Source organism: Mycobacterium colombiense (assembly GCF_003284975.1).
Classification (GTDB): Bacteria; Actinomycetota; Actinomycetes; order Mycobacteriales; family Mycobacteriaceae; genus Mycobacterium; species Mycobacterium europaeum_A.
The window spans coordinates 1-41,496 of sequence record NZ_QMEU01000032.1; the positions used below are offsets into that span (position 1 = coordinate 1).

Below are 41,496 nucleotides of genomic sequence, written 5' to 3' on the forward strand. Positions count from 1 at the left end.
GTGCCGCGCTGGCCAACGCGGGTTTGTCGGCGGCCGACGTCGACGTCGTCGAGGGGCACGGCACGGGGACCACGTTGGGTGACCCGATCGAGGCTCAGGCGCTGTTGGCGACCTATGGGCAAGAGAGGGCCGAGCCCGGGAAACAGCCTCTGTGGCTGGGGTCGATCAAGTCGAACATGGGCCATACGCAGGCCGCCGCCGGGGTGGCCGGCGTCATCAAGATGGTCCTAGCGATGCGCCACGAGATGTTGCCCGCCACACTGCATGTCGATGAGCCGAGCCCGCACGTGGACTGGTCGGCGGGTGCGGTGTCGTTGCTGACCGAGGCACAACCCTGGCCGGCCGAGCGTCCGCGCCGGGCGGGCGTGTCGTCGTTCGGCATCAGCGGCACCAACGCGCACGTCATCGTCGAGGCCGTGCCGATCGAGCCGCCGCGCGCCGCGGACGGGCCCACGGCGCCGGTGGTGGCCTGGCCGGTGTCGGCGAAATCGCTGTCCGCGTTGCACTCTCAGGCCGCTCGGTTGGTGACCCACCTGCGCGCCCACCCGGAGGTGGACATCGCCGATGTGGGGTGGTCGCTGGCGGGTCGGTCGGCTTTCGAGCACCGGGCCGTCGTCGTCGGTGGCGACCGCGACCGGCTGCTGGCGGGGCTCGACGAGCTTGCCGGCGACGACCTGGCCGGTTCGGTCATCCGTGGCACCGTGACTGCAGGCAAGACGGTCTTCGTGTTCCCGGGCCAGGGCTCCCAAACGCTGGGCATGGGAATGGGACTGCACGCCGGCTATCCGGTATTCGCCGAGGCGTTCAACACCGTCGTGGCCGAACTGGACCAGCACCTGCTTCGCCCGCTGCGCGAGGTGATGTGGGGGCACGACGAAAATCTGCTCAACAGCACCGAATTCGCGCAACCCGCGCTGTTCGCGGTCGAAGTCGCGCTGTTCCGGCTGCTCGAATCCTGGGGTGTGCGACCAGACTTCGTGATGGGCCACTCGATCGGGGAGCTGGCGGCCGCCCACGTCGCAGGCGTGCTCTCGTTGGAGAACGCCGCGGTGCTGGTCGCGGCACGTGGCCGATTCATGCAGTCGCTGCCCGAAGGCGGCGCGATGGTCGCGGTGCAGGCCACCGAAGACGAGGTGCGGCCGCTGCTGGCGTCCTCCGACCAAGCCGGCGTCGGCATCGCCGCGGTCAACGGGCCGACCTCGGTGGTGATTTCGGGCGCCGAAGAAGCGGTGATCGCGATCGCGGACCGGCTCCGCGCAGACGGCCACCGAGTGCATCGGCTCTCGGTTTCGCACGCGTTCCACTCCCCGCTGATGGATCCCATGATCGACGAATTCGGCACCGTCGCGGCCGGATTGGCCGTCGGCAAGCCGACCATCCCGATCGTGTCCAACGTGACCGGTCAGCCGGCCGGTGACGACTTCGCATCGCCCGCGTACTGGAAGCGGCACGTGCGCGAGGCGGTGCGGTTCGCCGACAGCGTGCGGTTCGTGCGCTCGGCGGGCGCGAACCGTTTCCTCGAGGTCGGGCCGAGCAGCGGCCTGACGGCGTCGATCGAAGAATCGCTGGCCATAGACCCTGCGGCGGGCCAGGTGACGACGATGTCCGCGTTGCGCAAGGATCGACCGGAGCCGGTCGCCCTGGTCAACGCCGTCGCGCAGGGATTCGTCGCCGGGATGGACGTGGACTGGCGCGGTGCGCTGGGCGACGCGAATCTGGTCGACCTGCCCACGTATGCCTTTGACCGGCGCCGCTTTTGGCTCGCCGCCGACGACACCCCGGCCGACGCCGCGGGCCTGGGCCTGGCGGCCGGCGAACACGCCCTGCTGGGCGCGGTGGTGGAACTGCCGGCCACCGGCGGAGTGGTGCTGACCGGCCGGCTGTCGCCCGGCACGCAGGGCTGGTTGACCGATCACGCCGTCGGCGGTGTCGTGTTGTTCCCCGGCGCGGGATTCGTCGAGCTGGCGATCCGCGCCGGCGACGAGGTGGGCTGCGCGGTGATCGACGAGCTGAATCTGGCCGCGCCGCTGGTGTTGCCGACCGGCGGATCGGTCGCGGTCCAGGTCGTCGTCGGCGGCCCGGACGACTCGGGCGCCCGTGCCGTCTCGGTCTTTTCGCGCGCCGAAGCGGGCTCGGGTTGGTCGTTGCACGCCGAGGGTGTGCTGCGGGCGGGCTCGGTGCAGCCGGGCGCGGACCTGTCGGCGTGGCCGCCGGTGGGTGCGGTCCCGGTGGATGTCGGCGACGGATATGAGCAACTGGCCGAGCGGGGTTACGCCTACGGGCCCGCGTTCCGCGGCCTGACATCGATGTGGCGCCGCGGTGACGAGGTCTTCGCCGAGGTGGCGCTGCCCGCCGACGCCGGGGTATCGCCGGCCGGGTTCGGCGTCCACCCGGCGATGCTCGACGCGGCGCTGCACGCGGTCATGTTGGCGTCCGACAACAACGAACTGCCCGAAGGCTCGATGTTGGTTCCGTTCTCCTGGCAGCAGGTGTCGCTGCACGCCGCGGGGGCGGGAGCAGTGCGCGCGCGGATCGTGCCGGTGAGCCCGTCCGCGGTGTCGATCGAACTGGCCGACGGGCTGGGGCTACCGGTGCTCTCGGTGGCGTCGATGGTGGCCCGCCCGGTCACCGACAAGCAGTTGCTGGCCGCCGTAACGAATTCGGGACCGGACCGGCTCTTCGAGGTCATCTGGTCCGCTCAACCGCCGTCGGCGACGCAGCAGGTATCGGTGTCCACTTGGGGCGCAGTGGAATTGGATGACCTTTCGACCGAGCGCTCGGCGGTGCTGTTCGAATCGGTGCCGGTGTCCGGCGACGTGGTCACCGAGGTGTACGCGGCGACGCGCGCGGTGCTGCCCGTGCTGCAGTCGTGGTTGTCCCGCGACGGCGCAGGCACCCTGGTGGTGGCGACCCGGGGCGCGATGACGCTGCCGGGGGAGGACGTCACCGATCTGGCCGGCGCGGCGGTCTGGGGGCTGGTGCGGTCGGCGCAGACCGAGCACCCGGGACGAATCGTGCTCGTCGACACGGACGCCCCGCTGGACTCCGACGCGATAGCAGCGGTGCTGGCGCTCGGCGAGCCGCAGGCGATACTGCGCAACGGCGCGGTCTACACCGCCCGAGTGCTCGGCAGCCGCGCCGTCGGCGGCCTGCTACTGCCCCCGGACGAGGGACCGTGGCGACTCGGCATGAGCAGCTACGGCACCATCGAAAATCTGCGGATAGAGCGCATTCCCGACGCCGATGCGCCGTTGGGCCCCGGTCAGGTGCGCGTCGCGCTGTCGGCCATCGCGGCCAACTTCCGCGACGTCATGATCGCGCTGGGCCTCTATCCCGACCCCGAGGCCACCATGGGCATCGAGGCGTCCGGTGTGGTGATCGAAACCGCCGCGCCCGACGGGCGTTTCGCCGTCGGCGACCGCGTCATGGGGCTGTTCCCGGACGGAACCGGGACCATCGCCAAGACCGACCAGCGCCTGCTCGTCAAGGTGCCGCCCGGCTGGTCACCCACCGCCGCCGCGACGGCGTCGGTGGTGTTCGCCACGGCGAACTACGCGCTGGTGGACCTGGCTGGCGCCAAGCCCGGTCAGCGGGTGCTGGTGCACGCCGCCGCCGGTGGGGTGGGTATGGCCGCGGTGCAACTGGCCCGGCACATCGGCCTGGAGGTGTTCGCGACCGCCAGCCGCGGCAAGTGGGACACGTTGCGCGACATGGGCTTTGACGATGACCACATCGCCGACTCGCGCAGCCTGGAATTCGAGGAGAAGTTCCGGGCGGTCACCGGTATGGCCGGCATGGATATCGTCCTGGACTCGCTGTCCGGTGATTTCGTCGACGCGTCCCTGCGCTTGATGAAACCCGGCGGGGTCTTCTTGGAGATGGGCAAGACCGACATCCGCGATCCCGAGGTCGTCGTCCGAGACCACCCGGGGGTGCGCTACCGCGCCTTCGACCTGTTCGAGGCGGGGCCGGATCGCATCGCCCAGATGCTCGACGAGCTGGCGGCCATGTTCGGCGAGGATGTGCTACGGCCGTTGCCGGTGACCAGGTTTGACGTGCGACGCGCGCCCGCGGCGCTGCGCTACCTGAGTCAGGCCCGCCACGTCGGCAAGGTCGTGATGACCATGCCGGACGCGTGGACGGCCGGCACGGTGCTGATCACCGGCGCCACCGGCATGGCCGGTTCGGCGGTCGCGCGACACGTGGTGACCCGCCACGGCGCGCGGAATCTGGTGCTGGTCAGCCGCCGCGGCCTGGATGCACCGGGTGCCGCGGAGCTGGTCGCCGAGTTGAGCGCGGCCGGTGCGCACGTGGAGACGGTGGCCTGCGATGCCGCCGATCGCGAGGCCCTGGCCAAGGTGATCGCCGAAATCCCGATGCAGCATCCGCTGACCGGGGTGATCCATGCCGCCGGCGTCTTACACGACGCGGTCGTGACGTCGCTGACCCCCGACCGGATCGAGTCGGTGTTGCGGTCCAAGGTCGACGCGGCGTGGAACCTGCACGAGTTGACCCGCGACCTGGACGTCGGTGCCTTCGTGATGTTTTCGTCGATCGCGGGGCTCGCGGGCGCGTCGGGGCAGGCCAACTACGCGGCCGGCAACTCGTTCCTCGACGGATTGGCCGCCCACCGGCGGGCGCACGGGCTGCCGGCGATCTCGCTGGGCTGGGGTCTGTGGGATCAGGCCAGCGCCATGACCGGTGGCCTGGGTGCCGCCGACCGCGCGCGGTTCGGGCGTGACGGGATCGTCGCCATGTCGTCGGACCAGGCGCTGGAGCTGATGGACACCGCGCTCATCGTCGACCAGCCGTTCATGTTGCCTGCCCACATCGACCTCGCGGCGTTGCGGGTCAAGTTCGATGGCGGCACCTTGCCACCGATGTTCGTCGATCTGATCAACGCCCCGACGCGGCGTCAGGTCGATGACTCGTTGGCCGCCGCCAAGTCGAAATCCGCTCTGCTGCAACGCCTCGAGGGTCTGCCGGAGGACGAGCAGCAGGCGGTGCTGCTGGATCTGGTGCGGGCCAATATCGCCACCGTGCTGGGCAGCTCCAGCCCGGAGGCGATCCACCCGGACCGGGCGTTCCAGGAACTCGGTTTCGACTCGTTGACCGCCGTCGAGATGCGCAACCGGCTCAAAGCCGCGACCGGGCTGGCGCTTTCACCGACGCTGATCTTCGACTACCCGAACTCCGCCGCGCTGGCCGGCTATATGTACCGCGAACTGGTCGGATCGTCCGATCAAGCCGCGGCGGCGGCCGCGCCGGGTGAAGCCGAGATTCAACGCGTCGTGGGGTCCATTCCGGTCAAGCGCCTTCGGCAGGCCGGCGTGCTGGAGCTGCTGCTGGCGTTGGCGAGCGAGGCCGAGGGCGCCGCGCAGGCCGCCGCGGTGACCACCGAAAAGGACATCGCGGACATGGACCTCGACGCTCTGGTCAACGCGGCATTGCGCGACGACGACGACGAGTAGGCATGACGTGAGAATCGCGGTCACGGGGGCCAGCGGCGTGCTCGGCCGCGGCCTCGCCACTCGGCTGCTCAGCCAAGGCCACGACGTGGCAGGGATCGCCCGTCACCGACCTGAAAGTTGGCCGAGCGCAGCGGATTTCGTCGCGGCGGACATCCGCGACGCCGATGCCGTCCGACGCGCCCTGGCCGGCGCGGACGTCGTAGCCCACTTCGCGTGGGCGAGAGGTTCCGGACACGACGACCAGGTCAACATCGGTGGCACCCGCAACGTGCTCGACGCGATGGCCGAGACCGGTTCCAGGAGAATCGTTTTCGCGTCGTCGGCCCATGTGTACGGCGGGGGACAAGGACTGAAGGCCGAAGACGACGCCACGGCCCCGGTCGGCGCCGAGGGCCGGCTCAAGGCCGAAGTGGAACAACTGCTCGCGGAATCGGGCGCGGAATGGGTCGCGATCCGTTCCGCGCTGATCCTAGGGCGAAGCGTCGACAACTGGGTGCGCCGCCTGCTGGCATTACCGGCGTTCCCCCACCGGTCGGCCGATCGCGGTATGCAGGTCGTCCACCTCGACGACGCGCTCCGGCTGTTCAACCGGGCGATCGTCGATGCCGAAATCCCCGCCGGGCCGGTGAATCTGGCCGCTTCGGGCGGCCTGACCTTCCGGCAACTCGCCGCCGCGCTGCGCCGCCCGGTCGTGCGCCTGGGCCTCGAGCCCGCTGAGTTGCGACTGGTGCGGGGGAACCCGCTCATGGACACCTCGCGGCTGACAGGCGAATGGTCATTCCGGCCGGCGTGGGAATCGGGCGAATGCGTCCAGGATTTCGCGCTGGCGGTGCGCGGCCGGGTGGCCGTGGGCGCTCGGGTGATATCGCTGCCGTGGCGGCTGGCCAACATCCAGGACCTCCCGTCGGTGGACGCGCCGAGCGGCGACGGCGTAAAGCCCATTTGGGCGGGCGCGGAGGGGGATAACGGCGAATTCGACACGCCGATCGACCCGCGTTTTCCCACCTTCCTGGCCACGAATCTGTCTGAGGCGCTGCCCGGCCCGTTTTCGCCGGCGTCGGCGTCGGCGACGGTTCGCGGACTGCGGGCCAGCGCCGTGTGCGTCGCCGAGCGGTTGCGGCCCGGCGGGACGATCCAGCGCGAAATCGCAATGCGCATGGTCGCGGTGTTCGCCCACCGGCTCTACGGCGCCATCACGACCGCGCACTTCATGGCCGAGACGGTGCCTTTCGTCAAGCCCACGACGGTGGTGAGCAACAGCGGGTTCTTCGGCCCGAGCATGGCCGCCCTGCCGATCTTCAGTGAGGAGCATCCGCACTCCGGCACCGGCCGAATTCGCAGGCAGTTCCGGACCATCCGCAACATCGGGGTGTTCGGTGTCAACCTGATCGGCCTGTCCGCCGGCGCGCCGCTGGACACCCGCGAGTTCGTCGCCGACGTCGATCGCCTGGAACGTCTGGCCGACGGTGACCTCGCCGGGCTCGACGATCGTCGGCTGCTGAGCCTGATCTCACTGGCGCGTGACCAGGTGGTGCACGGCTGGGTGCTGGCGGCAGGCTCGTTCCTGCTGTGCGCGGCGTTCAACGTGCTGTTGCGTGGTTTGTGCGGGCGCGAGATCGCCGCGCCCGGCGGACCGGAATTGGTCAGCGCGCGTTCCGTCGAGGCGATGCAGCGGTTGGTAGTCGCCGCTCAGCGCGATCCGAAAGTCACGGCGCTGCTGGCCGAGCCGGGCGACCGGCTGGACAAGCTTGCCGTCGAGGCGCCGGAATTCCATGCCGCCCTGCGCGACGAGCTGGCGCTCATCGGCCACCGTGGTCCGGCCGAGCTCGAGATGCGGTCCACCAGCTACGCCGACGATCCCGAGTTGCTGGTGCGGATGGTGACCAGGGCGATGAGCGCGCCGTCCGCGCCGCAGCCGCAGCGGCCCCGGATCCCGTTGCACGCCAAGCCCGTTGCGGCTCTGGCCACCCAGCAGCTGCGCGACCGTGAGGTCCGCCGCGACAAGGTGGTACGGGCCAACTGGGTGCTACGCACGCTGCTTCGCGAATATGGACGCCGGTCGGTCGAGGCCGGGCTCTTTACCGCCGCCGACGACGTCTTCTATCTGCTCGTCGACGAACTCGACGCGCTCCCCGCGGATGTCGGCGCGCTGGTGGCCCGGCGCCGGGCCGAACAACGTCGGCTGGTCGCGGTGGCGCCGCCGACGGTATTCAGCGGTAGCTGGCAGCCGACCGCGACCTCATCGGACGCGCTGGCCAGCGGGGACACGTTGCGTGGCGTCGGCGTTTGCGGGGGTCGGGTGCGCGGCCGGGTGCGGATCGTGCGGCCCGAGACCATCGACGACCTACAACCCGGTGAGATCCTTGTCGCAGAGGTCACCGACGTCGGGTACACCGCTGCGTTCTGCTACGCCGCCGCCGTCGTGACCGAACTCGGCGGTCCGATGTCGCACGCCGCGGTGGTGGCCCGCGAATTCGGGTTCCCGTGTGTCGTCGACGTCCAGGGTGCCACCAAGGCACTGCCGCAGGGTGCCATGGTGGAGGTCGACGGCACCACTGGCGAGATCCACGTGCTCGGGCTGGCCGCGGACGACGCGCTGAGTTAGTCGAACTCCATCTCCAGCTCCACCGGGCCGCTCAATCCCAGCATCGGTTTCCAGCGTGCCCTTGCCACGCGGCGCGGATTGGTCATGCGCCGGGCGATGACTTTGAGGGCCCCGGCGAGTTCGGTTCGGGCGAGATTGGCGCCCAGGCAATAATGGGCGCCGCCGCCGAACGTCAAAATCGGCGGCGGCTCCTCGCGGGTGATGTCGAACCGGTCCGGGTACGGATAGACCTCCGGATCGCAGTTGGCCGCAAAGGTATTCACTGAAATGAAGGTGCCGGCCGGAAACGTGTACTCCGCGAACGTGACGTCGTCGAGGACGGTGCGCAGGGTGGTGCAGACCGCCGGCGAATGGCGCATGCATTCCTCGACGGCTTGCATCGCGAGGCCGGAATCGTCGCGCAGCATCGCCAGTTGATCGGGATGGTCACACAGCGCGTGCATGCACGCGGCCAGTTGGTTGCGGGTGGTGTCGGTGCCGGCGGACAGAATGCTGAACGCCAGCATGCGCATCTCCGCGTTGCTCAGCCGGTCGCCGTCGTCATGGGCGCGGATCAGTTCGGAGATCAAGTCGTCGGTCAACCGGCCCCGCCGCTCGGTGATCATGTCGTCGATATAGGCGTCGAACTCGTCCCAGGCCCGCATCACGATGTGCTGCTCGTTCGCCAGGTCGGAGTCGAACCTGACGATTTTGAAAATGTCCTCGGCCCACAGGGAGAACTGCTCCCAGTCCTCGGGGGGCGCGCCCAACAGCGCGCAGATGATCGGGATCGGGTACGGCCGGGCGATTTCGGTGACGAAATCGCATCGGCCCGCACCGGCGACCTGGTCGATCAACTCGTTGATCACCGTGTCGATGGTGTCTTCCATGCGCGCCGACGCCCGCGGCGTGAAGGCCTTGGACACCAGGCCGCGCAGCCGTCGGTGTTCCGCGCCTTCCATGCCCAGGATGGTGCCAAGGACCCGTTCATAGAGCGGGCCGGACGTTATCCCGCGAGCGGTCATGTGCATGCCGGGCGGGAAAACGAACCGGGGATCGCGAAGTATCCCGCGGGCGAGTTCGTAGCCGAGCACCTCGGGTCCCAGCGGCCCGATGGCCATCGGCGACCGCCTGCGCACCTCGTGGATGCGCGGGGCGACCTCGTGCACGGTGTCCGTGATGTCGTAGTGCAGCGTCGGGAGGTCGGCGTCGAAGACGCTCGGTGCTGCCGTATCGACGGTCATCGTGCCTCCTTAGGCGAAATCAGCTCGGCCGGTAGCGCTTTGGCAGTACTTGGATCAGCACCGAAACCAGCCATGACGTCTCCAATCACGGGATGTTGGTTGCTAGGAAAGTCAGTGGCAGTCCCAGGATCGACACGTCGTTTTCGTCGAGATAAGTGCCCTCGCCCTCCATGTGTTGCCGGAATCGCGTTGTCGCGCCGTAACGCTCGGCGACCGCGTCGGCCGTGGCGGCTTCCGGAACTCCGATCACCACGGTGAACACGCCGTCGCCGTGACGCTCGAGGAAGTCGCTGACCGAGACGGCGACCTCGCCGGTCGACCCGGGGATCGGGCTGATCAGTTCAATGCCCCGATTCCAGTCGAGGTGAATATCGAGGCCGAGCTCGGTCAGCTGCAGGGTCTCGAACACGAATCCGAGATCGCCGAACATTTGCGCCGCCACGGCATGTCGCTCCGGCGACACGGCGAACACAACGTGATGAAGTGCGGGTTCTTCAGGCATCTGGGTCTTCCTATCGAGAATCGGCGCGCAGCACCCCACGCGGCAGCAGCAGCGGCAGGTCGTTATAGGTGACGATCCCGGGAGGGGCGGCGACGACGGTGGGAATCGCGGTGATCGCCGGCATCGCGGTGATGGTGAGCCCCAGCATGATGTAGTCGTCCAACGTTTCGCCGACGAAGTCCGGTGGCGGCAGGAAGCTCAGCGTGGTCTTGATCGTCGGTCGGCCCTGTACCTCGACGGTGTAGCCCATATCAAGCGGCCAATCCGGTTCCAGCGCTTGCCCCTTGCGCCATTGCCCGCCGATTTCGATGACCTCGCGACCCGCCAGAATTCCCTTCCAGCGAACATGGATGCCTGCGACGCAACCCTTCGCGATGGTCCAGTCCCCGGGTAGGTGCAGATCCTCGGTGGTCTGGGCGTACTCGGCCTCACAACGGACTTCGTCGAGCTCGACGCCGAGCGCATCGGCGAGCAGCAACACACCGTCGCGAAAGATGCCAGATCCCTTCTTGGTGATAGCCGGTAAGTCCGGCCGGTCGATGGCATAGCCGAAGCCCATAGGGATTTCGGTCGTTGGCGAGTTGTAGATCGTGGTGTCGAAGGATTCCAGTACCGACACCTTGTCCACCCGATCGGACAACCCGGCCGACACGATGGTGAACAGTTGGATGAAGCCGGGGTTGATGCCGGTGCCGAAGATGCTCGCTCCGCCCGCTGTGCACGCCTCGGCGATGCGCTCCCGCCCCGCGCCCAGGAAGTGGCCGGTGATGAACTCGGCGGTGCCCACCACATTGATGCCCGCGCGAAGGATGCGGACCAGCTCGTCGACGTCGGCGAACATCGGGTTGTAGACCACACAGTCCGGCTCAAGCGCGAGCAGCGAATCGATATCGTTGGTAGCCATGACATTCAGCGGTTCGATCCCGCACAGCTCGCCGACATCACGTCCGGACTTCTCCGGCGACCAGGCGTAGCAACCGACGAGCTCGAGCGTCGGGTTGGCAACTATGGCCTTGACCGAACTCTTGCCGACGTTGCCCGTCGTCCACTGAACGACCCGATGGATCAACGGTTCAGTCCGTTCATGGGTGCGGCGCCGCCTGGGCTTGCCGGGCCAGCCTGTCGTTGTGGATCTTGACGAGTTCGCGAAACCCCAGCCGGTGATACTTCGGTATCGGCTGGATGCCCCACACGTCCTGCGCGGTGGCTTTGCCCTCGGCGCCCTCGGGCGGCCCGAACGGCGGGTAGGGGTACTTGCACTCCAAAGTGTCGTTGGAGTAACGGATCTTCAGTAGCTCGCTGCAGATCTGGGTGAGGCTCAGGGTCGGGTATCCGTAGTAGACCGCCATGAACGGCAACGTGAAGGCGCCTTCGATCACCAGCGCTACCAGGCACACCAGCACGGCGCGCTTGATCCATTTGTGCATGCGGGCGTAGTACGGCGTGGTGCCGGGCTCGAGGCCGGCGGCCGGGTCTTTGTCGTCGGTGGTAGACGGTGCGGTCATGGCACGGCTCCTTTAGTCGGAGAAGATTTCTCGATTGACGGTGTGCAGGTACGGAATCGCGAGGAAGGGGGTGATGTAAAAGATGTCGTAGAGCCACCAGCCGATGACCGGGAACACGACGCCGGCGTAGCGCACGTCGGCGAACATCGTCATGTTGAATACATAGGCCGACCAGATCACCACGCCCATCCAGCAGGTGACAACCATCCACTGGTGGCCCCAGCGCTTCATCTGCAAGAAGCCGATCGCGGCGGCCACCCGCATGGAGAACACCGTCAGGATCAGGCCTGCCACGTAGGCCTTCTCGCCCGGCCCGGCGGCGCCCCCGATCCACAGCTCGTTGTAATGCCAGAAATAGCCGGCGTCGAACATGTTGCCCCAGCCCACCATCAGCACCCGGTTGATCAGGGTGTGGTTGGCGACCAGGTCCAGGGCCCAGCCCAGGCTGTTGAGCATGCCGTCGATCAGGGTGAGATAGCCGATCAGGGTCACGATCATCGGCCGGACCGACAGGCCGTCGCGCAGGGCTTGGCGTTGCAGCCACACCCCACGCATGAAGATGGGAAACCCGATCAGGCCCGGCGCCCACATGCCCATCAGGGCGGCGCCCACGATCATCCACTTGTCGGCGCGGCGCTGAGCCCGGCGGGATTCGTCGTGATGATCTGCGAGTCCTACCGAATTCGTCTGCGCGGCATCAAGACTCACAGGTCCCACCACCCCCGCGCGAACGACATGTACAGCTGGACGCCGAACATGGCCAGCAGGTAGCCGTAGATGAAGATCTGGAAGACGATGAGCGCCCTCTTGCGTTTCTGCTCTTGTCGGTCCATGCCGATTGCTCCTTCCTAAGAACTGCTCGATGCGTCTGCGGCGCCCAGGCTGGCAGCCGCGACTTCTCGAAGGCCGTCGGTGACGGCGCCGTCGGTGCTCAGTGGCGCGAGTATGCACGCGTCGGCCGCATCCAATTCCGTTGCGCCAGCGGCGATCAGGTGGGCAGCGGTGACCAGCACCCTGGTCGAGGGCGGCTCGAAGTGGAAGGCTTGGTCTGCGGTGCGGATCGCGACCGCGCATCCGACCAGCCGCCGCGCCGTGGCCAACGGAATTCCGGATTCGGCGACGATCACCTCGGCTTCCCGGTCGGGCGGCAGATATTGCATTGCCAGCGTCGCGAACCGCTGGCGAAACGACGGTTTGAGCTCCTTGAGCGAGCTGCGATAGGCCGGGTTATACGAACACACCAGCATGAACTCTCCGGGCGCTTTCACCACCTCACCCGCGCGATCGAGATACAGCGACCGCCGGTGATCGGTGAGTGAATGCAGGATCGCCAAGGAGTCATGGCGCGCCTCGACCACCTCGTCCAGGTAGCAGATCGCGCCGGCTTTGACCGCCCGGGTCAGCGGGCCATCGGTCCAGACGACGTCGCCGCCGGTCACCATGAAGCGGCCGACGAGATCGGAGCTGGTGAGGTCGTCGTGGCAGCTGATGGTCACCACGGGCCGCTGCAGCAGTGAGCCCATGTGCTCGACGAACCGGGTCTTGCCGCAGCCGGTTGGGCCGGTGAGCATCACCGGGATGTGCCGGTGAAACGCCTGCTCGAACAGCTGAACTTCGTTGCCGTTGGCGAAATATGTTTCGGTGGTCATCTCTTCCTCAGCGGGTCGCGTTCATGCCGTGACCAGTTCGCGATGGACATGGGCCAGTACCCGGGGCAGCTCCTCGATGCGCCGGATCCGTTGCGACCGGCGGGGTCCGAACACCTCGGGGAGGGGATCGACGCGGGTCGGTCCCACGCCCACGTAGTACATCGACACCCCGGCCTCGTTGGCCTCCTCGACGGCGTGCGCGGCGTCAGCCCAGGCATACCGGCCCTCGTAGCCCTCATCGGAGATCAGGCCGTCACCGATGACGATCAGCAGGCGGCGTTCGGAGGCCTGCGCCAGCAGGCGGCTCGTCAGATGGCGAAGTGGCGCACCGAGTCTGGTGTATCCGCGGGTGGACAAACCCAGCCCGCTTGGCGGTACGAATCGGCGGTCGTCGAAGTCCTTCAGGCAGCGGACTTCGACTCGATGACGGGTGTTGCCGGTGAATACGAAGACACCGTGGCGCTCGCGTGCCAGCGTCATGGCGCGGGAAAGCGCATCGGCACAGGACAACTCCAGCTGGAACACGCGGCCGCCGTGCACCCCCAGCGACGAACTGCCGTCGAGCAGCAAGGCGGTGGTGACGTCGCGGCTGCTGGGCAGCAGATCGCGGAACACCTTCGGCTCCTTCGCCTCGCCGGTCGCCAGATCGATGTAGTGATTGACGTATTGGTCGACATCGAGGTCGGAGCCGTCTTCGAGGCGGTTGGTCATCGCGCGGTGGGTGTGTTCCTCGAACCACTTACGCACGTCGACGGCCACCGGCACCGGCCGGCGGGCGTGCCGGCCGTCGGAATGCTCGATGACGGCGACATGGTCACGCATGAATCGCTTTGTCCACATGTTCCATTCTGGATAGGGAATGCCGGGCCGGTGTTCCGGCGTGACGTCGAGATCGTTGTCTTGCGGCCGGCTCGGCGGCGGCAGGTTGGGGTTGCGGACTCCTCCGTCGCCGCCGACCGGAACCGAGTACGGCCGCGGCAACCGCTTCTGCGTTGTGGTCCAGGGCATCCTGCCGAAGCTGCGCCGCAATTTGTCGGCCAATCCGTGCGGCGCCGTGTACGCCAGCGGCAACGACCCCAGCAGTGGGTGAATCGTCAATTCCTGGCTCGTGGCCGCCAATGCCATTGCGCGATTGAGCATTTCCACGGCGGCCATGTCGCCGGCCTCGGTGCGGACCTCAGGAAGTAGTCGACGGACCTCGGGGAGCAGTCCCGGCCACCGTGACGCGATCCAGCCGAGGGCGACGCCGGCCTCAACGAGGGTGAGCGCACGCAGTTCCCGGGCCGAGAGCTCGTTGAGGCGATATTCGGTGACGCGTTCTTTCGATGGCGAACATTGCAGGGCCACGCCGCATGTCAGGGTTCGGCGCGTCCAGTCGGGCCCTGAAAGTTGGGGGGCGGGGTAGGGGACGTGAACGAACTTCAACGCCGCGTTCAGGCCGAAGCACCGACGTTCCCCGGTGACCAGCCGCACGCCTTCGCGCCGTTGGTCGCTGAGCGCGACCGCCGTGACGGAGCAACCCCGCTCCAGCGCCATCGCGTGACCGTCGGACTGGTCAATCATGGGCTGAATCCCGCGTGTTCCGGCTGCCCGGTCCGCGGTTCAGAACGTGCCGATGTTGGAGAACAGCCAGTACCAGAACCAGATGATCAGTCCGGTGCCGCCCCAGGCGGCGACATAGCGAAGGATTTCCCATAGATAGCCCATGATGTGACTTCCTCGGTGGCGTAGTGGATTTCGGCTCGCTCATGTCAATCGGAGAAGAGTTCGCGGTTGACGGTGTGCAGGTAGGGGATGGCCAGGAACGGGGTGATGTAGAAGATGTCGTAGAGCCACCAACCGACGACGGGCAGCACCACGCCGGCGAAGCGCACGTCGGCGAACATGGTCATGTTGAAGACGTAGGTGATCCAGATGACCACACCCATCCAGCAGGTGACGACCATCCACTGATGGCCCCAGCGTTTCATCTGCAGAAAACCGATGGCCGCCGCGATGCGCATGGTGAAGACGGTCAGGATGAGCCCGACTTCCAGGGCCTTTTCGCCCGGTCCGGCCGCGCCGCCCACCCACAGCTCGTTGTAGTGCCAGAAGTAGCCGGCGTCGAACATGTTGCCCCACCCGTTGAGCAACACCCGGGCCAGGATGGTGTGGTTAGCCACCAGGTCAAGGGCCCATCCGACGGTGTTGATGGCGGCGTCGATGATGACGAGATAGCCGAGCAACGTGACCAGCATCGGCCGAACGGAGAGGCCGTCGCGCTGGGCCCGGCGCAGCAATCGCACACCCCAGAGAAACAGCGGTAAGCCGAAGATGCCCAGGGCGGCGGTGCCGATCAGCAGACTGCCGGAGATGAGCCATTTGTCGGCCTGACGTTGCGCGAGCTGTGACCGTTGAGAATGTTCGTCGATGGTCAGACCCGTTGGGGCAGCGCTGGTTGAGCCGGCGGTGGTGCCTTCACTGCCGGCATTGCGCGGATGCAGCCTCGGCAGATTCACGAACCCTCCCCGTCTGCTATTCCAATCGGCCTGTGCAATATAACAGGCTGACTGTAGTCAGCATAAGATGTGGGTCGCGTTTCGGTGAAGTCGGCCGGTCCTGCACGGCGCCGACGGCCTCGGGGGCTGTAATTGTTCGGCGTAACGGGTCGATCTGTCTACGGTGGGATACCTTCCGTTAATAACGCACACCGGGATATCACTGACAAAAGTCAGCTGCTGGTCGTTGACACAGCTTTCACCGGGCGCCTACGCTCAGCGAGCGCTCAGCCGTTGCGGCCTCGTGTGCCGACGGCGGAAACGGTTCGCCCGTATTGGCGCTGTCGGTGTATGCAAAGGAGTAGCAATGACGCCCAAGCCGCCGGCCGAGAAGAAGTATCGCGTAATCCAGTGGGGCGTAGGGAATGTCGGTACGATTGCGCTCCGTCATTTCGTGCACAACCCTGCCTATGAATTGGTCGGGGTGCTGTGCAATCGTCCGGAGAAGGTGGGCAAGGACGCCGGTGAGCTCTGCGGCAAAGCGCCGACCGGGGTCAGGGCGACCACCGATAAGGCCGCCATCGAGGCACTCGACGCCGATTGCGTGTTCTATGCGCCGCTATGGTCTGACCCCGATGAGGTGTGCCGCCTACTGCGCGGGGGCAAGAACGTCGTCGCGTCCGGCGGCGCCTGGTGGTACCGAACCGAACACAGCAAGGCGGACATCGACAAGATCGATGCCGCCTGCCATGAGGGTGGGACGTCGTTTCATGCGGGTGGTGTCAATCCCGGCTTCGCCGGAGATCTACTCGTGCTGACGCTGGCCCGGATCGTCAGTCAGATCGACACCATTCACATCTACGAGGTGGTGAATTTCGGTCGGGACACGCTGAAGTACCTGTATGAGATGGGGATGGGTAGCGATCCGGCCGGGTTCGAGGACGGCCCGAATCTGTTGGGACAGGCGTGGCCATTGTTCGCACAGTCGATGGCGATGGTGGTGGAGGGGATGGGCAAGACGGTCGAGAGATACACGACTGAGGTGGAGCTGGGGCACGCCACGCGCGACATTCCCTTCGAAGGGGGAGAGACCAGCGACATGCCAGGCTTCAAGGGCGTGATCAAGAAGGGCACGGTCGCTCGCCAGCATCACAAGTGGACGGCGTGGGTGGAGGGCAAGCCCCTCGTGATCTTTCATGAGATATACACGATGGACACCTTCGATGCCGTTGAGCCGCAGGAGGATTGGCCTCAGCATTACCACTACCGCATAGTGATCGAGGGCGACTCGTCCACCGAGCTGATCCTGCAGGGGGCGCAGGACCCGGATGGCGGCTACGCGCTGCCCGGCTATACCTGGACCGCGATGGGGCCGGCGAACGCCATTCCCGCGGTCTGCGACGCTCCGCCGGGGTTCATGTCCCACACGGAACTCGGACTGATGCCGCTGCGTGGCGTAATACGGCCCTGACCCGGCGGGTCAGGGTTTCAAGCTTCGCAACGTCCTTTCGACGTAGTCTTCCAGCAGCGTGTGACCGGTCGGCCAGTGGTTGGTGGTGATCAACAGCGCGTACAGGCCCAGCAAGAAGAACACCGCACTGTTCATCGGAGTGACCTCGGCATCGATCTCGCCGCGTTCCTGGGCCTGCGCGATCTCCCGGGCGACCAAGACGATCAGTGGGTGATCCCTGCCGTCTTCGGTCTGCGGGCGGGTTTGGGAGAAGTGCAGCGCGAGAAAGTCATTGAAGAGCCGATCGCCCAGGCGGCGTTCCAATCCGACGACCAACCGGACCGCCTCGTTCAATGCCGCAGCGAGGTCGTGTTTGGACTTCAGGAATTGCGCGAACTGCTTGGCGATTCGGTCCTCTTCGCGGCGCTCCAGCTCCAGCAGCACATGCTCTTTGGTGGGGAAGTGGAAGAAGAAAGTCCCGTGGGCCACGCCTGCGGCGGCCACTATGGCCCCCACGTCGGCCTCGGCCATCCCGGCGCGGGCGAACTCGCCGATCGCGGCGCCCATCAGTCGCTCCCGCGTCTGCAGGCGCTTAGCTTCTCGTGCCGACAGCCGGTCCGTCACAGCCATTGCTTTCCTCACCGTTGACCTGACTCCTGCCAGGTTTTCGAGGCTAACCCAACCAGTATGCCGTGTGTCGTCCAAAAACGCTTGCACAACTTGTCATTGTCAGGTGCCACCCACCTTGACGGATATCTTCTCTCGCGATTCGTTGACTTTAGTCAGCAATATTCATAGATTGAACGCGCACCACACCGCACATCGGAGGAGCCGGCATGGCGTTGGAGCAGTTCAGGCTGGACGGACAGGTCGCGATCGTCACCGGAGCCGGCAAGGGTGTGGGGGCGGGCATCGCCCGGGTGCTGGCGGAGGCGGGCGCCACCGTGGTCGGGACCGCGCGGACCGAGGCGGATATCGTTGGCACGATTGAGGGTATCGAGGCCGCCGGTGGCACGGGGTTGGCGCTCGTCGCGGACGCGATGAGTCGTCCGGATTCAGAGCGGGTGGTCAGCACGGCCGTGGAGCGCCTCGGCCGCATCGACATTCTGGTCAACAACGTCGGCGGGTCGACCTACGCGCGATTCCTCGACATCACCGACGAAGACTTCCGGCACACCTTCGACTGGTGTGTGACGTCGGCGTTCATCATGAGTCAGCTTGTGGCGCCCCACATGCTCAGCGCCGGACACGGTTCCATCATCAATATCTCTTCGGGCTCGGCGCGTTTCGGCATACGGGCGCTGACCGCCTATTGCGTGGCCAAGGGCGGCCTGGAAGCGCTCACCCGCGCCATGGCACAGGAACTCGCCCCGAAGATTCGCGTCAACGCCATCGCCCTGGGGTCCTTCGCCACCGACGGCCTGAAGGGCAGCCTGGATCTGATGCCCGGCTCACTGGAGAAGATGCAGGAGGCCACGCCGCTGCATCGGCTGGGCGATGTCGAGGATCTCGGGCGGCTCGCGGTGTACCTGTCCACCCGAGACTGCTATGCGACCAATGCGACGTTCCACGTCGATGGCGGCATCGACTCGAACAATTCACCACTGCCGATACCCGATTACTGACCTGCGCCGCGATTGAACGCGTCATGATGGGTCATCACCCACCGCCGGAAGGACGAGGGTAGCCATGCGCAGGGTCATTCAATTCTCCACCGGTAACGTGGGCCGGCATTCGTTGCGGGCCATCATCGGCAGACCCGATCTCGAGCTGGTCGGCGTGCACGCCGCCAGCAGCCAGAAGGTCGGCCAGGATGCGGCGCAGCTGTGCGGACTGGACGAACCGACCGGCGTCATCGCCACGAACGACATCGACGCCCTGGTCGCCCTCGGCGCCGACTGCGTCGTTTACACGTCCCAAGGGGAGACTCGGCCGATGGAGGCCATCGACCAGATGGCCAAGTTCCTGACGGCCGGCACCAACGTCGTCGGTACGTCGATGGTCTGGCTGGTCACCCCGCGCCACGCCGACGACTGGTTGCGCGAGCCCCTGGAGCGTGCCTGCGCGGCCGGCGACGCCTCGCTTTATGTCAATGGCATCGATCCGGGCTTCTCCGGCGATACGCTGGTGCACTCCGCGGCCAGCCTGACCACCCGGATCGACTCGATCACCGTGCAGGAGATCTTCGACTACGGGAACTACGACGACGCCGAATTCACCGGTGCAGCAATGGGTTTCGGCTCAACTCCCGATGACGATTCGCCGATGATGTTTCTGCCCGGGGTGATCGTGTCGATGTGGGGAGGTCAGGTCCGCAGCCTGGCGGACAACCTCGACATCAAGCTCGAGGATGTGCGCCAGCGCTGCGAACCCTGGTACACGCCAGAACGAATCGACTGCACGATGATGACGGTCGAACCGGGGCAGATGGCCGCGGTGCGGTTCGCCACCGAGGGGGTGCGCGACGGGCGGCCGGTCATCACGCTCGAGCACGTCACCAGGCTCACCGAGGCGGCGGCGCCCGACTGGGAGTTCCCGCCCGACGGCCACACCGGGGTTCATCGGGTCGTCGTGGATGGGGAACCGCGGGTCGAAATCAACACCCACGTGTCGCACCCGCTTTTCGACTCCACTGATGCCGGCTGCATCTCGACGGCCGGCCGGGCCGTCAACGCGATCGATTGGGTATGCCGGGCGCCCCAGGGGTTGATCGGGGTGGAGGATATTCCGCTCTCCGCAACGATGCGTGGCCTGATGTGGAACGAGCAGTGACCTGACGACATCGGCCCCCGGACGCGTTGCCGGCAAACGCATCCTGATTACCGGCGCCGCCCGCGGCATGGGACGCAGCCACGCCCTGCGGCTAGCGCAGGAGGGCGCCGACCTCATCCTGCTCGACATATGCCAATCTCTGCCCGAGATCGAATATCCCTTGGCCACGAAGGACGAGCTGGCCGAAACAGTCGAACTGGTAACGGGTTTCGGTCGTCGCTGCGTGAGCGGCATCGTCGACGTCCGAAACGAGGCGCAACTGCGGTCTGCAGTCGACGACGGCGCCGGCGAACTCGGCGGCCTCGACGGCGCGGTGGCCAATGCCGGCGTGCTCACGGTGGCGTCGTGGGACCAGACCACCGCCGACCAGTGGCGCACGGTGGTCGACGTCAATCTGATCGGGGTGTGGAACACCTGCGCTGCGGCGATACCCCACCTGCTCGACCAGGGCGGCGGCAGCCTGGTCAACGTCAGTTCCGCGGGCGCCATCAAGGGATTTCCACTGCAGGCGCCCTACACGGCCGCCAAGCACGGCGTCGTCGGTTTGACGCTGGCCTTGGCCAACGAACTGGCGGCGCAGAACGTGCGCGTCAACACCGTGCTTCCCACCGGTGTTCCCACCGGGATGGTTCCACCGTCGTTCGGACCGCTCTTGGGCGAGCAACGGTCCGACCTGATCCCCATCTTCGTCAATGCGATGCCCACGCCGGCCGTCGAGCCCGTCGACGTCAGCAACGCGGTGCTGTTCCTGCTGTCGGATGAGTCCAGGTACGTGACGGGGCTGCAGTTCAAGGTCGATGCGGGAGTGACCATCAACTAGAAATCGGCGCGAGGCCATAGGCTGGGCAGCCAGGCGAACTTTCGGTCGGCGTGCGGATTTGCGTGTTCTCGCTGCCTCCGCGCGCGGGAAGGGATACAAATAACTGAGTTCACCAAGGAGAGGCCCATGAATACGGTGCGGACGTCCGCGCTCGGCCTGACGGCCGCCGCCCTGTTGATCGGCGCCACGGTGGCCGGTTGCGGCGGGGACAAAAGCTCGACGGGGTCATCGGGTTCGGCCTCGTCGTCCGGCTCGGCTAGTACATCGAGCCCTTCGCCCAGTGCGGCACCGGGAGCCCCGGCGGACTACAGCAACCTACTGATCAAGCCCGGCGACGTTGGCCCCAATGCCACCGCCGACGGCCCACCGAGCCAGAATCCCAGCGGCATCACCGGCGTGGGACAGGTTTTCAAGAACCCCGACGGCAAGCGCACCATCATCGACACGATCGCGGTCTTTCCCGATGCGGCCACCGCCGGCCAGACCGCGGCGAACATGCGCGACGTCGTCGGAAAGAAGGTCAACGGCCAGCAGCAGCCCATCGACGTCGGCACCAACGGGTTCATGGTGATCGGTCAGGGAACCGACCCGGCCAACCCGATGGAGATCTCCGAGGCGGTGTTCGTCGAGGGCAGGGCCATGGTCGACCTGGAGTCCGACTGTGTGATCGGCAATCCCACGCCGGCCGATGTCTTGCTCGATCTCGCCCGTAAACAGGATGCCGCGGTCAAAGCCGGACTGCCGGGTAGCTGAGCCGCCGGTCGTTCACAAGGGCCAGCTGTCCGGCTGCAGCTCGTAGCGCAGTGCGGCAGCCGGCGGCAGCGGCTGTCGTTCGTTGACCGATATCGCGTCGACGACGAGGGTGACATAGCGCCGCCAGCCGTCACTGCCGGCGTCCATGGTCGACAGCACGCTGAAGAGCATCGCGATCAGGCGCGGAAGGTCGTCGGCGACCAGGTCGGCGCGGATGCTGCCGGCTCGTTGGCCTGCGCGGGCGAGTTCGCCGAGCGCCGCGTTGAGCGACACCGAGATGTCGGACGTGAGCGAGCCGGCGCGGCGTGCGGCCGTCAGCAGGCTGTGCTCGCGCGCCCCCAGCGATATCGCCGCTTCGATCAGTTGGGTGAGACCGCGCAACGGGTCCTTCGCCAGGCGGGCGCTGTCGATCACCGGCGTGAGGTCCTCGGCGATGCTTTGATCCAGGGCGGCGCGTACCAGGTCCGCCTTTGCCGGAAATCTCCGGTAGAGCGTTCGTTCACCAACGCCGGCACGGCGCGCGACCGCTTCCACCGGAGCGTCGGGTCCCAATTCGCCGTAGACCTCGCGCGCCGCGCGCAGGATGCGCTCGACGTTGCGCGCCGCGTCGGCCCGCAACGGCCGGTCTTCAACCGCGGTCATCGTGACAGCGTAACTGACAGTTGACTGCCGGTACGCGCCGCTTTAGGCTCGTACAACTGGCAGCCAACTGACACTTAGCGGAAAACTGGTTATGGCAATACCTTTGGAGGCCTCCGAATCCCGGCCTGACGCAAGCCTTCCCGTGTTGCCCGTCCCGCGGCCGTCGCACTGCCCGCTCGCGGCCCCGCCCGAGTTTGCGCAGTGGCGCGAACAGCCCGGCCTGCGACGGGCGATGTTCGGCGGCAACCCGGTCTGGGTGGTCAGCCGCTACCAGGACATCAGGGCGGCGTTGGTCGATCCGCGCTTGTCGGCAAAGACCATTCCGGACTCGATCCTGCCGACCGACGCCGACAACAAGGTCGCCGTGATGTTCGCCCGGACCGACGATCCCGAGCATCATCGGTTGCGGCGCATGATGACGAGCAGCTTCACCTTCAGGCGTTGTGAATCGATGCGGCCACATATTCAGGACATGGTCGACCACTATCTCGGCCAGATGATCGACAACGGTGCGCCGGCCGATCTGGTGCGTGAATTCGCCTTGCCCGTGCCGTCGATGGTGATCGCCCTGCTGCTCGGGGTGCCGCCCGAAGACTTGGCCATCTTCCAGCACAACACCACCAAGGGGCTCGACCAGAAGTCCACCGACGAGGAGAAGGGCCAGGCGTTCGGGGCGATGTATGCCTACATCGAGGAGCTGGTGGAACGCAAAGCGCGCGAACCCGGTGACGACTTGATCAGCCGCCTGCTCACCGAATACGTGGCCACAGGCCAGCTCGACCACACCACCACGGCCATGAACAGCGTGATCATGATGCAGGCCGGCCACGAAACCACGGCCAACATGATCGCACTGGGAACGGTTGCGCTGCTGGAACATCCCGAGGTGTTCGAGCGGCTCGGACAAACCGACGATCCGGCCGTCATCGCGAACGTCGTCGAAGAACTGATGCGCTATCTGTCCATCGTGCACAGTCAGGTCGACCGCGTCGCGACCGAAGATCTGGTGATCGGTGGCCAACTGATTCGCGCCGGGGAGTTCGTCCTCATGAGCCTGCTCGCCGGCAACTGGGACGCCGAATTCGTCGACCACCCCGAATCCTTCGACCCGGGCCGAAACGCTCGCGGGCACTTGGGCTTCGGATATGGCGTGCATCAATGCATCGGGGCGAACCTGGCCCGCGTCGAGATGCAGGTCGCCTTCGCCACGCTGGCGCGGCGCCTGCCCGGGTTGCGACTGGCGGTGCCGCCGGAGCAGCTGAGGTTCAAAGACGCCAATATCTATGGCATGAAAGAACTTCCGGTGAGCTGGTGACGATGGGCGGCGAGCTGCGCTTCGACGACCAGGTGGCGGTGGTCACCGGCGCCGCGGGCGGATTGGGCAGGGAATACGCACAGCTTTTGGCCGCGCGCGGAGCCCGCGTCGTGGTCAACGACAAGGGCGGGTCGGTGACCGGGGACGGCTCGGACGCCGAGGCGGCCGAGGCCGTCGCGGGTGCCATTCGCGAACATGGCGGCGAGGCCGTCGCGGACAGCCACAGCGTGACGAGTCCGCAAGGCGCACAGGCGATCATCGACACCGCCCTGCGGGTCTGGGGGCGCCTGGACATCGTGATCAATAATGCGGGCATCGTCGGCGACGTGCCGTTCGAGGACATGACCGCCGATCGGCTCGACCCCCTGGTGGATGTCCACCTCAAGGGGGCGTTCTACGTGACGAGGCCCGCGTGGCAAGTGATGCGCGAACAGCGCTACGGCCGGGTGCTCAACACCTGCTCGGCCGCGGGAATCCTTGGCGCCGAACGGATGAGCAACTACGGCGCGGCCAAGGCGGGTTTGCTGGACCTTACGCGCGTGCTGGCCGCCGAAGGAGCCGCGTACGGCATCAAGGTCAATGCCATCGCTCCCATCGCATATACCCGGATGCTGACGCATTCGCTCGACGAGGCATCCGGCCAGCGAGCCGTCGAACGCGATGCGGCGTCGCAGGCGGTAATGGATGACCTTGTGGGCCAATACCTTCAGAAACTGGACCCCGCGCAGGTCGCTCCGGTGGCCGCCTTCCTGGCGCACCGGGATTGCCCGGTCTCCGGTGAGATCTACACGGTGGGCGCGGGACACATCGCGCGGTTCTTCATCGGCAGGACAAAGGGCTTCTACCGACCCGGGCTGTCGATCGAGGACGTCCGCGACCACCTGGACGAAATTCGCGACGAAGCCGGCTACACCGTGCCGGGCGGTCCCGGTGACGAAATGAGCGAGCTTTTCGCGACCATCATCGGCGGCCTCAGCAGCTGAAGGCCGCGCCGACACCGTCCGGCGGCGGGACCGATTTCAGGCAGCCGTACGGCTCGATGCCCGCGGGGCTGAACTTGGCCGCCGACTGGTGCGCATAGTTCACGCAGTACAGGCCGGTCTGCTCGGCGCGGCACCGGTAGTCACCGAACGACAGCGAATCGCCGTTCGCCAGTTCCGGCCCGTTGCCGTTGAGGAACGGGCCGGGATCGGCACGGGCGGATCCGACCTGCAGGTTCACCCCGTCGAAGCTGATCCAACCGCCTTGCCACTGGCCATAGGCCGTGGCGGGGGCCGGCGGCGGATTGGTCAGATTCACCAGGCAGGCCAGTGCGCCGCCGCTGTGCTTGGCATCGGTCATGCAGGAGACCTTGCCGGCCACCGCGGCCAGCGCGATGTCGTCGCCCAGGGGCGTGGTGGCCCCGTCGCGGCTGGCGGTGTGAAAGCGGCCGGGATCGGCGGGACGGCCGGCCTCTATCCAGGCGATGACGTCGGAGATTGCCGCACCGGCGCCCGGCGCACTGGTGGATCCCGGCGCTTTGCTTCCCGGTGTGCCGGCGCCGGTGGATGTCTGGGCGGTGCTCGGGCTCGGCGCCGACTGGCCGCCCGTGGAGTGGGAACACCCGGCGACCAGTAGTGCCGCGGCGATCATCGCAGCTTTGCGCATTCAGTCAGGCTAACCGCCGCGCCGGGCAAATAAGGCGCTGCGCGCGCGTTACGGCCGTCATGTCGGTTACCGTCGGGTTATGCATGACCGGACTGTCCGCGCACGCACGGCCATCGGCACCGTCGAAGGCTTCACCCGCGACGGGGTCAATCGGTGGCGGTCTATCCCGTATGCCCGTCCACCGGTGGGCAGCCTGCGCTTCCGGGCGCCGCAGCCGGCCCAGCCGTGGTCGGGTGTTCGGCACTGTCACGGTTTCGGCAATTGCGCGCCCCAGCAGCGCCGCTACACCCTGCTCGGCATGTCGGGTCTGGGCGGCCGCTATCAGCCGATGAGCGAGGACTGCCTCACCCTCAATGTCGTGGCGCCCGAGGGTGAGGCCGAGGGGCCGCTGCCTGTCATGGTGTTCATCCACGGCGGCGGCTACTTCCTCGGCAGCTCGGCGACACCGCTGTACGACGGTGCGGCCCTGGCCCGCCGGGGATGTGTGTACGTGTCGGTCAACTACCGCCTGGGCGCGCTGGGATGTGTGGACTTTTCGTCGTTGTCGACGCCGGAGATCACCATCGACAGCAACTTGTATCTGCGCGATCTGGTGCTGGCGCTGCAGTGGGTTCGGGACAACATCGCCGGATTCGGCGGCGATCCGGACAACGTCACCATCTTCGGCGAGAGCGCGGGCGCGTGCATCACCGCCTCGCTGCTGGCGGTACCCGCCGCCGAAGGCCTGTTCGCCCGGGCCATCTCGGAAAGCCCGGCCTCGGGTCTGGTGCGGTCGAAAGAGGTCGCCGCGGAGTTCGCGAACCGCTTCGCCAACCTGCTGGGGGTGCGCAAGCAGGACGCCGCCAACGCCCTGATGCAGGCGTCCGCGGCGCAACTGGTAAAAACCCAGCACCGGCTGATCGACGAGGGCATGCAGAACAGGCTGGGCGCCTTTCCGATTGGCCCCGTCGTCGGTGACGACATCCTGCCGCTGGATCCGGTCGAGGCGATGCGGCGCGGTGAGGCCCACCGGGTACCGCTGATCGTGGGCACGAATGCCGAAGAGGGCCGGTTGTTCACCCGATTCCTGGCGATGTTGCCGACCAACGAGACGATGGTCGAAGAACTGCTGGCCGAAGCGGAACCCGCTATCCGCGAACGCATTACCGCCGCATATCCCAACTACCCCGAGCGGGCGGCCTGCATCCAGCTCGGCGGTGACTTCGCCTTCGCCTCGGCGGCCTGGCAGATCGCGGAGGCCCACGGCGCGCACGCGCCGACCTACCTCTACCGGTACGACTACGCGCCGCGCACCCTGCGCTGGTCGGGCTTCGGCGCCACCCACGCGACCGAGTTGCTCGCCGTTTTCGACGTGTACCGCACCAGATTCGGCGCCTTGTTGACCGCCGCGGCGGACCGGCGGGCCGCGTTGCGGGTCAGCAATCAAGTGCAACGGCGCTGGCGCGCCTTCAGCCGGACCGGCGTGCCGGGGGAGGACTGGCCGCTCTACACCGCCGAGGACCGCGCCGTGATGGTCTTTGACCGCAAGTCCCGCGTCGAGTTCGATCCACACCCGCATCGCCGAATGGCATGGGACGGCTTCTCACTGGCGCGTTGACCTGGCACGCTAACCCCATGCATGCCGAGACCGAGCAAGTCATCGAACGACCCGGTGACCTCACCGCCGCCTGGCTGGCCGCGGTCATCGGCACCGGACCGGTCGCCGACTTCTCCGTGGAGCGCATCGGCACCGGCCAGATGAGCGAGTGCTACCGGGTCCGGCTCAGCTATGCCGAGGCCGAGGGCGGGCCCGAATCGGTGGTGTTGAAGGTCGCGGCCACCGATCCGGTGAGCCGCCAGACCGGGCTGGCGCTGGGGCTTTACGAGCGCGAGGTGCGTTTCTACGGCGACATCGCGCCTCGGCTGGGCGGGCCCATCGCGCCCTGCTACCACGCGGCGGTCGACACCTCCACGGGCGTGTTCGATCTGCTGCTGGGTGACGCCGGGCCGGCCGTCGTCGGTGACGAAATCGCCGGAGCCACAGTCGAACAGGCCCGCCTCGGCGCCGTCGAGCTGGGACGCCTGCACGGCCCGCTGCTCGGCGACGTTTCGCTGGCCGAGGCGCCGTGGCTCAACCGCGACGCGCCGCTGAACCAGGCCATGATCACCCCGTTGTACGCGGGTTTCGTCGACCGCTACGGCGACCAGATCGCACCAGAGCACCGCGTGGTGTGCGAACGCCTGGTCGCCGCGTTCGACGGCTACCTTGCCCAGGAAGCGGAGGCGTCCGAGCGGGGCCGCGTCCAGGGCTTGGTGCATGGCGACTATCGCCTGGACAACATGCTGTTCGGTACCGAGGGCGCCGATCGCGCGTTGACGGTGGTCGATTGGCAGACCGTGTCGTGGGGTCCGGCGCTGACCGACCTGGCCTACTTCCTCGGTTGCGCGTTGTCCACCGAGGATCGCCGGCAGCACTACGACGCCCTGCTGCGCGCATATCACGAGGCGCTGGGACCTGCGGCACCACTGACTCTGGCCGACGTCGCCGACGGTGTGCGCCGGCAGAGCTTTTTCGGGGTGATGATGGCGATCGTCTCCTCGATGCTGGTCGAGCGCACCGACCGCGGCGATCGGATGTTCATGACGATGCTGCGGCGGCACTGCGACCACGTGCTGGACACGGACGCGCTGTCGACGCTGCCCGTCGCGGCGACCCCCGAGCCGTTGCAGCCGGCCGTCGAGGACGAACTGGCCCACGAGCCCACCGCCGAACCGCTATGGAGTGAGAGCTGGTACGCCGACTTCGCCGACGCGGCACAGGGATTGGGTGGCTGGTTCCGGCTCGGGCGGGTGGCCAACGAACAGACCGCGTGGGTGCACGTGTTGTTGTGCGGGCCCGACATGCCGACGGTCGCCGTCGACGCGCAGGTGCCGCTGCCGTCGGATCCGTGGTCGGTGCGGACCGACGACTTCGAGCTCGGGCATTCCGCCGACGCGCCCCTGCAGAGCTATCGCGTCGACCTGCGGGCGCGGGCCCGGTCCTACGCCGATCCGTCGGCATTGCTGCGCGGCGAGTCCGGCGAACCCGTCGAGATGAGCGTGAACCTGGTGTGGGCCACCGACGGCACCCCGTACAAGTACGCCGTGACGACGCGTTATGAGATCCCGTGCACGGTCTCGGGCAGCGTCACCGTCGGTGACACCAGTTACCGTGTGAATTCCGTTGCGGGCCAACGGGATCACTCCTGGGGTGTGCGTGATTGGTGGGGCATGGATTGGATCTGGAGCGCGCTGCACCTGGATGACGGCACGCATGTGCACGGCGTGAACATCCGAATCCCCGGGGCGCCCGCGTTCAGCATCGGCTATGCGCAGGGCGCCGACGGCAAGGTGACCGAGTTGCAGACCGTCGACTCGCGAGAGTCCTTCGCCGACAACGGGTTACCGCATGAGGCGACGCTGGCGCTGGAGCCGGCGCAGATCACCGCGAACGCGCACGTGCGCGGCCAGGCGCCGGTCCGGCTCGTGGCACGCGACGGGCGGGTCAGTCAGTTCCCCCGCGTGTGGGCCACGATCAGCACGGCCGACGGGCGCAGCGGTGTCGGTTGGCTGGAATGGAACCGCAACCTCGGTGAACAGACTTAGGTGAGCGAATCGGCCCCCGTTGTCGTGATGGGCGTCTCCGGATCGGGCAAATCGACGGTGGGGGCGGCGCTCGCGCGGCGCCTGCGGGTCCCGTTCGTCGACGCCGACACCCTGCACCCGCCCGCCAACATCGCCAAGATGGCCGCCGGTGAACCGCTCGACGACGACGACCGCTATCCCTGGCTGGAGAGGGTCGGCGAATGGTTGGCCGCCCATCGCGAAGGCGCGGTCGTGAGTTGTTCGGCGCTGAAAAGGGCCTACCGCGACCAGTTGCGCGCGCACTGTCCGGGCGTGCGGTTCCTGCACTTGTCGGGCTCGGCGGAGCTGATCGGCGCCCGGCTGGCAGCGCGGACCGATCACTTCATGCCTGCCGCGCTGCTGCGTTCGCAACTGGACGCCCTGGAGCCGCTCGGTCCCGATGAGGCCGGCATGACCGTCGACGTCGGCCCCGGCGTCGACGCGATCGTGGACACCCTGGTGCGGGCCCGCGCATAGCCGCGGCGCGCTGTGCGGTGTAGCATTATGCTACAAGTCGTAACGTAGTGCTGCATGGGAGGAAGCCATGGCCGAGGCCGTCGATCGTGTCACCCGCGTCGCGTCCGACCTGATGGACAGCGCTGCGGCTGAGGGCGCCCGGCAGAGCCGCTCGGCCAAGCAGCAACTCGACCACTGGGCGCGGGTGGGACGGGCGGTATCCAGTCAGCACACCGCCTCGCGGCGGCGGGTGGAAGCCGCGCTCGCCGGCCAGCTGCCGACCGGCGACCTCACCGTCGAGGAGGGCGTGGTGTTCAACGCCGAAATCTCCGCGGCCATCGAGGAAAGCCTGGCGCGCACCAACTACGGGGTCACGCTGGCCGGGCAGGGGGTCACCACCGTGGCCCTCAACGATGACGGCGAAATCGTCGAGCATCGCCCCGACGGCGCCGCCGTGGTGCTCGGAGGCGCCCGCTGATCCGGCACTCATCAGCGGTTCGGCGGTCCGATGGACCGACTTGACCTGGTGGTCGGGCCGAACGGCGCCGGTAAGTCTACGTTCATCGCGCTCACCCTGGCGCCGCTGCTGCCGGGCAGTCTCGTGGTCAATGCCGACGAAATCGCAAGGCAGCGCTGGCCGGAGGATCCCGCATCGCACTCCTACGACGCCGCGCGGATCGCCGCCGACACCCGCGCCAAGCTGATCGAGTTGGGCCGGTCGTTCGTTGCCGAGACCGTGTTCTCCCACCCCGCCAAGCTCGACCTCGTCAAGGCGGCCCGCAGCGCGGGCTTCACCGTCGTCCTGCACGTGCTGGTCATCCCGGAAGACCTTGCGGTCCAACGTGTTCGACACCGGGTGCAAGCCGGCGGCCATGACGTTCCGGAAGCCAAGATCCGTCAACGCCATCGCCGGCTGTGGGTGCCGGTCGCCGAGGCCATCGCCTTGTCCGACCTCGCGACGGTCTACGACAACAGCCGCCTGCGCGGTCCCCGCATCATCGCGCGACTCAGCGGCGGCCTGACTGTCGGCGCACCCGACTGGCCCACCTGGGCACCGGAAATCCTGCCGGCTCGCTGGCCCGACTAACTCGCGTCGCTACGCGGACGGCGGCTCGCCCGGTTACCAGGGCAGCTTGCGACGGCCGGTATCGACCTGACCGCCCACCCGCTCGCGGGCGGTGTCGGCCAGGTCAGCACCGCGCTGGCGTGCGGTTTCGGCGAATTCCTCGCCGCGCGCCCGCGCCGTGCTGGCCAGCTTCTCGCTGCGCTTGCGTGCCTTCTTCGCCAGCTTTTCGCTGCGCTTGCGTGCCTTCTTGGCCAGCGGCGCGGCCCGGTCGGCCGCCTCGTCGGCGAGTTCCTCGCTGCGCTTGCGTGCCTTCTCCGCCAGGTACGCGGCGCGGTCCGCGGCCTCGTCGGCCCATTCCTCCCCGCGCTTGCGAGCCTTATTGGCCAGCGGTTTGCTGCGCTCGGCCGCGGTACTGGCCAGTTCGCGGCCGCGTTCGAGTGCGGCTTCGGCGTAGGGAGCGCCGCGCTCGGCTGCGGTGCTGGCCAGTTCGCGGCCGCGTTCGGCACCGATCTGCAGGCCGTGCGCGATGCGATCACCCAGCTCGGAAAAGTCGGCATCGAAGCCCGAATCGTCCGATCCGGGCCACGCCGAGGACACCCGCTCGGAGAGCCGTTCCGCCGCTCGGCGGCCACGCCACCCGAGTGAGGGCTTGCCGGCGGTGTCGGCCGACGCGATCAACAGTCCGCCCAGCAGGCTGAGGTCGGTGAGGAATTGCTGGCGTTTCTGGGCTTTGGCCACCGGGTCGCTTTCGTTCCAGAACGAGTGTGTCCCAAGGTTGGCCGGTAACACCGTCACCGCGAGAGCGGCCGATGCGATCCGGGGGAGTTTGCCGGTGGCGAGCAGCAGGCCGCCGCCGATCTGAACGGCCGCGGTGATCTGCGCGACCGTCTCGGGGTCGCTGGGGATGCTGCTACTCACCGAATCCGGCAATGCCTGCAGTCCGTCCACCGCCGGCGCCGCGGCCTCCGCCGCAGATTTGGGGTTGAGCAGTGAATTGACTCCTTGCCCGATGAATGCCACTGATAACAGGGGTCGCGCGATTCTCCTGAGCACCATGGCCCGTGTATTACCCGGCTGCTTGTCGAGCAAACCGCCACCCCGATAACCCCAGCTAGAGCCGCAGAGCGGAGTCCCCGATAGGGTGGAGCGCGTGCGAGCGTTGATCGTCGTCGACGTGCAAAACGACTTCTGTGAGGGCGGCTCGGTGCCCACCGCCCATGGCGCCGCCGTGGCGCCCGCGATCAACGCCTATCTGTCCGGTGACCCGGGCTACCGGTACGTCGTGGCGACGCAGGATTTTCACATCGACCCGGGTGACCATTTCTCCGACCACCCGGATTATTCATCCTCCTGGCCGGTGCACTGCGTCGCCGGAAGCGCCGGCGCGAATCTTCGCTCGGACCTGGACATCCGGCGCCTCGACGCCGTCTTCCGCAAGGGCGCGTACGCCGCGGCGTTCAGCGGTTTCGAGGGCGTCGACGACGATGGGACCCCGCTACTGCAGTGGCTGCGCCGGCGCGGCGTCGACGAGGTCGACGTGGTCGGCATCGCCACCGACTTCTGCGTGCGGCGGACCGCCGAGGACGCCGCGGCGGCGGGTCTGACCACCAGGGTGCTGGTCGACCTGACCGCTGCCGCGGCCGTGGATTCGGCGGCCGAAGCGCTGGCCGAAATGCGGTCCGCCGGCATCGAGTTGGTGGGGGAACCGTGATGGTGGTGCCACTGGATAGACAGCAGTTGCTCGCCGCGGTGGAGCGCTCGCCGCAGGCGGCCGCCGCGCACGACCGCACCGGGTGGGTGGGGCTGTTCACCGGCGACGGCCGCGTCGAGGATCCGGTCGGCTCCCGACCGCACGTGGGGCACGAGCAAATCGGGCGCTTCTATGACACCTTCATCGGTCCCCGTGACATCAAGTTCCATCGCGACCTCGACCTCGTGGTCGGCGCGACGGTGCTGCGTGACCTCGAGCTCGAGGTGACGATGGGCTCGGCCGTGACGATGTTCATTCCGGCGTTTCTGCGTTACGACCTCCGAGAAGCCAACGGCGAGTGGAAGATTGGCCACCTGCGGGCCTATTGGGAGCTTCCCGCCATGATGCTGCAGTTCCTGCGCACCGGCCCGGGCGCCCTGCGACCCGCACTGAACCTGTCCACGGCGCTGGTGCGCAACCAAGGTTGGGGCGGGGCCGCCGGCTTCATGACCGGATTCCGCCGAGTGGGGGCACGCCACCAGCGGCTGGTGACGACGTTCCTGGAAGCCGCGTGGCGCAACGACACGTCCGCCGCCGCCCGGATGCTGTCGTCAGACGCCGCAATAACTTTGGGTGATCGCGACCCGCTCGACCTGGCCGAGCTGGCCGAGCAGCTGGAGGGTGCCGGCACCACCAGGACGAGCAGCGCGGGCCGCACCGTCGCGGTCTCACTCACCTCGGGTCACGGGCGCGCCATTGTGTTCGCCGATGTGGCTTGGCGCGGCGCCGCGATCAGCCGGATCCGCTACTTTCCCGCCTGATCTCGTCACGCCTGTGTCTCAGCGGAGCACCATCAGCACCAGCGATGCCCCGGCCAGGCACAGGTACGCACCGGGAAACGCGATGTTGTACAAAACGCGTGCCCTCAGGTGCGTCGCCACGGCGCCGACGAAAAACAGCACCAGGCCCGCGGCGGCCGCGATACCCAACTCGCGCACACCCAGCAGTCCCAGGACGATCCCGGCGGCCCCGGCCAGCTTCAGCGCGCCAAGCGCCGGCAACCATGACCGCGGCACCCCGACCTCGGCGGAATTCGCCAGAACGAATCGCGCCGGAACGAAGTCGGCGATGGCGACCGCCGCGGTGATGACGGCGGTGGTCAGCGTGACGGCGACAAGTGCGGTGTTCATCTCCGATCAATCCCTTGTCGCGCAGCGATTTCCGCAGCGGCGGGTCGACTGCGGGCAGTGTGCACCGTGGCGCACAATCGGTAGGGTCATGGTGTTTTCTCCTTCGCCAGTGGAAGTCCGTCCGGACGCGGTCAACTTCTTGACGGCTTTCGCGCGGGAAAGGTGACCCATGGGCGCAAAGGATTTGGCGGATCTGGCGCGGCGTTTCGACGCCGATCGGCGTCACCTGAGGTCGGTCGCTTTCCAGCTGCTGGGTTCGGTGCCCGACGCCGACGACGCGGTGCAGTCGGCGTGGCTCAAGGCCAGCCGTGCGGATTTCGGCGGCGTCGACAACCTCACCGGCTGGCTCACGACGATCACCGCCCGTGAGGCGTTCGACCAGCTTCGGCTGCGCAAGCGCCGCGCCGAGCGGCCGCTGGCCGAAACCGACGAATTGGACCGACTGGTGCGGGCGGCGTCGGCGCCGGCCGACGAGGACGCGCTGCTGGCGGAGTCGGTGAGCGGCGCCCTGCTCGTCGTGCTCGACCGGCTATCCCCGCCGCAGCGCGTGGCGTTCGTGCTGCACGACGTCTTCGCCATGCCCTTCGAGCAGATCGCCGCGGTGATGAATCGCTCGCCGGACGCCGCGAAGAAACTGGCCAGCAGGGCCCGCGGGCGACTGCATGCCGACCCGGCCGACCGGCCCCGCCCCACGGGCGACCACCTCAAGGTGGTCGAGGCGTTTCTGGCGGCCTCGCGCGGCGGTGACATCGCCGCCCTGCTCGAACTGCTGGCTCCGGATGTGGTGCGCACGGTCGATCCGGCGCTGGTCCCGGCCGACGTGCCCACCACGGTGCGCGGCGCCGCGGAGGTCGCCGGGGAAACTCGGCGGTTCGCGGCGCGGGCGCGCGCCGGTGCTGTCATGCTCATCGACGGGGCACCGGGCATCGTGTTAGTCGCCCGCGGTCGCGCTCAGGTCCTGCTGGTGATCGGCATCGGCGCCGACGGTCGCATCCACACGATCGACATCACCGGCGATGCCGAGCGAATCCGCCGGGCGACGCTGACGCTGCCCCGGTGGCCGATCCAGGAACCTCACAACCACATCGGGTACCAAGGACGTCAGACACAGTCGGCCGCAAACCCGGCCGCGGGGCAAGACCGGGAGAGCCATGCTCGATAGGCCGTTCGGACGGCGTGACCTGCTGCGGGGTGCCGGCGCGCTTTCCGCGGCGGCCCTGGCGCCGTGGTCGGCCGGGTGCGCTCCGGAGGACGACGCGCTCACCTTCTTCTTCGCGGCCAACCCGGACGAGCGTGACGCCAGGATGCGCATCGTCGACGAGTTCGCGCGCCGCCACCCCGATATCAAGGTGCGGCCCGTGCTGTCTGGACCCGGTGTCATGCAACAGCTTTCGACGTTCTGTGTCGGCGGCAAATGCCCCGATGTGCTGATGACCTGGGAACTGTCTTACGCCGAACTCGCCGACCGCGGTGTGCTGCTGGACATGAACACGCTGCTGGCCCGCGACAAATCCTTTGCCGACCAGCTCAAGGCGGACAGCATCCCGGAGTTGTACGAAACCTTCACATTCAACGGAAAGCAGTACGCACTTCCCGAACAGTGGTCGGGCAACTACCTGTTCTATAACAAACGGCTCTTCGCCGAAGCCGGCGTGCCGGAGCCGCCCAAGGCGTGGGAACGGCCTTGGGATTTCACTGAATTCCTGGACACGGCGCGCGCCCTGACCAAGCGTGATGCATCCGGCCGGGCCGCGCAGTACGGCTTCGTCAACACCTGGGGTGCCTACCACTCGGCGGGGCTGTTCGCGATGAACAACGGTGTGGCGTGGTCGGACCCGCGGCTGAATCCGACCCACTTCAACTTCGACAAGGCGGCGTTCCACGAAGGGGTGCAGTTCTACGCCGATCTTGCCAACAAATACCGGGTGGCGCCCAACGCATCGGAGACGCAGTCGATGTCGACGCCCAACTTGTTTGCGGTGGGCCGGGCGGCGATCGCGCTCGGTGGTCACTGGCGCTACCAGACCTACATCCGCGCCGAGGGCCTGGATTTCGACGTGGCCCCGTTGCCGGTCGGCCCGGCGCTGGGAAAGGGGCATGCCGCATGTTCCGATATCGGCGCCACCGGATTGGCCATCTCGGCGAGCAGCCCGCGCAAGGAGCAGGCATGGGAGTTCGTGAAGTTCGCGACGGGGCCCGTCGGCCAGGCGCTGATCGGTGAATCCTGTTTGTTCGTTCCCGTGCTGCGCTCGGCGCTGCGATCGCAGGGATTCGCCAATGCCCATCGGCGGCTGGGCAATCTCAGTGTGCTCACCGAAGGCCCGGCTTTTTCGCAGGGGCTGCCCATCACGCCGGCTTGGGAGAAGGTCAATGCCTTGATGGACCGCAACTTCGGTCCCGTGCTGCGAGGCCGCGAACCGGCGACGTCGTTGAGCGGATTGTCCCGCTCCGTGGACGAGGTGTTGCGCAGCCCATGACCGCGATGGACGCGACCGGCGCGGCCGCCCCGGCGGGCCGGGCGACGCCGAAGCCACCGCAGAATCCGAGTCCGTGGCGCCGACACGCGTGGGCGGGCCGGTTGTTCGTCGCACCCAACATGGCGGCGGTCGCCGTGTTCATGCTGTTCCCGCTGGGCTTCTCGCTCTACATGAGCTTCCAGCGATGGGACGTGTTCACCCCGCCACAATTCGTTGGTCTGAAGAACTTCGGCGACTTGTTCACCTCGGATCCGCTCTTCTTGATCGCGATCCGCAACACCGTGATCTTCACCGTCGGAACGGTCGTGCCGACGGTCCTGATCAGCCTGGCCGTCGCCGGGGTGCTGAACCAGAAGGTCAGGGGCATCGGCGTCTTCCGCACGATCGTCTTTCTGCCGTTGGCGATCTCATCGGTCGTGATGGCGGTGGTATGGCAGTTCGTGTTCAACACCGACAACGGCTTGCTCAACATCATGCTCGGCTGGGTTGGACTCGGGCCGGTCCCATGGTTGGTCGAGCCGCGCTGGGCCATGGCCTCACTGTGCATCGTCAGCGTCTGGCGCAGCGTGCCCTTCGCCGCCGTCGTGCTGCTGGCCGCGATGCAAGGCGTTCCGGGTACGGTCTACGAGGCGGCCAAGATCGACGGTGCCAGTGAGATAAGGCAATTCGTCTCCATCACCGTGCCGCTGATCCGAGGGTCGATATCGTTCGTCGTCATCATCTCGGTCATCCACGCCTTCCAGGCGTTCGACATGGTCTACGTGCTCACCGGCCCCGGCGGCGGCCCCGAATCCGCCACCTACGTCCTGGGTATCATGCTGTTCCAGCACGCGTTCTCGTTCCTCGAATTCGGGTATGCCTCCGCGCTGGCGTGGGTGATGTTCGCGGTCTTGCTGGTGCTGACGGTCGTGCAGTTGCGAGTCAGCCATCGACGATCCTTGGAGAATTCGCGTGGGCTTAAGTGAGGGTGTCGTCAGGCGCACCGTCTTGCGCGGCGCCGTCGTCTACGGCGCGCTGCTCGCCGTCGCCTGGTGTGCGCTGTTCCCGATCGCGTGGGCGGTGTCGGGTTCGCTGAAAACCGAAGGGGAGGTCAGCGAACCCACGCTGTTGCCCGCACACCCGCGGTGGTCCAACTACACCGAGGTGTTCGCGCTGATGCCCTTCGGGCGAATGTTTTTCAACACCGTGCTGTACGCGGGCTGTGTCACCGCGGGGCATGTCTTCTTCTGCTCGCTGGCCGGATACGCGTTCGCGCGACTGGATTTCCGCGGCCGCGACGCACTGTTCGTCGTGTATCTCGGCACCTTGATGGTGCCCCTGACGGTCACGGTGATCCCGCAATTCCTGGTGATGCGGACCCTGGGCTGGGTCGACACCCCCTGGGCGATGATCGTGCCGGGATTCTTCGGCAGCGCATTCGGCACGTACCTGATGCGGCAGTTCTTCCGCACCCTGCCCACCGATCTCGAAGAGGCCGCGATACTCGACGGTTGTTCACCGTGGCAGGTCTATTGGCGAATCCTGCTGCCCCACGCGAGGCCGGCCGTGATGGTGCTCGCGGTGCTCACCTGGGTCAACGTGTGGAATGATTTCTTGTGGCCGCTGCTGATGATCCAGCGCAACAGCCTGGCCACCCTGACACTGGGCCTGGTCCGGATGAAGGGCGAATATGTTGCCCGATGGCCGGTTTTGATGGCAACCTCGATGCTCATCATGCTGCCGCTGGTCATCATCTACGCGATCGCGCAACGCTCGTTCGTCCGCGGGATCGCCGTCACCGGGATGGGCGGTTAGCCATGGCCTCGGTGACTTTCGAACAGGCGACCCGTCGCTACCCCGGAGCGGATCGCCCCGCCCTGGACAACCTGGACTTAACTGTCGCCGACGGTGAGTTCGTTGTTCTGGTGGGGCCGTCGGGATGCGGCAAGACCACCTCGCTGCGGATGGTGGCCGGCCTGGAAGCCGTCGACTCCGGCCATATCCGGATCGGCGAGCGCGACGTCACCAACGTCGATCCCAAGGATCGCGACGTCGCGATGGTCTTTCAGAACTATGCGCTCTATCCGCACATGACGGTGGCCCAGAACATGGGATTCGCCATGAAGATCGCCAAGACGCCGAAGGCCCAGATCCGCGAGCGGGTGCTGGACGCGGCGAAACTGCTTGATCTGCAACCCTATCTCGACCGCAAGCCGAAAGACCTGTCCGGCGGACAACGCCAACGCGTGGCAATGGGGCGGGCGATCGTGCGCCGGCCGCACGTGTTCCTGATGGACGAGCCGCTGTCGAACCTCGACGCCAAACTAAGGGTGCAGACCCGTAACCAGATCGCCGCGCTGCAACGGCGGCTGGGCACCACCACCGTCTACGTCACCCACGACCAGGTCGAGGCCATGACGATGGGCGACCGGGTCGCCGTCCTGCGCGACGGCGTGCTGCAGCAGTTCGCACCGCCTCGCGAGCTCTACCGAAACCCGGACAACGTCTTCGTGGCGGGCTTCATCGGATCCCCGGCGATGAACCTGTTTACCCTCCCCGTCGTAAATTCGGCTGTGTCGCTGGGTGATTGGCCGATAGCACTGCCCCGCGAGGTCGCCGGCGGCGCGGGTGAGGTCGTGGTGGGGGTCCGTCCCGAACATTTCGAACTGGGTGGCCTCGGCGTCGAGATGGAGGTGGACGTGGTGGAGGAGCTCGGGGCGGACGCCTACCTGTATGGGCGAATCACCGGTTCGGGCAAGGTGATCGACGCGCCCATCGTCGCGCGGACCGACGGGCGAGACCCTCCGCAGAAGGGCAGCCGGGTGCGTCTGCACCCGGTACCCGGGCACCTGCACTTCTTCGGCGTCGACGGCAGCCGAATTTGCTGAACGATCCGGACAGGGGGCTGCGGTGAGCACAAACCGTGCCGACTTGGTGTGCGAGGGCGGTGGCGTCCGGGGTATCGGACTGGTCGGCGCGGTGGATGCGCTCGCCCAGGCCGGCTACCGATTCCCGCGGGTCGCGGGAAGCAGCGCCGGTGCGATCGTCGCCTCGCTCGTCGCCGCTCTGCAGGTGGCCGGTGAGCCGTTGAGCCGGCTGGCCGAGGTGATGCGCACCATCGACTACCGGAAGTTCCTCGACCGCAACTGGATCGGGCGAATACCGCTGATCGGCGGCGGATTGTCGTTGTTGACGTCAGACGGCGTGTATCGCGGGGCATATCTCGAACAGTTGCTTGCCGGTCTGCTCCGCGATCTGGGCGTGCGGACCTTCGGCGATCTGCGCACGGGCGAACAGCCCACCCAGTTCGCCTGGTCGCTCGTCGTCACCGCCAGCGACCTGTCGCGGCGGCGCCTGGTTCGAATCCCTTGGGATCTCGGCTCCTATGGCATCGATCCCGACGCTTTCCCGGTGGCGCGCGCGGTGCACGCGTCGTCGGCCATTCCCTATGTGTTCGAGCCCGTTCGGGTCGGCGGCGCGACGTGGGTGGACGGTGGGTTGTTGTCGGACTTTCCGGTCGAGCTGTTCGACCGGCCCGATGCGCAACCGCGATGGCCCACGTTCGGGATTCGGTTGTCCGCGCGTCCCGGCATCCCGCCCACCCATCCCGTGCATGGCCCGGTGTCGTTGGGAATTGCGGCGATAGAGACCCTGGTGAGCAATCAAGACAACGCCTACATCGACGACCCGTGCACCGTGCGGCGCACCATCTTTGTGCCCGCCGACGAGGTCAGCCCGATCGACTTCAACATCACCACCGCGCAACGCGAAGCCCTCTATGCCCGAGGATTGGAAGCGGGCCAACAGTTTCTGCAAACCTGGAACTACGCCGACTATCTGAAGGCCTGCGGCGCCCCGGCGCCCAAAGCACCGTGACGGCATCGACCGTTCGTGTCGCTTATCCGCGCGAGCAGCGCAGCGCATGGACACGACGCTGCACCCGCGAGACGTCGTCGGGGGAGGGCAGCCGGTTGGTGATCCGGGTGACCTCCACACCGATATCGACCGAACCGATCGGCCAGACCCGACGCGCGATGAGATCCCTTGCGATGGCGGTGATGTCGTCGTCGCAGAGCCGCCGGCGCGTCAGCGCCACCAGCGGCACGTACCCGGTGACCGGCATGCCGGAGGGGTAGCCGGCGCGCACGAAAGCCACAATGCTTGTCACCCAGTGCGACAGGTCCATGCGTCCACCTCACTAACCGCCGCAGGTTGCGTAAGCGGCAGTGCTTGCCATAGCTAGCAACGTACCATCGGCGACGTCATCTGCTGAGTAACGCCACACAGTTAAACGCATTTTTTACGGCCGGCGATGCGGCGCACGGGCGGTGGTCCCGGTGCCGATTCGCCGGCCATGGCGCGCCGTAACGACGTTTGGCCGCAAGGCTTTCTAGTATTGCCGGCGTGGTGGATCGCTATGGACCCGATGTACTGGCCGCGGGACGACGCAAGCCTCGCTCGGCGGAACATCCGGCCGAACCGGGCCTGGTGGTCGAGGACGTGCAAACCGGATATGTCGGCGCGGTGGTGCGCGTCGAATATGGTCGGGTGGACCTGGAAGACCGACGCGGTCACGTGCGCGGATTTCCTTTGGGCCCAGGCTATTTGCTAGAGGGTCGTCCCGTCATCCTCACCGCGCCGCGCCGGCCCGCGCCGACCGCCGCGAACAGGACCGCATCCGGTTCGGTCGCCGTGCCGGGTGTTCGCGCCCGGGTCGCCCGTGCCAGCCGGATCTACGTCGAGGGTCGCCACGACGCCGAGCTGATCGCCCAGGTATGGGGTGAGGACCTGCGGATCGAAGGTGTCGTCGTCGAGCAGCTCGGCGGCGTCGACGACCTGGTGGACATCGTCGCCGAGTTCGCCCCGGGCCCCGGGCGCCGGCTCGGGGTGCTCGTCGATCACCTCGTCACGGGTTCGAAGGAGGCGCGGATCGCCGATGCGGTGCGGCGCGGCCCGGGTGGTGCCGACACGCTGGTCGTCGGCCATCCCTACGTCGACATCTGGCAGGCCGTCAAGCCGCAGCGGCTGGGCCTGGAAGCCTGGCCGAAGGTGCCACGGAATGTGGAATGGAAACACGGGGTATGCCAGGCGCTGGATCTGCCGCACGGCGATCAGGCGGACATCGCCAGGGCTTGGCGCCACATCCGCTCACGGGTGCGCGACTGGAACGATCTGGAACCGGCGTTGATCAGTCGGGTCGAAGAACTCATCGACTTCGTGACTGCGCCGGCTTCCTGACCCGGCGGCCGGCGGACCAGGGCGAATAGGCACCGCTTGGTTAGGCTACGCTAAGCCGAAAGTCCCGATCGGCGGGACAGAAACTAGGCGTATGCAGGGCGTATTCGGCGTATTCATCGGCACGTTTCTCATCGGTCTTCGCGAAGGCCTAGAGGCGTCGCTCATCGTGAGCATCGTCGGTGCGTTCCTCAAGCGGAACGGCCAGACGGTCCGCCCGATGTTTGTCGGCGTCGGCCTGGCCGTGCTGCTCAGCGTCGGCGTCGGCGTGGGCCTCGACCTGTTCGCCGCCAGCCTGCCGCAGACCCAGCAAGAGATGATGGAGACCGTCATCAACGCCATCGCGGTGGTGTTCGTGACGTCAATGATCATCTGGATGAACGGCAACGCCGCGCAGCTCAAGGGGGAACTCGAGCGCGAGGCCCGTCAGGCGGTCAACCGCGGCGGCGCGTTCGCGCTGGCGGCGATGGCGTTCCTCGCCGTCCTCAAGGAGGGCTTCGAGACCTCGGTGTTCTTGCTGGCGGCCGCCGAGACGTCACACGGCAACCGGTGGTTCGCGGTGCTGGGCGGCGCGGTCGGCATCGCGACGTCGGTCGGGCTCGGGGTGGCCCTGTACTACGGCGGCCTGCGGATCAACCTCGGCCGGTTCTTCCGGGTCACCGGGGTGTTCCTGGTGCTGATCGCCGCCGGGCTGGTGCTGGGTGCGCTGCGCACCGCGCACGAGGCGGGGTGGGTGAGCATCGGCCAGCAGCAGGTGCTCGATCTGTCCGGCTGGATACCCGCTAACTCGGTGCTGGGCGCCGTGACGACCGGGGTGTTCGGCATCCCCGCCGACCCTCGGCTCATCGAGGTACTGGGCTGGCTGCTCTACGCCGTGCCGGTGCTTGTCATCTTCCTGTGGCCCGCCCGGCTCGCCGCCGCGCCACGAGC

General features: G+C 67.2%; 39 protein-coding genes. 24 read left to right on the top strand and 15 right to left on the bottom strand.

The window, feature by feature from the left end; all coding sequences use genetic code 11:
* The coding region (locus tag DQP58_RS12995) for a type I polyketide synthase (protein ID WP_114149354.1) at positions 1-5,471 on the top strand (5,471 nt) is incomplete at its 5' end.
* A 7-nt stretch (positions 5,472-5,478) separates the two neighbouring features.
* Entirely contained in the window at positions 5,479-8,076 is a 2,598-nt protein-coding gene (locus tag DQP58_RS13000) for a sugar epimerase family protein (RefSeq protein WP_112708777.1), read from the top strand.
* Here DQP58_RS13000 and DQP58_RS13005 read toward each other — a convergent pair.
* The 9 genes from DQP58_RS13005 to DQP58_RS13040 all read right to left on the bottom strand — a co-directional run bounded on the left by DQP58_RS13005 (position 8,073) and on the right by DQP58_RS13040 (position 15,453).
* Positions 8,073-9,299, bottom strand: a complete 1,227-nt coding sequence (locus tag DQP58_RS13005; protein ID WP_112708778.1) for a cytochrome P450 — start codon at positions 9,297-9,299, stop codon at positions 8,073-8,075. The genes DQP58_RS13000 and DQP58_RS13005 overlap by 4 nt on opposite strands.
* 85 nt (positions 9,300-9,384) lie before the next feature.
* A complete protein-coding gene (locus DQP58_RS13010) occupies positions 9,385-9,801 on the bottom strand; it encodes a hypothetical protein (protein WP_165827860.1) in 417 nt (138 codons plus the stop codon).
* 10 nt (positions 9,802-9,811) lie between these two features.
* Positions 9,812-10,870: an NAD(P)H-dependent amine dehydrogenase family protein gene (locus tag DQP58_RS13015; RefSeq protein ID WP_112708779.1), complete on the bottom strand. Its 1,059-nt coding sequence runs from the start codon at positions 10,868-10,870 to the stop codon at positions 9,812-9,814.
* Between the two features lie 13 nt (positions 10,871-10,883).
* Positions 10,884-11,306, bottom strand: coding sequence for a hypothetical protein (locus tag DQP58_RS13020; RefSeq protein ID WP_066869672.1), 423 nt, complete (start codon positions 11,304-11,306; stop codon positions 10,884-10,886).
* A 12-nt stretch (positions 11,307-11,318) separates the two neighbouring features.
* Positions 11,319-12,014 carry a hypothetical protein gene (locus tag DQP58_RS13025; RefSeq protein WP_112708780.1) on the bottom strand — a complete coding sequence of 232 codons (696 nt, stop codon included), beginning with the start codon at positions 12,012-12,014 and terminating at the stop codon, positions 11,319-11,321.
* Positions 12,011-12,139 carry a hypothetical protein gene (locus DQP58_RS27405; protein WP_011724800.1) on the bottom strand — a complete coding sequence of 43 codons (129 nt, stop codon included), beginning with the start codon at positions 12,137-12,139 and terminating at the stop codon, positions 12,011-12,013. The genes DQP58_RS13025 and DQP58_RS27405 overlap by 4 nt, the downstream gene beginning before the upstream one ends.
* 15 nt (positions 12,140-12,154) lie before the next feature.
* On the bottom strand, positions 12,155-12,955 hold the full coding sequence (locus DQP58_RS13030) for a CbbQ/NirQ/NorQ/GpvN family protein (RefSeq protein ID WP_112708781.1): 801 nt from the start codon (positions 12,953-12,955) through the stop codon (positions 12,155-12,157).
* A 21-nt stretch (positions 12,956-12,976) separates the two neighbouring features.
* Positions 12,977-14,518 carry a nitric oxide reductase activation protein NorD gene (locus tag DQP58_RS13035; RefSeq protein WP_112708782.1) on the bottom strand — a complete coding sequence of 514 codons (1,542 nt, stop codon included), beginning with the start codon at positions 14,516-14,518 and terminating at the stop codon, positions 12,977-12,979.
* Positions 14,519-14,706: 188 nt separating this feature from the next.
* Positions 14,707-15,453, bottom strand: coding sequence for a hypothetical protein (locus tag DQP58_RS13040; protein WP_112708783.1), 747 nt, complete (start codon positions 15,451-15,453; stop codon positions 14,707-14,709).
* 346 nt (positions 15,454-15,799) lie between these two features.
* Here DQP58_RS13040 and DQP58_RS13045 point away from each other — a divergent pair, with 346 nt between their 5' ends.
* A complete protein-coding gene (locus DQP58_RS13045; protein ID WP_112708784.1) occupies positions 15,800-16,903 on the top strand; it encodes an NAD(P)H-dependent amine dehydrogenase family protein in 1,104 nt (367 codons plus the stop codon).
* Between the two features lie 9 nt (positions 16,904-16,912).
* On the opposite strand, the gene DQP58_RS13050 is transcribed toward DQP58_RS13045, so the two are convergent.
* Positions 16,913-17,512: a TetR/AcrR family transcriptional regulator gene (locus DQP58_RS13050; protein WP_112708785.1), complete on the bottom strand. Its 600-nt coding sequence runs from the start codon at positions 17,510-17,512 to the stop codon at positions 16,913-16,915.
* A gap of 206 nt (positions 17,513-17,718) precedes the next feature.
* Between DQP58_RS13050 and DQP58_RS13055 the strand changes: the two genes are divergently transcribed.
* From DQP58_RS13055 to DQP58_RS13070, 4 genes are all read left to right on the top strand, one after another.
* Positions 17,719-18,507, top strand: a complete 789-nt coding sequence (locus tag DQP58_RS13055; RefSeq protein WP_112708786.1) for an SDR family NAD(P)-dependent oxidoreductase — start codon at positions 17,719-17,721, stop codon at positions 18,505-18,507.
* 64 nt (positions 18,508-18,571) lie between these two features.
* A complete protein-coding gene (locus DQP58_RS13060; RefSeq protein WP_112708787.1) occupies positions 18,572-19,654 on the top strand; it encodes an NAD(P)H-dependent amine dehydrogenase family protein in 1,083 nt (360 codons plus the stop codon).
* A gap of 1 nt (position 19,655) precedes the next feature.
* Complete coding sequence (locus DQP58_RS13065; RefSeq protein ID WP_112708788.1) at positions 19,656-20,474, top strand: mycofactocin-coupled SDR family oxidoreductase; 819 nt, start codon at positions 19,656-19,658, stop codon at positions 20,472-20,474.
* A gap of 126 nt (positions 20,475-20,600) precedes the next feature.
* Positions 20,601-21,227: a hypothetical protein gene (locus DQP58_RS13070; RefSeq protein WP_112708789.1), complete on the top strand. Its 627-nt coding sequence runs from the start codon at positions 20,601-20,603 to the stop codon at positions 21,225-21,227.
* Between the two features lie 12 nt (positions 21,228-21,239).
* Here DQP58_RS13070 and DQP58_RS13075 read toward each other — a convergent pair whose 3' ends face one another.
* Positions 21,240-21,869: a TetR/AcrR family transcriptional regulator gene (locus DQP58_RS13075; protein ID WP_112708790.1), complete on the bottom strand. Its 630-nt coding sequence runs from the start codon at positions 21,867-21,869 to the stop codon at positions 21,240-21,242.
* A gap of 91 nt (positions 21,870-21,960) precedes the next feature.
* On the opposite strand from DQP58_RS13075, the gene DQP58_RS13080 reads away from it, so the two are divergent.
* Both DQP58_RS13080 and DQP58_RS13085 read left to right on the top strand, forming a co-directional pair.
* Positions 21,961-23,184, top strand: coding sequence for a cytochrome P450 (locus tag DQP58_RS13080; RefSeq protein WP_112708791.1), 1,224 nt, complete (start codon positions 21,961-21,963; stop codon positions 23,182-23,184).
* A 2-nt stretch (positions 23,185-23,186) separates the two neighbouring features.
* Entirely contained in the window at positions 23,187-24,167 is a 981-nt protein-coding gene (locus tag DQP58_RS13085) for an SDR family NAD(P)-dependent oxidoreductase (protein ID WP_112708792.1), read from the top strand.
* Here DQP58_RS13085 and DQP58_RS13090 read toward each other — a convergent pair.
* Positions 24,157-24,831, bottom strand: a complete 675-nt coding sequence (locus DQP58_RS13090; RefSeq protein ID WP_205869416.1) for a hypothetical protein — start codon at positions 24,829-24,831, stop codon at positions 24,157-24,159. The two genes, DQP58_RS13085 and DQP58_RS13090, sit on opposite strands and share 11 nt — an antisense overlap.
* A gap of 79 nt (positions 24,832-24,910) precedes the next feature.
* Here DQP58_RS13090 and DQP58_RS13095 point away from each other — a divergent pair, with 79 nt between their 5' ends.
* From DQP58_RS13095 to DQP58_RS13115, 5 genes are all read left to right on the top strand, one after another.
* Entirely contained in the window at positions 24,911-26,428 is a 1,518-nt protein-coding gene (locus tag DQP58_RS13095; RefSeq protein WP_112708794.1) for a carboxylesterase/lipase family protein, read from the top strand.
* A 17-nt stretch (positions 26,429-26,445) separates the two neighbouring features.
* Entirely contained in the window at positions 26,446-28,455 is a 2,010-nt protein-coding gene (locus DQP58_RS13100; protein ID WP_112708795.1) for a phosphotransferase, read from the top strand.
* Positions 28,456-28,950, top strand: coding sequence for a gluconokinase (locus DQP58_RS13105; protein WP_112708796.1), 495 nt, complete (start codon positions 28,456-28,458; stop codon positions 28,948-28,950).
* A 67-nt stretch (positions 28,951-29,017) separates the two neighbouring features.
* Complete coding sequence (locus tag DQP58_RS13110; RefSeq protein ID WP_112708797.1) at positions 29,018-29,407, top strand: TA system antitoxin ParD family protein; 390 nt, start codon at positions 29,018-29,020, stop codon at positions 29,405-29,407.
* 30 nt (positions 29,408-29,437) lie between these two features.
* A complete protein-coding gene (locus DQP58_RS13115) occupies positions 29,438-30,016 on the top strand; it encodes an AAA family ATPase (protein WP_112708798.1) in 579 nt (192 codons plus the stop codon).
* 33 nt (positions 30,017-30,049) lie between these two features.
* On the opposite strand, the gene DQP58_RS13120 is transcribed toward DQP58_RS13115, so the two are convergent.
* Positions 30,050-31,051: a DoxX family protein gene (locus DQP58_RS13120; protein ID WP_112708799.1), complete on the bottom strand. Its 1,002-nt coding sequence runs from the start codon at positions 31,049-31,051 to the stop codon at positions 30,050-30,052.
* A gap of 94 nt (positions 31,052-31,145) precedes the next feature.
* Here DQP58_RS13120 and pncA point away from each other — a divergent pair, with 94 nt between their 5' ends.
* Positions 31,146-31,706, top strand: a complete 561-nt coding sequence (gene pncA / locus DQP58_RS13125) for a pyrazinamidase PncA (protein WP_112708809.1) — start codon at positions 31,146-31,148, stop codon at positions 31,704-31,706.
* Complete coding sequence (locus tag DQP58_RS13130; protein WP_112708800.1) at positions 31,706-32,506, top strand: ketosteroid isomerase family protein; 801 nt, start codon at positions 31,706-31,708, stop codon at positions 32,504-32,506. The genes pncA and DQP58_RS13130 overlap by 1 nt, the downstream gene beginning before the upstream one ends.
* 18 nt (positions 32,507-32,524) lie before the next feature.
* On the opposite strand, the gene DQP58_RS13135 is transcribed toward DQP58_RS13130, so the two are convergent.
* Positions 32,525-32,875, bottom strand: a complete 351-nt coding sequence (locus tag DQP58_RS13135) for a DoxX family protein (protein WP_112708801.1) — start codon at positions 32,873-32,875, stop codon at positions 32,525-32,527.
* A 169-nt stretch (positions 32,876-33,044) separates the two neighbouring features.
* Here DQP58_RS13135 and DQP58_RS13140 point away from each other — a divergent pair, with 169 nt between their 5' ends.
* The 6 genes from DQP58_RS13140 (at position 33,045) to DQP58_RS13165 (ending at position 39,207) form a co-directional block, all read left to right on the top strand.
* Positions 33,045-34,037 carry a sigma-70 family RNA polymerase sigma factor gene (locus DQP58_RS13140; protein ID WP_112708802.1) on the top strand — a complete coding sequence of 331 codons (993 nt, stop codon included), beginning with the start codon at positions 33,045-33,047 and terminating at the stop codon, positions 34,035-34,037.
* Positions 34,027-35,352, top strand: coding sequence for an ABC transporter substrate-binding protein (locus DQP58_RS13145; protein ID WP_112708803.1), 1,326 nt, complete (start codon positions 34,027-34,029; stop codon positions 35,350-35,352). Before DQP58_RS13140 ends, DQP58_RS13145 begins: the two co-directional genes overlap by 11 nt.
* A gap of 119 nt (positions 35,353-35,471) precedes the next feature.
* Complete coding sequence (locus DQP58_RS13150) at positions 35,472-36,317, top strand: carbohydrate ABC transporter permease (RefSeq protein ID WP_112708810.1); 846 nt, start codon at positions 35,472-35,474, stop codon at positions 36,315-36,317.
* The gene (locus DQP58_RS13155; protein ID WP_112708811.1) at positions 36,304-37,146 is read left to right on the top strand and encodes a carbohydrate ABC transporter permease; all 843 of its coding nucleotides are present in this window, start codon (positions 36,304-36,306) and stop codon (positions 37,144-37,146) included. The genes DQP58_RS13150 and DQP58_RS13155 overlap by 14 nt, the downstream gene beginning before the upstream one ends.
* 2 nt (positions 37,147-37,148) lie before the next feature.
* On the top strand, positions 37,149-38,219 hold the full coding sequence (locus DQP58_RS13160; RefSeq protein WP_112708804.1) for an ABC transporter ATP-binding protein: 1,071 nt from the start codon (positions 37,149-37,151) through the stop codon (positions 38,217-38,219).
* A 22-nt stretch (positions 38,220-38,241) separates the two neighbouring features.
* Complete coding sequence (locus DQP58_RS13165) at positions 38,242-39,207, top strand: patatin-like phospholipase family protein (protein WP_112708805.1); 966 nt, start codon at positions 38,242-38,244, stop codon at positions 39,205-39,207.
* Positions 39,208-39,229: 22 nt separating this feature from the next.
* Here DQP58_RS13165 and DQP58_RS13170 read toward each other — a convergent pair whose 3' ends face one another.
* Positions 39,230-39,517: a DUF3349 domain-containing protein gene (locus tag DQP58_RS13170; RefSeq protein WP_112708806.1), complete on the bottom strand. Its 288-nt coding sequence runs from the start codon at positions 39,515-39,517 to the stop codon at positions 39,230-39,232.
* A 218-nt stretch (positions 39,518-39,735) separates the two neighbouring features.
* Between DQP58_RS13170 and DQP58_RS13175 the strand changes: the two genes are divergently transcribed.
* Together DQP58_RS13175 and efeU are read left to right on the top strand one after the other, a co-directional pair.
* A complete protein-coding gene (locus DQP58_RS13175; protein ID WP_112708807.1) occupies positions 39,736-40,569 on the top strand; it encodes a DUF3097 domain-containing protein in 834 nt (277 codons plus the stop codon).
* A gap of 91 nt (positions 40,570-40,660) precedes the next feature.
* A partial coding sequence (gene efeU, locus DQP58_RS13180) for an iron uptake transporter permease EfeU (protein WP_205869417.1) occupies positions 40,661-41,496 on the top strand: 836 nt, incomplete at its 3' end.

Coding starts and splice junctions, on each gene's coding strand:
- DQP58_RS13005 (WP_112708778.1), bottom strand. CDS start 9,299: ATGACCGTCGATACGGCAGCACCGAGCGTCTTCGACGCCGACCTCCCG.
- DQP58_RS13010 (WP_165827860.1), bottom strand. CDS start 9,801: ATGCCTGAAGAACCCGCACTTCATCACGTTGTGTTCGCCGTGTCGCCG.
- DQP58_RS13020 (WP_066869672.1), bottom strand. CDS start 11,306: ATGACCGCACCGTCTACCACCGACGACAAAGACCCGGCCGCCGGCCTC.
- DQP58_RS27405 (WP_011724800.1), bottom strand. CDS start 12,139: ATGGACCGACAAGAGCAGAAACGCAAGAGGGCGCTCATCGTCTTCCAG.
- DQP58_RS13030 (WP_112708781.1), bottom strand. CDS start 12,955: ATGACCACCGAAACATATTTCGCCAACGGCAACGAAGTTCAGCTGTTC.
- DQP58_RS13035 (WP_112708782.1), bottom strand. CDS start 14,518: ATGATTGACCAGTCCGACGGTCACGCGATGGCGCTGGAGCGGGGTTGC.
- DQP58_RS13045 (WP_112708784.1), top strand. CDS start 15,800: ATGACGCCCAAGCCGCCGGCCGAGAAGAAGTATCGCGTAATCCAGTGG.
- DQP58_RS13050 (WP_112708785.1), bottom strand. CDS start 17,512: ATGGCTGTGACGGACCGGCTGTCGGCACGAGAAGCTAAGCGCCTGCAG.
- DQP58_RS13055 (WP_112708786.1), top strand. CDS start 17,719: ATGGCGTTGGAGCAGTTCAGGCTGGACGGACAGGTCGCGATCGTCACC.
- DQP58_RS13060 (WP_112708787.1), top strand. CDS start 18,572: ATGCGCAGGGTCATTCAATTCTCCACCGGTAACGTGGGCCGGCATTCG.
- DQP58_RS13070 (WP_112708789.1), top strand. CDS start 20,601: ATGAATACGGTGCGGACGTCCGCGCTCGGCCTGACGGCCGCCGCCCTG.
- DQP58_RS13075 (WP_112708790.1), bottom strand. CDS start 21,869: ATGACCGCGGTTGAAGACCGGCCGTTGCGGGCCGACGCGGCGCGCAAC.
- DQP58_RS13080 (WP_112708791.1), top strand. CDS start 21,961: ATGGCAATACCTTTGGAGGCCTCCGAATCCCGGCCTGACGCAAGCCTT.
- DQP58_RS13085 (WP_112708792.1), top strand. CDS start 23,187: ATGGGCGGCGAGCTGCGCTTCGACGACCAGGTGGCGGTGGTCACCGGC.
- DQP58_RS13090 (WP_205869416.1), bottom strand. CDS start 24,831: ATGCGCAAAGCTGCGATGATCGCCGCGGCACTACTGGTCGCCGGGTGT.
- DQP58_RS13095 (WP_112708794.1), top strand. CDS start 24,911: ATGCATGACCGGACTGTCCGCGCACGCACGGCCATCGGCACCGTCGAA.
- DQP58_RS13100 (WP_112708795.1), top strand. CDS start 26,446: ATGCATGCCGAGACCGAGCAAGTCATCGAACGACCCGGTGACCTCACC.
- DQP58_RS13110 (WP_112708797.1), top strand. CDS start 29,018: ATGGCCGAGGCCGTCGATCGTGTCACCCGCGTCGCGTCCGACCTGATG.
- DQP58_RS13115 (WP_112708798.1), top strand. CDS start 29,438: ATGGACCGACTTGACCTGGTGGTCGGGCCGAACGGCGCCGGTAAGTCT.
- DQP58_RS13120 (WP_112708799.1), bottom strand. CDS start 31,051: ATGGTGCTCAGGAGAATCGCGCGACCCCTGTTATCAGTGGCATTCATC.
- DQP58_RS13130 (WP_112708800.1), top strand. CDS start 31,706: ATGGTGGTGCCACTGGATAGACAGCAGTTGCTCGCCGCGGTGGAGCGC.
- DQP58_RS13135 (WP_112708801.1), bottom strand. CDS start 32,875: ATGAACACCGCACTTGTCGCCGTCACGCTGACCACCGCCGTCATCACC.
- DQP58_RS13140 (WP_112708802.1), top strand. CDS start 33,045: ATGGGCGCAAAGGATTTGGCGGATCTGGCGCGGCGTTTCGACGCCGAT.
- DQP58_RS13145 (WP_112708803.1), top strand. CDS start 34,027: ATGCTCGATAGGCCGTTCGGACGGCGTGACCTGCTGCGGGGTGCCGGC.
- DQP58_RS13150 (WP_112708810.1), top strand. CDS start 35,472: ATGGCGGCGGTCGCCGTGTTCATGCTGTTCCCGCTGGGCTTCTCGCTC.
- DQP58_RS13160 (WP_112708804.1), top strand. CDS start 37,149: ATGGCCTCGGTGACTTTCGAACAGGCGACCCGTCGCTACCCCGGAGCG.
- DQP58_RS13170 (WP_112708806.1), bottom strand. CDS start 39,517: ATGGACCTGTCGCACTGGGTGACAAGCATTGTGGCTTTCGTGCGCGCC.